We start from the raw sequence: 57,671 nt of genomic DNA on the forward strand, positions 1-57,671 counted from the left end.
TTGATCCGCTTCGGCGTAAGCGTCTGCTAGTTTCAACAGCTCGCTGACAGGACGCCCAATCGCGATCGATACCTTCAGCTTGAGGAATGTCTCTATCTTCCGCTGCGTATCCTCAGCTAACAGAATCGGCATATCCATGTCATCATGGCTGACAACAGCAACATGTTGATTCTGCTTGATGAACACGTAGCCAATGCCAGTATCAATAATGACCTCCTGCAGCACATTGCCAATCGCAAACTCGATAAGTTTTTTCTCCTTCTCTGTCCAGCGGTCCGATTCTTCCTTCAAATGCTCTACCTCTACGATTAAAACCGAATAATACGGTCCTTGAAGCTGCTTCGCCGTCTCCTGATAAGACCTCGTTTTCGCCGATAAATTCCCATCCGTCAATTGAATTAAAGCATCCTGCATCTCTTCATGCTTGCTCTTCCGCTCAAGCAGCTGCAGCTTCCCTTTTCGTTTCTGCTCTTCATTCAGCTCCGTAATCAAGGATATTGCTTTATCCAGCACGCTCTCAAGCTGCTGCTTGACGACCGGCTTCACCAAATAATCGATCGCTCCGAAGGCAACCGCATCTCGCGCGTAGGAAAACTCTTGATAAGCGCTTATAAAAATCACATGGACAGGCAAGCTTCTGCGCTTAATCTCTTTAATGATATCGATTCCCGTTTGATGCGGCATGCTGATATCGCTAATGACCAGATCCGGCTGAAGCTCCTCGATTAGCTGCATAAGCTCGTTCCCGTCATAGGCATGCCCGACGATTTCCATCCCGAATGATTCCCAGTCAATCAGCTTCCGCAGCCCTTTAATAATGATCGGTTCATCATCGGCCAGAATGAGTCGTATCATGAGGCAATTCCTCCTTTACCGGAAATAGCATCAGCACCGAGGTGCCGACATGCTTGCGGCTGCTTATCGAGAGGCCGTAGCCTTCTCCGCAGACCGATTTAATTCTTTCATGTACGTTTTTGACGCCGACATTCTTGGAAGGAGCGGCCGCATCGCCCAGCATCAAGCTAAGCCGGTCCAGCTCGTCTTTATCCATGCCGATACCGTCATCATAAACGGTAACAGCCAGCTTATCCTCTACGCATTCGATTGATATTTGAACCGTACCCTTCCCTTTCATCCGCAGTCCATGCTGGACCGCATTTTCAACAATAGGCTGCAACGAAAGCTTCAGAATCGGCCAATCCATATTCACATCCTCAGCGATGTCGCATCGAAGCTCGAACCGATTCTCGAATCTTACTTGTATAATGTAGAAGTAGTCCTTCAGATGCTCCAGCTCACGCTGGATCGTCACCCAATCCTCTCCGTAGTCAATGACGTATTTCAATTGATTCGATAAGGAGAGGATCATATCCGCAACTTCATCCGCATCGCTGTGAACGGCATTCATACGGATGACCTCTAGCGTATTGTATAAATAATGCGGACGGATTTGGCTCTTCAGCGCGTTCAGCTCCGTCTGCTTCTGCTTGATCTCCGCTACATATGCCTCATTGATGAACACTTGCAGACGATCGACCATTCGGTTGAAGCCATGTGCCAGCCTGCCCATTTCATCATTGCTTTTCACTTCGATCTGAATTTCCAGATTGCCGGATTCCACCTTGGTCATCTGCTTGATTAGCCCGCGTATCGGTGCTGCCAGCCGCTTGGAGAACCATGTCCCCATAATGATGAGCACGAGCGAGCAGATTCCGATTGCGATATAGACGGCCGTGCTGGTCGTACCAAGCTGTTTATAAATTTTGGCATTCTCGAATTTAACGAGCAGCTTGCCTTTTATGAACGGAATCTCCTCGCTCAGAATGAGCTTATCTCGGTCTGAATCCGTTGACAGCGGAGATGGAAGGGATGCCAATTCTTTATTGCTGAAATAGGGACGTTCCTTGCTATCGAGCACGTAAAGCTCGTCCTTCTCTCCCAAGTTCAACTCGCGCAGAAATTGATCTGCCACTCTGGCATCCACGTCAAAAAACAAAGTGCCCACGATTTTGGGATCCTTTGTAAGCGTGCCTGACGTATCGATTAAATTGCGCCCGATCGTAATCACCTTGTCTTGAGAATTAAAAATATAATAATCGTCATGCGTCGGATAGATCATGAGCCCCGTAGGATCATCCTTCATCGTATCGAGCCATTCACCGACGGGCAGCTGCTCCGATATAACGACTTTGTTTTCTTTGGTTTGATAGAAAAGCTTTTTGTCAGTCGTGCGCACGAAATAAGCGCTTGTTATATAGCGGTCGCTGTACATGATCATTTTGAGAAACGCATCGATGGGAACGGTGTTGATTTGCTGCAATTCATTCACGTTGCGCGTCTGATTGTCCGAGAAGCTGTCCTGCATCCCCTCATACCGTCCGGTGTACATCAACATGGATATTTCATTGTAGTTATTGAATGCGGAATTCAAATTGTAGCTGATATAGAGAACCATCTGGCGCAAATTATCGTTCGTGTATCGCTCTACGTGCCCAGTAAAGGTTTGAACAGAGAAATAGCTAAGCGCGAATAAGGGAATCAACCCCACTAATATAAAAGCAACCGAAAACTTCACGAACACGCTGTTCCATCTAAGCCGCCATGCTTTCATCCGCACCCTCCTATCACCCAAGCCGTCCATCCTTTATCTTACCATATCTTGTTCAACCGATACCCGCTTCAGGAAGAGAGGGATCCAATAGCTACAGCCGGAAATTCCTAAAAAGGAGCTTCCGGCTGTAGGCGATAGGCTTCGATTGTACGTTCGGGCTTAGCCCTTAATCGCGCCTGACGAGACGCCTTTGACGAAATATTTCTGCAGCGAAAGGAATGCGATGAGCACGGGAATGAGCGACATGGTCGTTCCCGCGAATATCATGTCCCAGCGCGACGAGAATTCGCCAACATAATAGAACAGCTCTACGATCATCGTTTTGGCTTGCCCTGCCGGAAGCACCATCATCGGCATCAAGAAGTCATTCCATATGCCAAGTCCTTGAAGGACGACCATGCTTGCCGTAACCGGCCCAAGCAGCGGGAATACGATGCGCCAGAAAATACCGGTTCTTGAGCAGCCGTCGATTTCCGCGGATTCCTCGATTTCTTTTGGAATCCCTTTGAGGAAGCTTGTGTAGAGCAGGACGCCGAAGCCCACTGAGCCGGAAATATAGACAAGGATAGGACCTGTCAGCGTGCCGAACAAACCGATCAGCTTAAGCTGCTTGAATAACGGAATCATGTAGACCTGGAACGGAACCATCATCCCGAACAGAAAATAAGTAAACACGCTGTTTGTCCATTTGCTGTTTGTTCGTTCTATGGCGTACGCCGCCATTGGGATCACAAGAACCATAGCTACAATGGATACGAAGGTTAGAATCGCGCTGTTCAGCATCGCAGCGGGATATTGCGTTTCCGTCAGCAAATATTTGAAGCTATCGAGATAAAGGCCTTTGGGAAAAGCGATGGCATCACGCATGATTTCCCCATTGCTCTTGAACGCGGACATGATGTTAAAGTAAATCGGGAAAGCGAAAATGATTGCGATGACAAATGTAACGGCGAAAACAACGACGTCATTAGCTTTGATCTTTTTTTTCATCCTACATCTGCACCTCTCTTTTCCGAAGGACTTTAATTTGGACCAGGGAGATCACGAGCGTGAGCAGGAACAATACCATAGATAGCGCCGTACCAAAGCCTTGTCTTAATTCACCGAAACCGACTTTATAGATGATGTACGTCAACGTTTCCGTTGCAAATCCCGGACCGCCGTCCGTCATTACCGCGATTTGATCGAAGATCTTCAGCGAGCCGATCATCGACAGCATCAAGCAAACCGTCATAGCGCCCGCAAGCAGCGGGAATGTAATGCTGCGGAATTGCTGCCAGCGATTCGCACCGTCAATGCTCGCCGCTTCATGCAGCTCTTGCGGGATGCCTTGCAATCCTGCCAAATAAATGACCATATAGTAACCGGCCGCCTTCCAGACGGTAGAGAGGATGATCGCAATTAATGCGAAATCAGGATCTCCCAGCCAATCCGCCTTTAGGGAACCGAGACCTATCATATCCAACAATTGATTTAATACGCCAAAGTTATAGTTCATGATAATCATCCATATGAAGCCCATAATAATACCGCTCATCAATACCGGGAAATAAAAGATGCTGCGGAAAAAGTTGCGCAGCCAGCGTACTTGATCCACTAGAATGGCAAGCAGCAGTGCGAGCGCATTCTCCAAAATAACGAGCGAGAAGGCAAATATCAACGTATTCTTAAGTGCGTTGTGTACCCGTGGACTGCTAACTATTTCTCTGAAGTTCTCGAAACCGATGTAACGGATATGGCTGCTTAGCCCGTCCCATGAGGTAAAGCTTAAATATACGCTGCTCAGCGTCGGGACGATGACGAAAGCCGTATACAGTAGAAATGCGGGCAATATAAACCAGATGGCATAATTTGTCCATTTCTTTTTCTTTAGCTGGGCAACCATGGCTCTCCTACCTCCTAAGTGCTTGATAGAAAGAGAACCTCCGCGTAAGCAGAGGCTGCTCTCTTATTTTTCTTATGCCGGTTTTTTTTGCAGTAATTATTGTTGATTCGCTTTCACGTTGCTGTCATATTCGGCATCTGCTTTTTTCATATATTCGGTAACATCGCCATTCGTTAGAACGAGCTCCTGCAGCAGTTTGTAATACCAGTTGCGGAATTGCGGTGGAATCGCATTGTCGCCAAACCAGTTAGCAAGCCCCAAGTATTTGTTGACTGAGGAGTCGCTTACCAGTCGGAGCACTTCTTTCATTTGCTCGCCTGTTTCGTAGGTCACTTCCGCAGTCGTAGTCGGAATACCGTTAACGGTTGCTAGGTAAGAAGCGTATTGCTCGGGTTCAAAGAAGAATGTAATGAATGATTTCATTGCTTCCACTTTGTCTGGATCTTTGGCGCCTTCAGCCGATAAGGACCAGCCTGCAAGGCTTGGCAGCGCATTAATATTGATCTTGCCGCTGCGATCAGGTATGGCGTAGAAGCCGAATTCAAAGCTTGGATCCGCTTCGGCAATTTGGCCGAACATCCAAGGGCCGGAGAATAGCTGAGCCGCTTTTCCGCTGACTAGAATCGATGCGGTTTGGTTATCAGCCGTGCTGAGCCAGCCTTTATCCACATATTTGCTGAACAGCTCTTTGTAATCGGTTACCGCTTGAACCATACCGGCATCCGTGAAGCTTGCCGTTTTGGCTGTGCGCTTCGAGTTCCAATCAACATCCTTAGCATATACCTCGTTAATGAAGAAGTAGTTGGTCCAGAAGCCCATATGGAAAATATCTTTGCCGCCGACTACGATCGGAGAAATACCGGTTGCCGCTAGCTTTTCTTGAATGGCTAGAAACTCATCGTACGTTTTTGGCAGCTCCGTTACGCCTGCATCTGCATACGCTTTTTTGCTGTAGATGATGCCTTGAGGCGCGGTTCCTGTGATTGGCGCATTGTATACTTTTCCGCTGTATTCCGGGAGCAGTGTGAACAAGCCCTTGAGATCCTCAGGAAGCTCAACGATTTTCCCGGCGTCCACGAATACTTTTGTATCGCGCATTTCGACGAGGTCAGGGAATTGGCCTACTGCATCCTTTGTTTTCAGCCAATCCAAGTAAGAGGCCGATGTCGTTTCGCTATAGTTAACGATTTTAATATTCGGGTTTTTAGCCGTGAACGCATCAATCGTTGTTTCGATTGCTTTCTTCGTAGAGGGATCCCCTGTCGCGTACGCTAGCGTGAAGCTAACTTCTTTTTTTGGCGCTTCGGTAGGATTCTCGGATGACCCTGCGTCGTTGCTTGGCGCTGTCGCATTGTTCCCGTTATTGCCGCCGCATGCCGACAAAACTACGGTTAGTGCCACCATCATGGATGCCATTTGCATAAGTGATTTTTTAGTCATATTCTTGTGACCTCCCTTTAATTTCCGCTGTTTAAGAGGAATCTTCATGCAAGACGTGCGCATCATCTTGTTCAATTCCGGTTCCTTGATCTAAGATTAACATCAAAATCCGACAGCTTAAATGAAGTTTTTTAAGGCGGATGTGTTGATAATTTAAGATGTTGCATGAATCCGATTTACAAGCAGTCCTCGCGCGGCGGCGTATGCTTTACCAGAGATACAAATCATTGCCTTTAAGCTTGAAAATCGCCTCCATGAAGTAATAATCGCCATAAATAATAGCGGTGTGATGATTATTGCTATGATAAGCGGCCGATCCATTCAATAAAATACAATCCGAGTCCTTGGTCCAGTCGCTGCGGGATTCATCCAACGTTTTCAGCAGTTTCACTGCGGCTTGCATATACATGTCCTTTTCATGCTCGCCCACTGCTTTGGCAATCTCGATCAACCCGCATGCCGCAATGGCAGCTGCTGTCGAATCCTCGAATGCTGGCTCTTTCGGCTGTCTGAAATCAATCGGAATAATGCCATTGTCAGGAATGTTGGCTATAAAATAGTGTGCAATTCGTTTCGCGGTATTTAAATATTCCTCTTTTCCCGTATGAATATAACTCATCATGAAGCCATACAGCGCCCAAGTTTGACCTCTTGTCCAAGAGGAGCCTTCCTCGTAGCCTTGCCCGCCATAGGTTTTCACAACGCCGCCATTAAACGGATCAAATTCAACGATATGATTAACGGAACCGTCCGGTCTTACAAACGCCGTCATGGCAGTATCCGCATGCTTCATCGCTATTTGCATAAACCGCGGATCTCCCGTCTCTTCCGTTGCCCAGTAGAGAAGAGGAATATTGAACATACAATCAATGATCGCCCAGCCCCTTGTGTCCTGCTCATCCAAGTCGTTCCATGCGCGGATAAAGCCGCCCGCCAGATTGAAACGCCCAGCTAGCAGATTAGCAGCATGCAGAGCTCTTTTTTTGGATTCAGCATTGCCCGTTACTTTATAATTCGCAACGCTTGTAGGAAGCCACATGAATCCAACGTCATGATGAAGGCCTTCATATTGTACGAAGCATTCATCCAGCATATTTTCCGAAATATTCGCAATCTCCTTGTACTTTTCATTGCCGGTTTCATGGTGCATCAGCCACATCATGCCGCCCCAGAAGCCATTTGTCCACCAACTGATGCCATCTGTAGCATTGCCTGACGGGTTATCTGCTCCTCGATTATCATGCTCGCCGTTAATCGTCGTATAAGGTATTTTATTTTTGGATTTCTCGCTTACCCCGTCCATTTTCGTCGTCAATCTAACAATCACTTCGTTTAACCACAATTGATCCTTTTCATTCAGCATGGATGAATCCCTCTTCCTTTTGTTTTAATTGGCCGTATACGAAAAATAATCAAAATCCGCATGTTTTTTCGTCCCGTTTATATCCTGCGCACATAAGCCGACCATGGCTCCTGTGAAGCCGAGCTTGCCGCCGTATTCGTCGGATAAAACTCCCATATCCAGCACCCCGCCGACTGCTATCCATGCTTCTCCGTCTTGCGATGCATAGAATTGAAGCGCCCGCTCCTTGACGACTGCACGCAAATAATAGCTGGACCAGCCCTCGACGTTAAGCTCGCTGGCCCTGTCTTCCCTATACTTGCCGCTGTTCGAGGATACTACGCCCAGCTTGCGTCCGTTGTCTTCGTCATGCGTGACGCGGAGGTAAAAATAATCCAATTCATCGTAGTAAAATACCAGTCCAGCCATCTGCATAAAGTTCTCAGGTTCAAATATCAAAGAGGTCTCAACTACGCAGCTGAAATGCTGAAGACGGCGCGCCACCATGCTCTGATGATGCCAAGAGCTCAACGATTCCCGTCCTCTCAGCCGCAAATAGCCCGGACGCTCCTTCAAGCTAAGCCATGACTCGTCTGCTGGCACGCGCAGTGTCTGGTACGGAAGTCCGAGCACGGGAGAATCAAAGTTATCCTTCGCCGGAAGCTCTGGAAAAGGACAGGCTTTAAGATCAGGTGCAGGAAATGCCAAGGCTGGCAGCCTTCCTTCATGATCGAGACGCAGCCAGCCATCCTCCGTCCAGCTCAGGCGCTGCATCGATGTTTCCCGGCCAAGCGGGTTCAGCTTGGTCCCGGCGAAGGGTCTGCTGCAAATATGGCTCATGTACCACTCGCCGTTTTGCGTTTCCACGATCATGCCGTGACCCGCATTTTGCAGGGGATAATCCGGAGCTCCGCGCGTCGTCATAATCGGATAGGATGGGTCTGTTTCATAAGGACCGTCAAGCGAACGCGAGCGGGCGAGCGTTGCAGCATGGTTTATGCCGGTTCCCCCCTCAGCGACCAGAAGGTAATAATAACCACTTCGTTTAAACAGCTGCGGACCTTCGGTCACGCCAATATTTGTGCCTTCATATATCTTCTTAATCGGCCCGACAAGCTTCTGCTTACTTGGATCATATTGCTGCAGCAAAATACCTCCGAACCGCGAATGATTGTCCCGGAAATCCCACTGCATATTGAGCACCCATTTCGTGCCGTCATCATCGTGGAACAAATAAGGATCATATCCGCTTCCGTTCAGCGTAATCGGCTCCGACCAAGGCCCATTCATGCTGTCAGCCGTCACCAAATAATTATAAAGGTCCTTGAATACGCCTTTGCGAGCCTTAACGTCCGTATAGAGCAGATAATAAATGCCTTCGTGATAAGAGATTGCCGGTGCCCATATTCCGCCAGAGCTGGGATTCCCCCTCAGATCAATTTGCGAAACACGCTGCAGGGCATGCGGAATCAGCTCCCAATTGGCCAAATCTTTGGAATGGTATAGCTGAACGCCAGGAAACCATTCAAAGGTAGAGGTGGCGATGTAGTAATCCTCGGCCACTCTCAGTAAAGAAGCATCCGGATTAAAGCCGGTCAAAATCGGATTGTTAATCCTATTATTGTTTTGCATATTTTTATTTAACCCTCCATTTGCCATTGCTTATTACTTCTTGGATCTTACTTCTTGCTTCTTGCTTCTTGCTTCTTGCTTCTTGCTTCTTGCTTCTTGCTTCTTGCTTCTTGCTTCTTGCTTCTTGCTTCTAATCCGATTATGGTTTGCTTGCACGTCCGCAAGCTATAGCCTTAATGATCAAATATGAACTATCGTAGCATGCCGAAAAAATTCGCGTATGTATGTTTTTTTAGAATGATGTGCACTTATTTAATCGTTTTTAACTCCGCGGTGCCAGCAGCTTTGTTTCGGTTTCGGTTTCGGTTTCGGTTTCGGTTTCGGTTTCGGTTTCGGTTTCGGTTTCGGTTTCGGTTTCGGTTTCGGTTTCGGTTTCGGTTTCGGTTTCGGTTTCGGTTTCGGTTTCGGTTTCGGTTTGAAATTGTTTTTTCATGCAGGTGCTTCTTATGCAATAACAATATCCTCTTGTTTCTGCATGCTAAAAAGGACCTCGCGAGAGGTCCTTTTTAGCATGCATATCTGAAGCTCGATTATTGTTGAGCTCCGCTTTTGCTTTGGTTTTCCGTTTGAGTACCGCCTGGGCTTTGGTTCTCTGACGGGCCGCTATTGCCTTGGTTACCGCCTTGGCCTCCGCCAATTCCGCCAGACTTGCCTTGGTTACCGCCTTGGCCTCCGCCAATTCCGCCAGACTTGCCTTGGTTCTCGCCTTGGCCTCCGCCGATTCCGCCAGACTTGCCTTGGTTACCGCCTTGGCCACCGCCAATCCCGCCAGACTTGCCTTGGTTCTCGCCTTGGCCACCGCCAATCCCGCCAGACTTGCCTTGGTTCTCGCCTTGGCCGCTGCCATTTCCGCCACCAGCACCGCCACCAGCACCGCCGCCTGCTCCGCCACCTGCTCCGCCACCAGCACCGCCGCCTGCTCCGCCGCCTGCTCCGCCACCAGCACCGCCGCCTGCTCCGCCACCAGCACCGCCGCCTGCTCCGCCACCAGCACCGCCGCCTGCTCCGCCACCTGCTCCGTTACCTTTTCCGATAGACTTTGCTTTGCCATTCCATTTTGCTTTGCTTTTTGCTTTCATTGACGCCTTCAAATCAGCGTACGAGTAAGAAATAGATTGTAGCGTTTTAACATCAACCGCTCCGGTAGCCGGCAAACCATGTTTTTTCTGATAGTACTTAACGCCGCGCACGGTCGATGCTCCGTAATAGCCGTCAATGGGACCTGAATAGCTGCCTAATGATTTCAGCATTCCTTGAATGACATAAACATCGGGCCCTTTGGCGTGCTTGCCGATCGCGTGTCCCGTATGCGGCATGCTCAGCATCAACGAAATGGCCAAAAACGCTGCAACTATGTATCTTGCCGCAAGCCTTCTGAACGTATTGCTGATTTCTTTTGATGCGAATTCTTTTTTACTTTGTTGCATGCAAAATACACCATCCTTCATATTTTTTTTGAGCACCCCATTACTATCCCCAATTTTTCAATTTCATTCCCAAAAAATGCTGCAGCTTTGAAAAAATATTCACCTTTATCAACCCGCTGAAAGTTTGCTGAATTTAGAAGTAAACAGGTGCATCTTTTGCCCAAAAAGCTGATAATAGACAGGTATCAACGTGAAAGGAGCTGCCAACATGATATTCTTCCAAGGAATTAAAATATTGCTCGTAGATGACGAGCCTAACATCGTTCAATTTCTGGAGTTAGGTTTGGTGAATGAGGGCTTTGACATTAGAACCGCCCTTGACGGGGAAGCCGCGTTGCGGGAAGCTGCTCATTTCCAGCCTCACGTTGTCATTCTGGATATTATGATGCCAGGGATGAACGGCTTTGAGGTATGCACTGCTCTCCGTGCTACCGGGGACAACATTGCCGTTATTATGCTAACAGCCAAAGATGAGGTAGAGGATCGCGTGAAGGGATTGACACTCGGAGCTGACGATTATTTGGTCAAGCCCTTTAGCTTCAGCGAACTTCTTGCCCGAATCGGGGCAAGGCTCCGCAATCAATTCCCCAATCTACTAGGCGAGACCGTATACGGGCCGTTCCGATTGGACGAACGAAAAAAAGAGCTTGTCTATATGGACAGCATTCTGGAGCTATCCCCAACGGAATACGAGCTGCTCCGATTCATCATTCTGAATCACGGAATCGTTCTGAGCAAATCGCTTATTTTGGACAAGGTATGGGGATATCAATTCGGCGGAGATGAGAATATTGTTGAAGTGTATATTCGTTCTATCAGGGAGAAGCTGAATGACAAAGAACATAAGCTTATACGAACACTACGGGGAGCAGGCTATCGGATGGATTTGTCATGAACGCGGGAAAAAAGCTAAACGTCAAGAGGCTCTTCTCCCCTCGTTCTTTACGCTACCAGCTGCTTTATCGTTCTTTGCTCATCATTGCTGCTTTGTTAATGCTTATCGGCATTCTTCAATACATCATCATGAAAGATTTTGTCTATAAGAATAAAGCCGAAGCACTGAATGCCCAAGTCATGTCGATGCCGATGGATTGGTTCTCGGGTGGAAATGCGCCTAACTTGGGGGACCGAAGCGGCAACCGTTCCATTCAAGGCGAGGAAACGGCTTCCGCGGATCGGCCGCCAAAAGAGCGAAGAGATTCGCCCTTATTCTATCAACCTGGTTTATCCATCCTCTTCATTGGCAGGGATGGCATGGTCACCGAAATTTCTAAAGAAACGAATGTAAGCGCGCCGATTCTTCCGGCAGGTGATTATGCGCAAATAACGGAACAATTAGAGAAACACGAGAAGCTCGATTACCAGATTGTCGATAATGCCGCTGGAATCGAACAGCTTGTCGTTTATCGGCTCGCCGGCCCGCCCAATAAAGCAGAAGGCCTCATACAAGTAAGTACAGATACAGACTCACTCACACAGCTGCTTATGACTCAGCTTGCCATATTTGGCGGTCTCTCTGTACTTGCGCTTGCAGCCGGGCTTGCGCTTTATTTGCCGCTGCTTCGCCGTACCTTAACCCCTTTATCTCGCGTCGTTGTTGCTGCGCAGCAAACGGATGCCGGGAACTTAACGACACGCATTCCCGAAAGCCAAGGACAAGAGGAAATTGACCGGTTATCGGATGCTTTTAACGGGATGCTTGAACGTCTCGAGATTTCATTCCAGACAGAGCGGAAAACAACTGAAAAAATGCGCCGATTTATAGCCGATGCTTCGCATGAGCTGCGTACGCCGCTTACTTCCATTCATGGTTTCCTCGAAGTGCTGCTGCGGGGAGCGGCCGCCAATCCTGAGCAGCTTAACCGGGCGCTTAACAGCATGCAGCTCGAATCGAAGCGGATTAACCGGCTAGTAGAAGATTTGCTTGCACTCGCCAAGCTGGACCAAGCTCCTCAGCTTCAGCTCACCGATACGAGCCTAGATGAGCTGCTGCAGGAGATGGAACCGCAATTGCAGCTGCTTGCCGGCAGCCGTACCGTTACGCTCGAGCTGGCGTCATCCGTTAAAGGTCGTTTCCATGCCGATCAGATGAAGCAGGTCGTTTTAAATGTATTTCTGAATGCCGTGCAGCATACGGAGGAAGAATCGGGAGCCATTTCCATACACCTGCTCGAACAGAATCATGAAGCAATCATCCGCGTCACAGACAATGGCGTCGGCATTGCCGAATCGCATTTGCCGCATTTGTTCGAGCGGTTCTACCGCAGCGAGTCTTCCAGAACGAGAAAAAACGGCGGTGCGGGGCTAGGACTTGCCATTACACAATCTATCGTGAGCGCGCATGGAGGCGCCATAGGAGTTACCAGCCGGCAAGGGGAAGGTACGTGTTTCCAGATCGTACTGCCGCTGAATTAATATTACATTGCGAGACAATTACAAAAAAAAACAGCCGTATTTCTCCGAATACAACGGAGAGCATGGCTGTTTTTCAATCTATTATTTGCCGCAGCTTGCAGGACTCAACGCTCAGACATTGAATGCGCCAACACGAATTCATCCCATTTCCTCCCATACACATCGTAAGCTTGATATGTCAGTTTGTTTCCGCTAATTGTAATCCCTGCGAACATCTGTTTCTCATTCTGAAAATGAACCTTATGATAGAACTTGTCTTCCTTCTTCTCATTAAATTTCTGACCAGACGTGTTCGTCACGACATAGACCGTACCTTCGCGGTTTTGAACGACCGAATCGCCATCACCTGTTACCTTGCCGTCACGCAGCGGGTATGATCTTGAATATTCGTGGTTATGCCCTTGCAGCACAAGATCTACCTTGAACTCATCGAACAGCTCCGTCCAGCCCTTCACCTTTTTATTCATATTCCCCCCATATGGGCCTTGATGCAGCGCAGCAATAATCCATTCTTTTTCCGTGCCCGCAAGATCGCTTCGCAGCCAGCTGGCTTGTTCCTTAATGTTGGATTCCGTATTCAGGAATACAAAGTGAACGGGACCATAATCAAATGAGTAGCTTGTCCCGGGGAATGATCCCGCTGCGCCATTCTCCGGCAAGTCGAAATGAGAAACGAAGCGCTCTGCATGACCTTCAATCTCATCATGGTTGCCGGTTACCGGCATGAACGGAACGCTCTTAACCCACTCTTCCGCTTTGTTGAATAGATTCGTCCACGCCTGCTCATCGGCCGGCTCCTCCGTCAAATCTCCGTTATGTACAATGAAAGAAGCCTCAGGAAACATTGCGAATGCTTTGTCCAGCGTATTGCCCCAAAGCGTGAAGTCCTGCTCCACCACGCCTTGCGAGTCCGTTACGTTTATGAAGGTAAAGGAATCCTTATCCACTGCTTCCGTTGTAAAAACAGCCGGTTCACTCCAACTCCTCGCGTCTCCGCTCCCTACACGGTATGTGTACACCGTTCCTGGCTCAAGCCCGCTTGCTTCCGCCTTATGCACAGCTTGACGCTCGTTCTCAGCTATTGCCACCGCCGTAGTATTTCCCGTGAAGGTCAAGACCTTCTCGTGCTTCCAATCGATCTCTCCCGTTCCTTCCCATACTTGAACGAGCGCTTCCTCATTCAACTTCATGCTATGCCATGTAAAAGCACGATTAGTCATTGGATCGCCCTTGAAAGTGGTCACCACTGCAATCGGCTTTTTGGCATCGCTTTGTCTAAGCCATTCCATTCCGACTGCGCCTGCAAGCAGCAGCACGCAGCATGCGAGCAAGACCATCACTTCTCTTCTGAATTTCATACTCGATAACCTCCTTCCCTGACAAACTTCAAATCGCTAGCTTATTGCTCCGTTCGGGCAACTAACTAGCGATATTTATTTTCACGGAAAATAATGGCATTATCCCATCTCTTCTTTAAACGATCAGCCGAACCTGATCACCTGCTTGAATGACGCCTGTTTTTTGGACCGATGCATAAACCCCGAAGTTTAAATTCATCTCTTCGTTGATCTTTCTAAGCAAGGAAGCATCACGTTCAAGTGAATCCGGATCCAGCGTTACCATAGAGCATCTGTCGCAATATTTATCGATCTGCAGCTCAGCGCTGCCAATGGAGAGTCGCTTGCCTATCCACTCCTCCTCGCCAAGCCCGCTATCCTCCACAGCTACGACTAGATTGGCTCTAAACCGCCGTGGATCCAGCTCTTTCCCCCATATGGCTTCAAGCTTTTGCAAGCTTGTACTCGTAATAATGAGAATGCTGCCTTCGTCTACGGCTTTAAGCTCCGGGCTGGTTGCAGGATAGCTGCGCATGAGCATTTTATTTTTGGCGTGCTTCTGCATCTCTACTAATAAACTCTCGTCCCACTTATATATCTCACCCTCTGGAGAGGTTACGCGAATCGTTGGATGGTCCGAACCCATGCTCTCTTCATCAAGCTCTGCCCGATAAGCAAGCATCGCCGGAATATTTCTTGCGGTTATAAAACTGTCCCAACCCTCTTTTGTTTCATCATAAAAAGCATAGCAGCGATCACCTGCTAACCCGTATGTATCGATGTGGCAGCTCGCTAGGCTCTCGCCTGCCAAAGACTTGACCGGATACCTATTGATGCTGCTAATCTCGCCAATCCGTGCCATTATAAATTCTCCTTTCGAGCAGATTCAATAAAGCAATCTTCTGCCTTCAACAAACGCCTTTACGTTTTCATATGCTGCTCTCATTATATTATAAACCCCAAACGTACGCGATATAAGCAAAGGCCGCGCAGCACAAGACGTCGCGGCCTGACTAATATTGTGTAGGACTATGTTTCCGTTATGGTCCCTCCATTAACATGCAGCACTTGCCCGGATACATATTGAGAATCTTGCGAAGCCAGATAGATATACGTTGGCGCCAGCTCGAAGGGCTGCCCTGCCCTTTTCATCGGAGTATCCGAACCGAAGGTAGATACCTGCTCCGCTGTAAAGCTGGATACGATTAGCGGTGTCCATATCGGTCCCGGAGCGACGGCATTAACCCGTATGCCTTTGTCGACAAGCTGCAGGGACAAGGAACGCGTGAACGATACGATCGCTCCCTTAGTTGACGAATAATCAACAAGATCCCTTCTCCCTTCATAAGCCGTTACCGATGCCGTGCTAATGATCGCGCTCCCTGAGCACATATGCGGCAACGCAGCTTTAGTCAGGTAGAAGCATGGAAAAATATTCGTATGATAAGTATCGAGCAGCTGCTCTCTTGAAATATCAAGTATGCAGTCTTGCGGAAATTGGACAGCTTGATTAATGACTAAAATGTCTATTTTGCCAAATATACTTACTGTTTGCTGTACCGCTTGGGCGGATACCGCTTCATCGCGAAGATCGCCCCTTATCTTGATGCAGCGTCTTCCATAACATTCGACTACCCGCTTCGTTTCTTCGGCATCCTCTTCCTCATACAGGTATACGATGGCAACATCGCAGCCTTCCTTGGCAAAACCGACGGCAACCGCTCTGCCAATGCCGCTGTCGCCTCCGGTAATGATCGCCACCTTGTCTTTAAGCTTTCCGCTCCCAATATAATTAGGGTTATCGAATATGGGGCGCGGTACCATCAAGCTTTCAATGCCAGGCTGAATTTCCTGCTTTTGTGGTGGAAACGTAATCGGTGTTTGCTCGCAGGTTGTTTTGGAGCTGTAATACGGGTAAACCGGGTACAATACCATCCCTCCTAGGCTTCGTTTATGGCATCATATTCGCCCAAAAGGAGGGTGGTTCCATCTCTGCCTCTCGAGCTATGTCTTATTCATCTCATAAGAGAAACGACTCGTTGAAATGACAATCCGGAATCAGATCAGCTTCTTCCAATGTTCACGGCTTCGTACATCCATCTTCTCCGGATTGGACAGCTTAAAGCGGCGTCCTTCATTGTCCGTTACCATCCAGCGATTTTCTGTTACGAATTGAATACTTTCATGGAGGTTTTCCATGACCAATGCTGCCGGGCCATAATTCGTATCGACCCGCAAAAGCCACCCGCTGCCACTTTTTCTAACGGCCAGGATTTGTGTAATGACGGGAATCATATCATTTCGGTCAAGCTCTTCTCGTACCGCCTGAAAGCTATCTTCCGCGAGATGCTTCACATCCTTTATCATTGCGATTTCACGCCCTTCCGCCGAGCGAACCGAGATGAACCGGTCGGGCATTGTATACGGAAAACTGCGAATAAGCGTTACGCGGGCCGAAGCCTTACCTTCCTGCTCCAAACGCAAGCTACCGTCAGAAGCTCGGAACAAACGGATTTGACTCAGCTCCGAGCGGCTTAATAAAAATATCGGGTTCAACTTATCCGACCTCCGATGGTATTTTCGCCGTTTGTTTTTGCGATTCGACCAGGCGATAATAATGCGTTTGTTTCGCGTAAAGCTCTTCATGCGTCCCCATTTCAACAATGCGCCCTTGGTCGAGGACGACAAGCCTGTCCGCATGGCGTAGAGTAGATAGGCGATGGGCAATCGCGATGGTGGTTCTTCCCCGGATTAAGCGGGTTAGCGCTTCTTGAATTAGCCGCTCCGTCTCTGTATCAACGGATGCCGTCGCTTCGTCAAGGATCAAAATCTCCGGATCAAGCAGCAGCGCTCTCGCAATTGCGATACGCTGTTTCTCCCCGCCCGATAAGCGGTGTCCACGTTCTCCGACACGCGTATCGTAGCCTTCTGGCAGACGGCAAATAAAATCGTGGGCATTCGCTGCATGGGCAGCTTTGATAATGGTCTCCGGCGAACTATCCGGACGGCCGTACGCTATGTTATCGGCTATCGTACCATCGAACAAAAACGTTTCCTGAAGCACGACGCCGATATGTTTACGGAGACTCTCCTGCCGGATATCTCTCAAGTCGTGCCCGTCAAGCACAACGCTTCCGGCATTCGGGTCATAAAAGCGGCAAATCATGTTTATGAGAGTCGATTTCCCTGCACCGGAGCGGCCAACCAGTCCGATCATTTCACCGGGATGAATGGTGAGGTTAATATCTTTCAGCACCGGTCGTTCCACCTCATACCCGTACCGCACACCATGAAAGCGGATCTCGCCAGAAACGAAAGAAAGCTCCACCGCGTCCCGCTTATCAGGGACATCAACCTTGGCATCGATGATTTCGAGAATCCGTTCGGCCGAGCCAAGCGAGCGGTTAAGCCAGCTTAATAGCTGCCCGGAGGCTTGAACAGGTCCGAAGAACATGAGCAAATAGGTCGTAAAGGCGGTCAATGTTCCAATCGACATCGTGCCGGACATGACCGATCGTCCTCCCAAATACCAAACAGCGATGCCGAATACAGCCGTCAGTACCGTGAAAATCGGAGATACGCCAAGCCATAGATTACCGAATGATATCGTGCGATTGATCCAATGATTATTCACCTTGTCAAAACGGTTTTTCTCGGCATTTTCCTGCGCGAAGGCTTTAATGACTCGAATGCCTTGAAGCGCTTCGCCAATCACATTGTTGACATGTAAGGCGGATTGCCATTGCGAATACCAAAGTGAGCCCAGCCTCTTCCACAGCCAATACAATCCGGCAAATAAGAATGGGGTCGGGATCAGGATCATCGCTGCCAGCTGCCAATTCAGATGGAATAGCATAAACAGGATGCCTACGGCGAGCAGCATCTGCGTGACTAGATACACCATGCCGTTCGTCAAAAATTCTTTTAGTTCATCGGTATCATCCTGGATGCGGCCGATAAATTGAGAGACCTGGCGGTGATCGAAGAAGCGCATCGAAAGCTTCATCAAAGCGCCGAACATATCCCGGCGGATCGCTCCTACCAGTTTCCCGCCTATTCGAACGCCAAGGTAGCTTCGAATGACTTGCATCGCAGCAGATAACACCTGCACAAGGGCTAAACCGCTTGCCAAGGCAAAAAGCACGTTCAAGCTTCCAGACGGTTTGGCCACTTCATCCACAATCATTTTGATCAAATAAGGTGGAATCACTTCAATAAATACGGATAAGACAAGCAGCAGCGCGCTTACCAGCATGGGGCTTCGGTACGGAGTGCAATAAGCCGCCAACCTGCGCAGCATGGTCCATCTGCTGCTGCAGGTTAAACACTTGCTTGCTCCGGGAGAGATGGTTTTGTCGCATTTTGAGCATCTATATGTTTCCATACCTTCTGCTAGAGCTGGGAGGGTCAGGCCCCCAGTCTCGTACCCTTCCGCCAGCCAGCTCCTTATCGCGGGAACAGCCAGCCGGAATGACTCGATGTACGGAATCGAGAATCTCGCCGCTTCTATCTCGCCATCACCGGTTATAATAAAAAACGATGCTCCGCCGAGAGCCTCGCGAACGGATACATCGATCAGGTTATTCTTATGGAAGGTCATGATTGTTTCTCCATGCTCGTCTACCATTTCCATGGTCAAAGTCTTGAAAACAATCTCGTAATGCCGAAATCGTCGTTCGGTGAAATCCACATCCGCCCTTAAACGGAGCCATGGATTCTCCTTATCCTGTTGTCCGACTGCGACGCCTTTAACAGGTTTACCCGCTTCCCGCTTCGCATTCTTCGTTTTCAATTTAAAATACTCCTTTGTCAATGTCACTCACCGGCAGTTACATATAACGTTCGTTTCTTTCTGCGCACCATCGAATCACTTTGTGCCATTTAGGTACACGCAGAGCCAGTAAAGCAAGCAGCCTGGATCTCCAATGATTCGCAGCTTGAAAACGATTGTTACGGCGAACGCCGGTCCATCGTCCCAGAATGCTCGTGAACGGTACGGGATCATCCGGCTCAAAGCATGTATCTCCCTTGAAGATAAATAATTCCTTTGAGCCGTCTTTCTTTACGGCGTACAGGCGGTGTCCGGTCAACGCGCCTTGGTCGTTAACGAATAAACAAATATCGCCAAGTTTCAATTCGTCCCGCGGCACGGTTAGGAAGGTGCTTACGTTTCCTTCCTTGATCAAAGGATACATGCTGATACCCGCAGAGGGCAGCTCAATCTTTCCGGCACGCCGGATTACTGCTGACATGACTTGCGTCAAATCATGCATGTATGAGCAGTCCGGCCTCAATTAGCATCTCAACAAACGCTTGAACGTCAACGAGAACAACTTCCATCTCAACGCCGTATTCGGTATGTACTTTTTCAGCCAGCTCTGTGACACTTGGATAATCAGGAATAATTGACCAAATATACCCGCCAAGCTCGTTCACTTTCGTAATGGCGTGGGTGTCGATGTTCAGAAGCAGCCACTCCCCATCCAGCTCAGCCGTCTCGATATTTTCCCGTCTCCGCAACGTTTGGTCAGCCAGTATCGTCATGATATCACTCCCCAAAAGGTATCGTTTTTCTGAAAATAAAGCTCGTAAGCCGGTACGCCTTCTACCGCCTGCTTGCAAAGCGCAATCATCTTTGCCGTTTCCAGCTTGTTATGTTCCCAATAAAAAACTTTATCCAGCAATGAAATCAGCGCGTCTCCTTTGCGGATACCTACCCGCCTTACATCCTGCGATTGGATCAGAAAATGAATGCCCGCCAAAGGACTGCTTGGAAGCTCGCATGCTTCTTCCATTTCGCTCCGAAATGGTGAATCATGGATTGTAATCGAACCATCCGGCTCAAACAATAGGAGCGTAGCCTCATCGGAAAGAATAGGACGGGGAACGGAAAGATCAGCTACCGTCGACTTGCCTGCTCCCGAAGGCCCGGCGAACATCCAAGCGCGTTCATCCTCCACCACGCACGACGAATGGATGAGCAGCCCTGCGCGCCGATGGATCAGCCAGGCGCTGTAGAGATTGATTAAGGCGTGCTTGAGTGCAAGGTCATCGTGAACATAAATTTTTGCCTGGCTGTAGTCAGGTGTTGTCACGAGCTTATAGTCCGCGCGGACATAAATATATTCGTCGCCGTTCTCTTGAATCTCAACAGGCCCGTCGTCGAAAGGTTTCCCGTAAAAGTCGTAGACCTCCACCTGTATGTCAGACGCTTCGAGATTGCCGCTTGCTTCAAAGGATCGAAAGCGCGCGGTTAATTCATCATATAAAATGGTCGTTTGAATTTGAAAAGCGATCGAACTTCTGCCGACCTGTGTATGCAAAGTGTACGTCATGCTGCACCGCTTTCCGAAGTTATTCCTGAGAAGAAAAAGGGAGCAAACTCATACGTCAGCTCCGCTTCTCAGATCATATTTATCATTGCTTTCTAGTTAACCTCCGATATAATGCCTGCAAAACATAGGTTTGAAATTACGTTTTTGGCACCATTCGTAGCCGCCGACTTTATCGCTTGGTCTTGCTGTTCCAAATTCGACAGTATGCTGCGCAAGTACTTTAGGAGCTTCATATTTTTTCAATTCATTCACCTCCTTTCAAGGAATTTATGCCATATTATAGCGATAGTCAATGATATTTATTAAAATTAGTAATATAATACTATAATTAAATGTATTAATACCTGCTTTTCATGTTAATAAAACGAGAGTATTCGAATTAATTCTTCTTTTCTTTGGCACGAATGGTTCGAATCCAGAATTGGAGTCTTCTCTTATAGATTTTGGCATAGATTTTGCTCATCGACTCATTCGAATCCGGGACGTCTGATCTATTGGCATACTTTAATAGGTCCAAGGCATAATCTCTTGGCGGCAGCAGTAAATAACGCAGATGTGCCCACTGTTGTTTAACCGAATCGTAGGCGACGAAGGCCGAAAACAGATGGAAGCCATAAAATCGCCAGTTTCTGATCCCGAATTGGGCATTTCGCATCAGTTCGATATTCCAAAGCGGCCAGCGTCTCCGTACGTTCAGCGGCTTGATTTCATGCAGCTCGGGAAACAAGTCATAGACAATGGTCAGCGCAATTAGTACTTTGGCATAGTTTCCATCGCTCTTTGCCTGTGCAAAGAGCAGGCCCAAGTCTATTTCCGCGCTGCAGCATCTCAGGACGTGCACAATATCGATAACGTACTTCAGTGATAACATATTATGGTTATAGCCATGTAGGCATAGGTAGTAAAAGGTGTCCTTGGCCGAGAGCTCCTTCACCAATTGATAGGGATAAATCGGTTCCGCATCCATCCAAAAGCTGCTCATATCCGTATCCGAGACATGCTCGCGCAAAATATTCCAATGCAGCTCCACCCCGAGCAGCGGAAAATCCTCATTCGCATAAAATTTATTCAACAGCATATGGAAATGATCCGCATCGTCTTCTATATACCGGATAAACGCATGGCGCTCCAATAAGGCAATTGCCTTATCCAAATCTTCTGGGCGTACTAGCAGATCGATATCGGATGTTCCCCTGCCCGAAAAATGTCCAAAAAAACGTTCAGACAGCCGAATGCCTTTCAGCACGATCACTTGAATTCCTGAATGCTCAAACGCATCAAGAAGCTTGTACATCTCGGAGCGGATCAGCATGTTTTGAAACAAAACAGCATCCACGCCCGATTTAAGCCTGCTTCGGTGCTCGGCAGGCACGTCTTCCAATAAGCCGCTGCTCTTCAATAAATAATAGACTTGGGGAGCGACTTGGAAAATATCGATATCGTCCATTGCTGCTTTTGCCGTTTCCTCGGAATCAAATAACGGATGTTGGTTTTGGTAGATCCGGCTTATAAGCGTTACCGCTTTCGAGTGTTTCATGAGCCGCTCCCTTCACTTTCTCAATAAACTAGTTTCGGATTTCTTATGTCGTTTGTGGGGGTAAGGACACGAGGCCAATTGTGATATTTTTCTAATCTTCGAAAAACAAGAATATGGCAGAGTCAATTGCTTTCGATCCAAATCCAAGGGTGATAGACTGTTACTATGCAGAAAGAATGGATTGGTGATTCGATGAACGAAAAAATTATGGTTATTGAAGACGAGAAAAAAATTGCGGATGCTATTGCCTACGCCTTAAGAAGAGAAGGATATACCGTCGAGGTTGTAAATCATGGAGCAGAAGCATTGGATAAATTTCATGCCTATCGGCCGGATGCCATTATTTTGGACGTCATGCTTCCCGGCATGGATGGTTATGACATTTTAAAGAAGCTGCAGGATAAAGGCCGCATTGGCGTGATCATGCTGACTGCCAAAGAAGATATCGTCAACAAAATTTTAGGGCTGGAGCTGGGAGCAGACGATTATATCACAAAGCCTTTTGATATGCGGGAGCTGCTTGCTCGTTTAAGATCGCTGCTGAGAAGAATGCAGGCTGCCGGAGAAAAGCAAGAGCTTGACGAGATTAAGCTGGGTCCACTCATGCTGCATGCAAGTAAGCGCACGGCTTGGGCAGGCGGCAACAAGCTTGACTTGACACCTAAAGAATATGATCTGCTCGCTTTGCTGGTATCCAGCCCGGATAGGGTTTATACGAGGGAGCAGCTATTGGACTTGGTATGGGGCATGGATTATATAGGCGGTACACGTACCGTGGATATTCATGTACAGAGAGTGAGAAAAAAGCTGGGTCCGGCTAGTAGCGAAATGATACAAACCGTTCATGGTATCGGCTATAAAGCTTCGGGAGGTTAGAATGAGAATCAGCATAAAATTTAAATTCAGTATTTTTTTGGCTGCCCTATTGCTCCTAACTGTTTTCATTCTAAGCTTGCTGGTACTGGAAGGCATTCAAAAAAATCAACAGCTAGAGGTTGAGCAGTATTTGGCCCAGCAAGGAGCGACCGCAAACGTATATTTTATCCAGACCCTTATGGCCGAGTCTAATAAAGTGCCTCATACCTTTCTCGCCGAGAAAGGCAAGGATTTTGCAGGTCAATTGGAATTGATTAGCGGGCATTCGGTCGTCGTGTATGATCTGCAAGGGGTCATCATGAATAAAGATAAATCGAGCATGACATCCGGCAGCATAAGTAAAACATTAGCCTTTGCGCTGAAAAATAAAACAGCCTATTTGACGGACAACGATTCGTTGTATTACATGACCCCGTTAAAAACAGGCAATGAGCAAGTCGGCGTTGTACAGTTTAATTACTCCCTTGCAAAGAACCTTGCCTTTTACAACCAAATCAAGAAATTGTTCATTTATATTGGAACTGGTGTGTTTTTGCTTAGCTTTATTCTCGCTTATTTCTACTTCAATTCATTTGCAAGTAAGATCATCAGGCTGAATGCTGCGGTGGATCGGATTCGGGAGGGACAATTTGAGATAGACACGCTCGCACGAAAGGATGAAATCGGCGAGCTGAGCGAAGGGATTCGCGATATGAGCGAGCAAATTATGAGAACGATGCGGGATAAGGATCAGGAACGCGAAAAGCTAACCATGGCGGTCCATAAGTTATCCAAGCTTGATCAGCAGCAAAAGCAGTTTATCGGCAGCGTTACACATGAATTTAAAACGCCGTTAACATCTATCAAAGCCTATATCGATCTGCTCCATATGTATCCGGATGACGAGGAGCTGCTTGAAACGGCAAAAACAAATATCAATAGCGAAACGCAACGGTTGTACGAAATGGTGGAAAAGGTTCTGCAATTAGCCTCATTGGAAAAATATGATTTTGAATTCAACAAGGAAAAGATCGACGTACAGCAAGCGATTGAATTCGTACTGAACAGCCTGAGAGGCAAGCTGGATAAGTTCGGTTTGCGGCTGGAAACGGTTTTAACCGAGGCGTATGTAGAAGCTGATAAAGACTGCATGACCATTGTGCTTATCAATCTTCTGGATAACGCCATTAAATACAATAAAGCGAATGGTCATATTTTGGTGATAAGTGAGATCAAAGACGGCCGGGTTATCATTGAAATCGCCGATTCGGGCATAGGCATTCCGGAAGAGGTGGTACACAAGATTTTCGAGCCTTTCTACACCGTTGATAAAAACAGATCCCGGGAAAATGGCGGAGCAGGACTCGGACTTTCGCTTGCGAAGCAATATACCGAATTACAAGGGGGCTCTATCGCTCTTGTGAGGACGGATAAGACAGGAACCGTATTCAGAATCTCTTTTCCCGTTTATAAACCAACATAACCGAGCAATTCATGTGCCATTTCGATGCATTTGTTTACATCTTGGAAACATTCGTTTGTATTTTGGGTACAATTTCTTGATATTGTAGGTATCAAGGAGGCGATCATGATGAAGAAAACAAAAATGGCCATAATGGGGTTGGCAGCAGCATTGCTTGTGTTCACTGCAGCCTGCAGCTCGGAAGATAACAATAGCAAGGTGATTATCAAAGAGCCCGGCGAAACGATAACGGTCATTGATAATGCTGGCAAGGAGACAGGCGAGCCTGATGTTTCCGTGGAAAAAGTAGAAGCTTATGAAAATGTGGCATTTACTGACTGGATCGATGAGGAAACCGTCGTCGTTTCAAAAGAAAATACGTCGCTAGACAAAATGAAGCTGGAAGAATTGGCGGATTCCTATCCTAAAAGCTTGTATTTGTACAATCTGAATACTAAACAATACGAGCTGCTAAAGGAACAGGATAATGTATTTTTAGGTGAAGCGACCTTATCTTCCGATAGAAAGCATTTGCTGTATCAACAATTCGATTTGGGCGATCCTGTCTATTATGTGTTGAATCTCGATACATTGGAATCATTCGGAATTACTGGGGGCTCTATCGGAGGAGCCGTTAGTGCCAAATGGGCGGACGAAAAAACAATTATCGGCGCAGCTTACAGCGGCGGTGCCTATACGGCAAGCACGTCAGGGAGCATCGCTCCGCTCGCAGGATTGAATGAGGAAGCATTGTATATCGTTGAAAAAATAAAGGATAAGGTTTATTACAATACCCAATCCGATGAATCCTTAATGGTGATGAACCTGAGTACCAAGGAAAAAACAAATTTGGGTATAGACCATGTTTATCGCGTAGTCTCCTCGCCCGATGGGAATCAATTGCTCATATTGCAAACTAATGGCACCAAAAGCAAGTTGATTCTAAGCGACGCAGACGGGAAAAATCAAAAAACGATCGCAGAGGGCACGGAGCTCGGCGGAGTTTCATGGTCGCTGGATCAGCGGATGATAGCGTACAGCGAGAAGGCGGACGTAAACGGAACGACCATAAAAGGGCTCTATGTCTACGATATGTTAACCGGCAAGTCCACCTCGCTGGCAGTAGATGTCGACAATGCCGTGACTGCTTGGAGCCCATCCGGCAAAGCTCTCCTTTACACGGAATGGGATGGCAAACAAACGAACAGCCATATTGTTCATTTAAAGTATTCCATACAGAAATAAAAGACGATCTTATTCGATTGTTTCATTGGGCAGGACAGCCTAAAACAGCAGGTAAGATAATGGAAAAAAACCGTTCCCCTTTGCTAGCGCGGGCGGTTTTTTTTCATGCTCCCGGTTCCGGCACTCGCTTAAGAATGACGATCCCTACGATGAACAGGATAATGAGGCTGAATACGCCCATGCTCGTATGGCCGGTAAGCTGCGCGGTTACGCCGACAAGGAGCGGACCCATAATCGAAGCGAACTTATCGAAAATATTGTAAAACCCGAAAAACCGGTTCGCATTCTCCTTAGGCACCATCCGTGCGAAGTAAGACCGGCTCAGCGCCTGGATGCCGCCTTGCGAGGTGGCAACCAGCATGGCCAGCACCCAGAAGTCGAACGCCGACTTCATGAAATAGGCGTAGATGCATACGATGATATAGACGCAAATACCGACGTACAGCATGATTTTGCTAGAAAACAGATCAGCTAAACGCCCGTACAACATCGCGAACGGAGCAGCAACCACTTGCGTGACGAACAATATGATAAGCAGGTCCGTCGATTCGATGCCGAGATCGGTTCCATAAGCGGTAGACATCGTGATAATCGTCCCGACGCCGTCGATATAGAAAAAATAAGCGAGCAGAAACAAGAAAATCGCTCGATGCTGCTTGATTTGCTTTAATGTTTCGTAAAGGCGCCTAAAGCTGTTCGCGACGATTCGGGGCTCGCGGTTCAAGTAATGCTTCTGACGTACGTTGCGGAGCATCGGCAGAGTAAATACGCCCCACCAAAGAGCCGTTATGAAGAACGCCATCTGGCTTGCCGCCGTGACGGATATCGACAAAACCTCTTGCTGAGCTAGAAGAATAATGGCAATACTGATAATAAAGGGGATCGTGCTCCCGATATATCCGATCGCAAATCCGCGGGCAGACACTTTATTCATCCGCGTGTCGTCGGTGACATCCACGAGGAATGCGTCATAGAACACATTAGACCCCGCCGAGCCGATCGCAATGAACATATAACAGACGAGCAGCAGCTCCCAGCTGTCATTCGGAATGAACGTAAGCAGCGCGGTAGCAATAATGCCAAGCAAACTGAAGCCGGCAAAAAACGTTTTTTTGAAGCCTTGGTAATCGGCAATCGTGCCTAAGATCGGCCCTAGCAAAGCAAGGATAAACGTCGAAATCGCAATCGTATATCCCAAGTAAGCTGTAGAATTCGCTGCGCTAACACCTGCGTCCTCTGCCGCCGCTTTATAAAAAAGCGGGAACACGGCCGTTGAAATGATAATCGAGTAGGCAGAATGTCCCCAATCGTACCACATCCAGCTTTTTTCTTCCTTCGAAAATGACCTCATTTGCTTGGCCTCCTGAATGAACCGAATGCTCTTATTGTATAAGAAATGAGGTCTTCCGGGCGCAAAGAACAAAAAATTAACAATATGTTGTGTTGTTAATTTTTTGTTCCTTTGGCGCATCGATAGGTACTTCGCAATCTTATGCAGCAACTTTCCTCCACTGCTGATCGTTGTATAGGTAACACTTTCAATAAATGGGGGATATTTCATGGTTCGCAAACTTCAAATCATAGCTGTTGCCGCCTCATTGCTCCTTACGGCTTGTGGGCAAACCACCGAAACGAAAATTACAAATAGGGATCGTGCCCAGCTAGCTAGTCAAGCAGATAATCGGGTAGTGACAGCCGTGAACGCGTTCGGCCTGTCAGTCCTGAAGCAAGTCTACGATGCTGACAAAGGAGAAAATGTAACCGTCTCTCCTATTAGCCTTACCCAAGCATTAGCTATGGCTATTAATGGAGCAAGTGGCGCCACGTTTGACCAAATGGCGAGCACTATGCTTGTAGATAAACTCACTCGCGATGAGTTAAATAAAGGACAACAAAAGCTAAACGAGCTACTTCGCCAGCCAGGCCCTGGCATCAAGCTGACCATTGCCAATTCGCTTTGGCTCCAAAAGGGCTGGCCCTTTAGGGAGGACTATCTCGGACGAGTGAAGGACACTTATGCCGCCGAGCTGAATGAGCGTGATCTATCTCAACCAGCTACTAGTAAAGAAATCAATAAATGGGTGAACGAACAAACGAACGGTCTAATTCCGACTATTATCGATAAACCGATTCCGGAAGCTACGAAGCTGATGCTGATTAATGCGCTTTATTTCAACGGAACTTGGAAAGACCCCTTTAAGCCGGAACAAACCAAAATGGGGAGCTTTACAAACGCTGACGGGAATACGCCTCAAGTTTCTTATATGCATCAGCAGCAACTATATGAATACGAGGAAACCGCCGATTATCAAGCGGTTCGGCTGCCTTACGGCGATGGACAGATGGGGATGCTCGTCGTGCTTCCCCAGCCAAATGCAGACCGTTCCGTTTTAATTGAACAGCTGCTGACACAAGATGATTTCTGGACCAAACGCTTTGATTCGGTTCAAGGAAAGCTAACATTGCCGAAATTCCGTATAGAAAATCAGCTTGATCTTGCCGATACCTTAAAGGCGATGGGCATGAGCCTGCCTTTCGACAGCCAGAGATCCGACTTCAGTATGATGGCTGATACAGCTGACGGCAATCATCTATACATCAACCACATCCTGCACAAAACGATCATTGACGTTTCCGAACGCGGCACGGAAGCTGCTGCCGTTACGAGGATGGGCCTGGATGGCGGGAGCGCTCCGCCAAGCAAAACCTTTGAGATGGATATCAACCGCCCTTTTCTGTTCGCCGTTCAAGATCTCCAGTCAGGACTGCTGTTATTTGCGGGGGTTGTAGAAACCTTATAGAGGATTATCTTGCATGAATAAGTGAATGTCCACGGGTATGCGCTGCTTCATCCAAGCCTGTCCATCCCCTATTTCGATCAAAGTAATGGCCATTATGATGAGCATGTCTCAGTTATTCATAGCCGCCTTCGGATTCAGGCAAATTTTGATATTCCGTTCGCTCCTGAACGATTAGCTCCACGAATTGGCGCAGCTCCAGCAGCTGCTCGGCTTCGACCGTTTGGCTGCAGTACCGATCGGTCCAAGACATCGTTACGGTATTCCCATTTACATTGACTTCCCAAATATCTTCATTATAAGGGACGGTTTCACAGCCTTTGACTTCGGTCTCCAGCTTCTTCTCGCTCATTATATCCATTTCTCTCATTTTATTATAAATGCTGCGCAGCTCTTCCTTGGTAAACTTCATTGGCGTCGTCGCCGTTCCGTTCGCGATTAAGTCCTTTGTTATCGTGCCTTGAAAGGTGTTAATCTCGTTTTTGTTTGCCGTGCCGTAGCCGTAACGGACCATGAAATCGAAGGTGCTTGGCATATCCTTCGGCATTTTGATCGTTTGCTTTACGGAATTAGTCGCCTCCTGGTCGATAACGGCAACGGAAGCCAGTTCCTTTTCACTGCTGCATCCTGCTATGATAAATAGAAAAACGAACAGGTAAGAGCTTATTCGTTTCATTCTATCGCCTCCCAAATATTTCTGTGTCAGAATTTAGACGCAAATAGTCGAGAGAAGTTGCAGGATGGCGAATGTCTTGTCCCAAGAAAAAAGAAGCTGTCCGAATTTTACTCGGACAGCTTCTTCCCCATTTATATTTTATACGGCAGCTCTCTTGCGTCCTGCTAGTACTAGATTCTGATAAAGCTTAACGGTCAGCATATAATAGACGAAATAAATAACAGCAAACAAGACAAGCGGTATCCATAGCTTATAATAAGGCTCCTCAAGGATAAAGGCGAACAACCTCATCCCGACAAGGACATGCAGCACCCCTGCGATACCAGGAAAAAGGAAGACCAGGAAGAGCTCCTGATAAATCGAGCGAATCAGCTTCTCGCGCCTCACGCCGATCTTACTCAGCATTTCATAACGTTGTACGTCCTTTGCGGCGCCAGAGAGCACCTTGAACATTAGACAGCTTGCCATCATAGCCAAGAAGGCGATGCCGAGGAAAAAGCCCATAAAAAAAGTTCCGCTCGCGTTGCCGATTGCATTCTGGTAATATTGAAATTTGCTCCAAGGCATGTAACCATCTTTATGCTTGCTTATGCTCAGTTCATCAAGTGCTGCCCAAGACGCACGATGGGCTAGAAAGTCATTCGTTTTCCCAATGATGATGTATTTCGCCTCAACCGGTATCGCTTCGAATTGATCTTCTTCGACAATAAGATACCCCATGGACTGATCAGGCGCGATCGTCCACAGAAAGGAATCCCATTCCGGGCTGTTCGCCGCTCCGGCACCTGCCTCTCCGACAGGCAGCTTCTCCGTTACGCGGATTAATGAGTCCACTTCCTTCTTCCCTTGCTGCGATTGAATGAGCGGCCTTTGCTTCTCTAGATCGCCACGCGCATAATAGAGCTTCCCATTCTCAACCTTGTAGCGATATTGCAGCCGATCCACAAACGGAATAGCGTTAAGCAGCTTCTCTTCCTCAGGCAGCGGATTATGGACAATCATATCGTATACGCTGTAGCTTTCGCTTTTTATTTTTGCATCGTTTATAAAAGCCATCCCTCCAGCAATTGCACCCGCTCCAAGGGCAATCAGCATCGCAACCGTCGCCAGCAGCTTCGTTAATCCGTTAATCCGGAAGCTTAATTGACCGAAGGTAAAGGCTCGTAATCCCCGCAAGCTGTTGCGATTTTTCAGCATCGCCACAAATGGAGGCAGCAGCACCATAAACAAAAGGTAGGTACCGATTGGGGTCATAAACGTAGCGGTAAACAGTCCAATCTCCCGCAGCTGCTCCATGAAGGTTAATGAAAAATATCCAAGTCCTAAAGCAATTAGCCCTAGAACACCAAGCACTCTCTTCCACACGCTGCTTTTCCACAACTGGTCGGCTTGTGAATGGCCATGCACGAGCTGCAGCACTTGAAGCCTTGCAAGCTTCAATTGATTCCAAAGCGCTGACAAGCCGAACAATGCGACAAAGAAAACAAAGGTAAATAAAACAGCAGGCCCGTATACGGCGTGGTAACCAGTCAAGGTTACATGAAGCTGAGCAGCCATCAGCCTACCGACTAAAGCGGACAAACCAAAACCAAGCGTTAGACCGATTCCTAACGAAAGGATTCCGACCGCAATCGTCTCGATGAACATGAGCGAGCGAATTTTTCTTTTTCTAGCGCCGAGCACCAGATATAAGCCGTACTCGCGCTGGCGCAGCGAAAGAAGAAATCCATTCGCGTACAAAATGTAAAAAAGCGTAATCGCCGACAACAGAAATGAACCCATGTTATAGACGAGCTGTATAGAATCAATGACGCCATTCGCTTCCGTAAAGCTGCGATTCCAAGCCATCGTCTGAAACATATAAAATATGGAGATCGACATGACCAGTCCCGCTAACAGGATCAAATAATCTTTGGCTCTGCTCTTCATGCCTGACAATGCTAGTTTGAATAACATAAGCCCACCTCAGCGCCTCTCCTGAGCATAGGTAGCCTCCAAAATTGGACTTGTCGCCGACGCTGCCGCCTTGCCATAGTCGCCAAGCACATCCAATATTTGCTTATAGAATACTTCCCGACTGCCGGTGCGATGCAGCTCCTGAACCAGCCGACCGTCCTGAATAAACACAATTTTCCCGCAATAGCTGGCGCTGAACGCATCATGCGTAACCATTAGAATTGATATTCGATCTTCTTCATTCAAGCGCTTCATCGTCTCAAGCAGGCTGACTGCATTTTTCAGATCGAGGGAGCCTGTCGGTTCGTCGCCAAGCAGCAGCGCAGGCTTATGCACGAGCGCGCGGGCGGCTGCGGTACGCTGCCTCTGCCCGCCGGAGATCATGGCCGGATACTTATCCGCGATCAGGGATATGCCAAGCTTCTCCAAGACCTCGTTCACCTTGCTTTTCATTTGACCGACGGCCATGTTTTGAAGAGAAAGCGGCAGTGCAATATTCTCGTATACCGTTAAGTTGTCCAGCAAATTAAAGTCTTGAAAAATAAATCCGAGCTGCTCGGCGCGAAAATCCGAGAGCTCCCCCGATTTCATGCGGGTAATATCCGTACCAGCAATGCTAATCGTACCTTCCGTTGGATTGTCCAACGTTGAAATGACATTAAGCAGCGTAGTCTTGCCAGAGCCGGAAGCTCCCATAATGCCAATGAACTCGCCTTCCTGCATCGTGAAAGAAATATCTTTTAATGCATAGACCTGATTTACAGGACTGCTTCCATATATTTTGGATAATCGTTTAATCGCAATAACGGGCGTACTCGTCATCTCTCCAGCATCTCCTTCTATTTAGGCAAATAGGCTCGCCTTTTCTTTCACTTTAAGTATAGATAAGACAGCTCTAGCAAACGTAATGTATCACTAAAGAAAACATGAAGATTTCCTTAACTTTTATAATAATGGTGTAAAGAATGCAAAAAACCGACGTCAGCGCCAAGCGCAAACATCGGTCTGTATGTAGTCATTAAAAGCAGGTTCAGCCTATCATTGCTGCCATTTCCATCCGGGCAGCTACGTTGCGCCCGTTATCCTTGGCCGTGTATAACGCTTTGTCACAAAGCTTGTAAAGCGATTCCAGCTTCGTTTGCTCCGTCGGAAGGACGGTAACGACGCCTAGGCTTATAGATAGCCTGCTCGCCATCTCGGGAACAAGTACCTGCATGGTGGACTGCCTTAATGCTTCCACCAGCTGGTCGGCCTCGTACTCATCCGTCTCTGGCAGCAGAATAGCGAATTCATCACCGCCGTATCGGCTGAAGCAGTCCTTGCTGCGCAGCAGGGAGCCTATGTGTGCAGACAGCTGCTGCAGCGCGCGGTCGCCGATTGCATGCCCATAGGTATCATTAATCTTCTTGAAATGGTCAATGTCAAATAGTACAAGAGACAAATGCTCGCCTCTTCTAGCGTGCTCGGCAATCATTCGCATGGAAAATGAAATAAACGTCCTTCGGTTGAGAACACCCGTCAAATCGTCATAATTAGCGAGCCTTTCCAGCTCTTGATCCGCCTGTTCCTTCAGAAGAAGAACAAAGCCAATGTTGCCGATGAACATAATTAAAAATAACGACAGAAACGTAAAGGTCTGATAGATGCTTGGCGTGAACATACCGATCATTTCATGCGTACCAAGCGCAATGAACGATCTTCCGAGCAGCGAAACCAATATTGAAACATACAGAAAGCCGATTGTTCTCTTAATAAACGACGGATTCTTTGAGCGAATCAATAAATAGGCTGGTACCGCCATAAACAATGCGATTCCAATCGAAGCCACTGCAATTCTTACATTCTCCTGATTGCTTGTGAACAAAACGATATGAAAAGCGGCAATGACAAGGATCGTCAGCGTAAGGTATACCATTGGGATCGAACGACTGAAGCGCTGCTGAAGCTTCAGCATCGCAGCTGTTTCTAGCGAGAAACCGATAAAGAGAAGCGAGTTTGTCAGCGAAATCGTTAACAAATCCGGAATGCCGTTCCGCATGACGATCACCAGCCAAGCAAGGACTTGCGTAGCTTTAGCGATTAGAAACATGCTCAGCAAGTGATCTTTCATATGGGTACGCCAATAGGCGCTGATGAGAATAACCGAAAAAATATGTCCAAATACAATCAAGACCATAACCGTCTTCATATCCAATAGCATACTCACTCTGGGCACCAACTTATGCAAGGATTTACCGTATGCCTTGATTATACTAGATAGCTTATGTTTTTTCATTTATTTTATTGCATTAATTACTATTTGAACCAGCCCCTACGCCTAAACCATGAACATTTATCTTCGGTTAGCCCATGAGTGCGCAGCAGTTCGCCGCCTACACTGCTCTATTCGTCCTTTGCTCGTTATGAATAATATAATTCTTGCATGTTCCTAATCTTCTGAGTCATTGAAGCTACCCCTTCTGCAGGCGCGACAATTTTGGCTTTCACCCCAAGCGACCAGATAAGCTCGATATAGAATGGCAGATCCTCTAAGACAATTGGTACAGCAGCTGTACCGCTCCCATCTTCATTCCGGCTAATAAAAGGCGCAAAGCGCGTATTCGTTTCCAGCTGCCAAACTCCTTGCTGCGTTAGTTCCAGCTGCAGCAGCGTTTGTTCAAGCAGCTGCTTATTTGGTTTATCCAGCAGCGTCAGCTGTTCGATTTCTTCACGACTTTCTACATTCGGGTTCATTTCCACAGAAATCATCCGATCCGCTCTGAATTGCCTGATCTCATCTCGCATGAAGCAATACGCTGGGCAATACCAATAACCAGAGCTCGCATACAGTCCAATAGGTTGAATATCCCGCAGACTCACTCCATTGCCGGAACGATACGACACCGATACAACGCTGCGATTCATAATCGCTTGTAGGAGAGTTTGCAATATAATGGGGGACATTTCCCGGTAAGGGCTATAGAGTGCAATCCTATTTCTCAGCTGGTCGATATGTTCCTTCATATCCGCGGGCAAGTAATGATAAAACTTATGGAGCGCCGAGCTCGCCCCTTCTCCAAACGGAAGCGAGCTGAAATAATCCAAGGACTGTCCGGCAAAAAACATAGCAACCGCTTCGCTTTCCGTGAAGCTGATCGGCGGAAGCAATCGCTCCTGCAGCAGCCTATATCCGCCACCGCGGCCCTGTACGGAATAGACTGGCACGCCTAGCTCGCTTAGCTCGAGCAAATCCCTCGTAATCGTGCGAGTGGATATGCCGAATTCATCGGCTAGCTCCTGTACCGTGAATGATCTCCTCGCATTAACAATCATCATTAATTGAATAAGCCGCTGCGACTTCTGCAAAGGCAACCCTCACTTTCACTCCCTTTATTTTAGCTTAATTTTCAAACAAGACAATATCTGTCTTATTTAGAGGATAGGATATAAGTGCAGCACCAATCCAAACGATTGATTAGTGGGGGGAATACACATGAATAAGATCGATGCTTTGCCGCAAGAAGTTGGTTTCATATTCATCCATGGGGCCGGTTTGAACAGCGGGATCTGGAGTAAAACGGTGGAGAGTCTCGGATATCCTTATTTACTCGTTGATTATCCGAATCGAAGCAGTCGTCATGAAGCAGGGAACAAGCTAACTTTGGCGGATTATACGGCTTATATGCATGAGCAAATCAAGCAATGGGGCATTAAGCGATTCATAATCGTTGCCCATTCTTTAGGAGGTGTGCTTGCCCTTCGACTAGCAGAAGAGTTCAAGGAGCGAATTGCAGGCTTTATAGCAATTGGCGCGATTATTCCAAGCAAGGGCAATTCATTCCTCTCGACTCTCCCCATGCCGAATAGAATCCTGATGGGAGCCCTCCTGCGGATGTTCGGAACCAAGCCTCCCAGATCTGCTATTCGCGCCGGAATATGCCATGATCTAACAGAGGAGCAGGCAACCGAGCTTATTGACGGATTTATCCCTGAGTCTCTCCGCGTATATTTAGACCGTTCTGATGCGGTTGTGCCATCGGTGAAAAAGCTGTATGTGAAGCTAAGCAATGACAGGGAGCTCAGCCCCGCTTTGCAAAATAAAATGATTGCCAATTTGGACCCTCATGCCGTGCTAAGCATGAATACTGGTCATCTGCCTATGCTTGGCAATCCCGCACGGCTTCGCGAGCTGCTGCAAAGCTTTATGTCTTTCTCAGCGTAAGTCCGCGTAAATCCATGCTGGACCTGTTTCAGGCATGTTTCATTCAGAAGAAACATGCCTGCAAGTGTGGCTAATGATAGCCCGTAGGCGTAGTTATCGTCCACGTATTTCTGCGGGCAGGGCAGAAGCTGGGCAGCAAAAAGCCTCTGCTCCCGTTTCCGGAAGCAGAGGCGACTGACACGCTTTATTTTACAGCGCTTTTTCCGAGCAGGGCTCCTCTTTTATCAACAGCACCGAAATATACTGCAGCACGGCCATTGCGAAGAGCACAACAGGCATCCATATCGATTCCAAATCCTTGGCTAGAAAGATAAGCAGCGTAATGGACAACACTCTCCCAACATTAAGGAAGAGCTCCCGCATGACCACAGACTCTACGCGAAGCTGCCCTTTCAATGGCAGCGTGCCGATTAAGCGGTAATAATAAGAAGTCAGCGTGTTGACAGCGAGCGGGTTGCAAATGGAGAACAAAATCATAAATATGGCGACTGACCAAAACTCAACTTGGACAAGCAGCAGCGACGATCCGAGTGCCACGCCTGTCGTAGAGAGCAGCACATATTTGCGTACTTGCTCTTTCTGCGCTTTTCTTGATATGACATACCCGGTAGCAACGGTAAGCGAGGAGAAAAATACCCCTAAGTACCCGACCCAATCCTCGCGGCCGACGGTTTGGAAAAGCATGATATTTGGCAAAAAAAGCATAATGCCCTGGAATAGGCCGAGCACGAAAAAACTAAACAAGGCTTTCTTCCATCGCCGGTTCTTGTTCATAACAAGCCCCATGAATTTCAAATAATACGCTTTGTGATGGGATTGAATCATCGGAATACGGAAGCTCACAATCGCAGCGATCAGAAACATAATAAACGCCATGGAAAAGATAATGACATACCCCTGCAATCCTTCGCTGCGCTGAATGATGAACCCGGCTAGCGCAGGTCCGGCAAGCCCGGAAGCATTAAACGCAATCATATTGATCGCAAGAAAACGGATGCGGTTCGCTTCGGTTGAGACATCGTATTGAATGACTAAGTAACCGGTCCAATACAAGCCCGCGGCAATCCCGTTGAAAATAGCAAACAGTATGTAATATTGCGCGACATGCTCCTGAGCAATGACGACCATCAAATAAAAGACCGCGATCATCACGATTCCGAGCCGGTAGGTAACCATTCGGTCACGCCGTTTGGCAATCCATCCGCCAAGCGCGAATGCAGGCGGTGTGAGCAAAAATACGATGATGTTGTAAATCCCGTTGATCATCAAATCCTGCGTTAACCGCCATAAGTATAAATTTAAAAACAAGCCTGACATGGATGCGCCGAACTGAAAGCAGCAATGAATGAGCAGTGCCGTGACGGCATTCTTGCTCAGTTTGCTTTCAGGAGATAGCGGTGCACCTTTAAAAAGGTTTATTTTGGTCCAAAATCTGGTCCCATTCCCCATCTGCTGCATCCCCCGTTGTACTTCAACTGGATAACGTTTTCTTTTTATTTATCTTATCATATCGATTCCGTATTCCCCTCAGGCAAGAAAGCGCTCTCTTGGTCAAATAAGCCACTAGCCCCCCATATGGCAAGCTGTAGGAAACCTATTCTTTGTTTTAGTTCATTGTTCTCTCGATTAAGGTTACAGCCTTGACTTGAAATCGCTGGACGGCACGAATTTTCGTACGTAGGAAGATTATGCCATCTCCATTTGGGAAGCGTGCCTGTATCATAAAATATTGCACATCCTCCGGTACATCCTAGGTGAAACCCCTTGCCATTTTTTGAATACATGACTGAATTGATGAAGGTCTTTATATCCCACAAGCGCACCAATATATTCGATCTTCAAATCCGACTCTCGCAAATATTTGATAGCTTCATGATGGCGAATACGCTGTAAATACTGGTACGGTGTTGTCCCGAAGGTTTCTTTGAACAAGCGAATGAAATGGTCCTCACTTAGATTAAGACGATGCGCCATGGCTGAATTAGACCATTGCATATGCATATTCTGATGCAGTTCCTCTGTCAATTCATGAAGCGCCTTGTCATAGGCAGGTAAGGCTACCCTTACGATTTTCTCTTGATGTCTCATTAGTGCGGTAATAATAAGCAGCATCAAACCTCTGCATACCGTTTCGAATTCTGGCCTAGCGGACATAAACTCATCCTTTATGACATCCATCCAACGCACAATCTCCTGAGGAATAGAAGTATAGCGACGGGCAAATATAGCCTCTCCCTGTCCGTTAACCGGCAGGAAACAGAAATGGTCATCGTGTACCGCCTGTTCGTCGACAATGACGCCGAGATCATTTCCGATATCCAGCTCATCGTAAAAGTCAAAATGAATGCCTAGCAATTGTGCGCCTGGCGCAGATGTAATTTCTATCCGATGATAATCAGCCGACTGCAGAAATAACAGATCCCCGGCATTGTATGTGGTCGGATCGGGCTCATTGCTGAAATGTACGCGCATCTCGCCCGCAATCACATACATAAATTCAAAATCATATAATCTACGGGTCGTTCCGCGCATGCTTAAAACATATTGATTCTGTGCCCAATGTACACTCGGCAACAGTTCCCGGCTCACAAATTTACGAGGTTTTACATGTGAGGCTGCTATGGCTGAATCTCCCCTTCTCCAGAAAACAAATCGATTTATGACAACTTTATCACGGAAACACGCAAATACATCCTTATATTCGAATGTTACTATTTATGTACCATATCGGAAATAAGCAATATATTTTAAATTTTATGTAGATAGGATGATATGCGATGAGAATCGGTATTATTGGGTACGGCGCTCGAATTGAAGGCATATTCACGGAATTATCAAAAGTAGATCCCAGTTGTCAGATCGTCGCCATTGCCGATCCGCGCATGGGAGAGCTTAAGCCGTCGGTAACGTTCGACCATTCCGAACAGGTCCAATGGTTCGAGAGGGCAGATGAGCTCTTGGATAACGTAACGTTGGATGGCGTTGTTGTAGGCACACGCTGTAATCTGCATACGGAAATCGCTCTGAAGGTGCTGAAGCGAAATTTGCCGTTGTTTCTTGAGAAACCGGTTGCAACGACTTACGATGATTTATTTCGGTTAAAAGCAGGTTATGAGGCCTCTCATTCGCAGGTTGTCGTCTCCTTTCCTTTGAAGAACACACCTTTGGTAAAGCTGGCCAAAGAGATTATTGATTCCGGGAAGATCGGTACGGTGGAACATGTTCAAGCCGTTAACAATGTTCCCTATGGCAATGTATATTACCAGAATTGGTATAGAGATGAACAGATTACCGGTGGCTTGTTCCTGCAGAAGGCTACGCATGATTTCAATTACATCAATTATCTGGTTGGCCAGAATCCAGCGGCGGTATGCGCAATGAAATCGAAGCAGATCTATAAAGGCGATAAAAAAGCAGGCTTGCAATGTACGGATTGCGATGAAAAATATATTTGCCCTGAAAGCTCATTAAACCATGCATTAGGAAAATATTGCAGCTTCGCCGAAGACACCGGGAATGAAGATTCTGGAAGTGCGCTTATTCGATATGATACCGGCATGCATGTGTCGTATTCGCAAAACTTTTTCGCTCGGCGTGCCGCAGCAAAACGCGGCGCACGGCTGCTCGGCTATAAAGGAACATTGGAATTTGATTGGTACACAAGCGAATTGAAGGTGTTCATGCATCATGAAGCACGGGTGGAAACCCATCAGCTTGACGCCAACGCCTACGATGGGCATGGCGGAGGGGACAAGAAGCTGCTCCTTAACTTCACGAGGGTCATGCGCGGGCTTGAGCAATCCGCTACGCCGCTGGAAGATGGATTGCTTAGCGCATTATTATGCTTGAAAGCTAATGCGTCAGCGGACACAAATACGTTCCGTACCGTTGATTGGAACAGGTAAAGCGACATATTTGCTTGCTGCATGTAGGTTTAGTACTTATACCTCTGCAAAATAAAAAGAGACGGGTTCAGCGAGAGGCATTTGCCACTCTCCTAAACCGTCTCTTGTTTCATCCGCCAAATAAAAGGTTATTTATCACTTTTAGCGAATAATATGCGTATAGAACCTTACCTTATTACTAGAAAAAGTGGTGAAACAGCTATGAATGCACATGATTATACCGTCATTGACTTTGAAACGAGCGGACTCGATCCGAAGAAGGATCGCGTCATTGAAATGGCTGCAATCCGCTGCGTGAACGGTGAGATCGCCAGCGAATTCAGCACCTTGGTCCGCTATGATGGCAAGCTTTCTGCCAAAATAACGGAGCTAACCGGCATTACCGATGAAATGACCGCTGCCGGGATGGATGAGGATACCGCATTCCGCATCTTAAACCGCATGCTTGGCGATAACGTTATTATTGCGCATAATGCCGCCTTCGATCTCGGCTTCCTGCACCATTCCTTGCTACGCATCGCAGGGAGATCGTTTACGAACAGCTTCATCGATACGCTAACGATCAGCCGTGCTCGACATGTCTATCCGCATACGCTGAAGGATATGTCGGACCGTTACGGCATACCTCTGATTGGCGGACACCGAGCGCTTAACGATGTTATCGCCTGCTGGGAAATCTTCCGCAAGATGGACGAGGAAATGCCTGCTGCAGATTTTCTCAACACGCTTGGTTATCTCAAAAAGTTCGGTCCTCCTGCATGGAGCCCTCCCGGAGCTATCTTAGAGCCGATTGAGCTGAAGTACGCGCCGCGTTAGACGCGCTCCTTGCCTTTATCCGAATCGCCAGCGTTCTTATTCGCTGCGTCACGGTCCTGCTGCATCTCTTCAACCGTCTTCACTTTTAGGCGCGCTGCACCTGCGTAATCACGGGTAGGAAGCAGCGGGCCTTCTGTTTGGCGTTTCTTGGCAGCTGCAATAGATTCCGAATACTGCGGCAGCCATTGCTCCTGCGCCACAAGCATCTCATCGACCATTTGCCAAATTTCATTAGGGTTGCAGACGGCGCCTACAAGCGGGTCCATCATGAACGCTTGACGCAGCAGCTTGTCGTCGCCATGAATTGCAGCCTCTACTGCCAGGCGCTGCACGGATATGCTGACATTGCATACCGCTGCCGCCCCAAGCGGCAGATCGCCAACCGTTGGCATGGAGATGCCATTGCGGTCTACATAACCTGGAGCCTCGATGATTGCATCATTAGGCAGATTCGCAATAACGCCGTTATTCTCTACGTTGAAATGTCCGCGATACACGCGTCCCGTTTCCAATCCCTCGATAATATAGGAGCCATGCTCATGGCTGCGCAGCTCGCTTTTAAATTCATTGGCAGGATCCTTCATCCAGTTAGGGAAATCCGTCTCGAACCAGTTGCGTCCTTCCGTGCATACCCGCAAATAACCGCCTGTTTCTCCATTAATCCACGAGCTGAGATCAATCCAATCGTTAATTTCCTCTGGGCGTTTACGGTACCAAGGCACATATTCGCTCAAGTGACCGTTCGATTCCGTGCTGTAATAACCGAAGCGGCGCAGCATGTCAATGCGCACTTTCTCCGTACGGCTAAAGTCTGGATGCTTCTCGAAGGCTTCCAGCAGCTTGCCGGTCAGGTCCTCGCCGTTATGCTTAATTTGGATATACCACGTCTGATGGTTGATGCCTGCACAAATGATATCGACTTCCTCTTTTTTAAGGCCGAATGCTTCAGCAATCTGCCAATGGCCGCCCTGTACCCCATGGCATAAGCCAATCGTCCGCACACCGCCGTATTTATTGCATGCCCATGTCATCATAGCCATCGGATTCGCATAGTTAAGCAGAAGCACATCCTCTGCTGCAACCTCGCGAATATCACGACAAATGTTCATCATCTCCGCGATGCCGCGCTGTCCGTACATAATGCCGCCTGCGCTCAGCGTATCGCCTACGCATTGATCGACGCCGTATTTCAGCGGAATGTCCACGTCTGTTGCAAAAGCTTCAAGGCCTCCGACGCGAATTGTACAAATTACGTACTTCGCATCCTTCAGCGCCTCGCGGCGATCCGTAGTCGATTGAATCTGGATCGAGAGTCCGTTCTCATGAATGTCACGCTGGCAAAGCGCCGTAACCATCTCAAGGTTATGCGCGTTTATATCGGTGAACGCAAGCTCGATGTTTTGAAATTCAGGAACAGCAAGCAAATCCCGCATTAAGCCGCGCGTAAATCCGATCGATCCTGCACCAATGAAAGTTATTTTAAAAGCAGACATGCGAATCAGCCTCCGATTATCGTTTAATAGAGTCGTTCTATCTCCTCTATATTGTAGCAACGATCTGAAGGAAGCGTTATCAAAATTGTGACTTCATGGTCTATTCCTTGTCAGAAATCGTCACTTTCATTGGCGCTAATTTGCCCGCGATAATCCCATATTTGCGTATTGAGCGAGTTCCGATAAGCGATAGGCGTGCTGCCCGTATACTTTTTGAACATCGCATGAAAGTATTGCCTGCTTCCTACGCCTACATAATCGCAAATATCAGCAATCGCGATATCCGTCTCGCGCAGCAGCATCATGGCCTTCTCCATTCGAAGCTCAGTCAAATAGCCGGTTATCGTTTTGCCGAGCTGCGCTCGGAATACCCGGTGCAAGTAACCGGGATGCAGGCTGACTGCAGCCGCAATATCTTTGACTTGTATATCGCGGTCATAGTTATGGTGCATATATTCAATCGCTTGCTTCACGTAACGGTCAATGGGACTCGCGCCCTCTGAACCCGTTTCGCTTCGAAGTCTGGCAATCGCAAGGATCAGCTGAGCAAATAGCAGCTCCGCTTTCATATTCAGATTTTTCCCTTTGCGGTCAAGCTCTAGCACCAAGCTTTTGAGCACCTGATAAACCTCGCTTGGATCACGCAAAAACAAATAAGAGGACGGCTCTGTGATCAATTCCGCCACAAATTCGTCCTCCACAGCAAGCTGACGCATAGAAGGGAACGCCGCCAGGCGCTCCCTGAAATCAAATTCCACGTTCAGCATTCGGCATGGTCCTCGCTCATCAACCGTTAACCGATGCGGCATATTGGCGTTCAAGATGACGAAGTCGCCTTTTTTAAGCGTCATATCGCAGCCTTCTGCCTCCGCCGTTCCTTCGAGCTCAATCGCGCAAGCACCGGAAATCACATACATGATCTCAATCGAATCATGCGTGTGAAAGGCCATCGAATAATCCGACCATTGCCTGAAATAATAGGCGAACACATGCGGATGCAAATCGCCAATCATCCATTCCTTCTTAAAAAGCGTTCCGCCCATTGTATGCGTCCCCCTTGCCCAGCAGCTAGGTTGTTACACGGAAGCCAGCTTAGCTACAGCACGCAGCGCCGTGTCAATCTCACGCTCTACCGCCTTCGCAACAAGGTCGGTATGCGGATCGTATTCACCCGCTAAATCAGCATCCGCGTATCCGTCCAGCGCTAGAATAGCACCAGCGCGCGCGCCGCGGAGTGTTGCAATAATGTAAAGCGCCGCGATTTCCATTTCAACGGCAATCGCTCCTGACTGCTTGTACGCCTTATGGGGAATGTCAACGACACCCGAGAAAAAGACATCTAACGTTACGGTAATGCCCTTCTTCACGATGCCTTCGCTTTCCTTAGCCGCAGCATAAAGCGCCTCTGTAACCTCGCTGTCCGCGATTGCCGGGAAACCGGCAGGCACCAGCTGATGCGTCAAGCCTTCCGCCCTTACAGCGGCCGTGCTTACCACTAGGCTGCCCGCGGGATGGTCAGCAGAATAAGATCCGGCCGTACCTACGCGAATAAGCGTCTTAACGCCGCCGCGAATGAGCTCCTCGAAGCAAACGGCCGCGCCTGGGGAACCAACGCCATGGCTGACGACAGCCAGCCGCACGCCTTCGTATTCGCCAACAAACGTCCGGTACTCGCGCGCGAACGCAAGCTCCTTGGCATGATCAAGCTTCTGAGCGATTAGCTCCGCCCGGCCCGGGTCTCCGCACACGATTGCATAAGCCGGCAAATCTTCTGGATTAACCTGTAATATAGGCAGCATCTTATTAATCAAACTCCTTCTTCAACCATTCGTCCTCAGGCATTTCGTTTTCTTCGCTGCTGAAGCGCTGTTCTTGGAAAGGATCCGCATAGTTATGGAAGCCGTTGCGCTCCCAGAAACCCTCGCGGTCCTCCTTCATGAATTCGATGCCTGTGATCCACTTCGCGCTTTTCCAGAAATACAAGTGAGGAACGAGCAAGCGCATCGGCCAGCCATGCTTATCTGTAAGCGGCTCTCCATCGAAGCGGTGCGCGAGCAATACGTTCTCTTCCAGCAAATCCGCAAGCGGCACATTCGTATCGTAATCCTCGTCCGCGTGAATCATCGCATATTTGGCATCAGGCTTCACCTTGAGCAGCTGCATCAAATCCTTGAACTTAATGCCTTCCCATTCCGTATCAAGCTTCGACCATCTCGTCACACAGTGAATATCGCAAACCGTCTTCGTCTGCGGAAGCGCAAGCAGCTCCTCGAAGCTGAACGTACGCTCCTCCTCCACCTCGCCAAACACGCGAAGTGACCAGCTGTTTATGTCATATTCGGGCACCTCTCCCTCATGGAGAATCGGGAATCGTTCCGTTACCGTTTGGCCGGGCGGGACACGATGCGCAACCTCGGGCGAAACCGCCGCTTGCTTAATGCTTGTTACTTTTTTTAAACGCTCTGCTTTTTTGTGCATCGTCTTCCTCCTTATCTGCTACCTGGAGCTTTCGTTTGATTTGCGTGCTTCCTGCATATAGCCTTTATCTTTGAAAAACAACATAGCGATAATCGTCACGATATACGGCAGCATCATCGTGAAATGCGTAGGCAGAGCAAAGCCTTGCAGCCGGATGCTGAGCGCATCCATAAAGCCAAAGAGCATGCTTGAAGCCATGACGCCGATCGGATTCGATTGTCCGAGCATGGTGGCTACCAGCGCGATAAAGCCCCGGCCAGACGTCATGCCCTCGGTGAACATCGTTACATTGCCCAGGGACAGCTGCGCGCCTGCAAGTCCGCATAACATGCCGCATATGAGCACTGCGCCGTACTGAATCCTAGACACTTTAATGCCAAGGCTCCTTGCCGCGGTCGGGTTCTCCCCTGAAGCAAGCAGCCGGAAGCCGGATACGGTCTTGAACAAGAAATACTGCAAGCCGATAACGAGCAGAATCGATAGATAAACGAGCGGTGAATGCCCCGACAGCACATCCCCAAGCCAAGGTATGTCTTTGAGAAGCGGAATATCCCACTTCGGCAAACCAACCATATCCTTATTGTAGTATGCGCCTTTCACATCAAAGATTGCGCGCAAGGAGAAGGTGGTGAGGCCAAGTGCCAAGAAATTGAGCGCGATCCCGACTACGATAACGTTGGCTTTGAGATGGATGCTCATATACCCGAAGATGACGGAGAATAGAAGCGAGCAAAAAACGGCAAACAACACCGCCGCAAAAACATTGCCTGTAAAGTGGTTGCCAACGATGGCAGAGAATGCGCCGATAAGGATTAAACCTTCAAGGCCTACGTTAAACAAGCCAACCCGCGCACATATGGCACCGCCCAGTGCCGCAAGCAGAATCGGCGTTACCATCCGAAGCGTCGAGGCAAATAAAGAGGCATCTAGTAAAAAGTCCATCTTATGACCTCGCCTTCTTGCGTTTAATAAACGAATACGTGAATTTGGCAGACACGAATAAGATGAGTACCGCTTGGATTATACTCGATACTTCGAGCGGAACCTCCGTGTTGCGCTCCATCCCCATGCCGCCGGTTTGCAAAGCGGCCAGCAGTATCGCAGCCACCGCAGTTCCGAGCGGATGGGATCCCGCTAGCAGCGTCGCCATGATTCCTGACCAAGCATAGCCTGGCGAGGTCAAGGCACCGTCCAAATAACGATACTGCGTGCCAAGCACCTCAACGGAGCCGGCAAGGCCTGCGAACCCTCCGCTTACGAACATGCTGATCAGCATCATCTTGCCGCGCTGTACACCGCCATAGCTTGCGAACAACGGGTTCCCGCCCAGCATACGAATCTCATAGCCCTTCACCGTATAGCGCATGAATAGGAATAGCAGGATTGCTCCGACTACAGCCAGTATGAAGCCGGCATGGAGACTCATTCCCTTGAAGAGCTTAGGAAGCCAAACGCTTTGATCAAGCATGACCGTCTGCGCCATTGCGGCTGAGCCAGTCCGGTCTTTGAGCGGATAAGACACCATATATCCGGCGAACAAAGTGGCAATATAGTTAAGCAGAAGCGTCGTAATCAATAAATTCATTCGGAATCTGGCATCCAGCCAACCTGCAAAAGCTGACCATATTCCTCCGGCGATAATACCGGCAATAATAGCTGCAATTAGCTTGACCAAGCCAGAACCGGGTAAGTAGATTGCCGTTACCGCGGCGCTTAGCGCGCCAAGCACCATTTGACCCTCTGAGCCCATATTGAAAAACCCAGCTCGAAACGCAAGTGCAACTCCAAGGCCAATCAGTATAATAGGTGTCGCCCGACTTAACGTATTCGTCAAAAAGTAAAAGCTGCCGAAAGCGCCTTTCCACATTTCAGCATAGGTCTCCATGACCGAGCCGCCTACGATGACGATGGCAATCGCACCCGCAGCCAGACCAACAATGACAGCAAGCAGCGGCTGCAGCAGCGATCGTCCGAATTGTACCAGCTTATCCAACTGCTTTTCCTCCCGCCATTAACAAACTGATCTGTTCCTCCGTGGCCGATTCCGCATCAAGCTCGCCGACGATTTGTCCTTCATACATGACCAAAATACGATCAGAGAGCTTCAAAATCTCGGTTAGCTCTGATGAAATGAGCAGTATCGCTCCTTTTTCATCTCTTTTCTTGAGCAGCTCGCCGTGAATGATTTCCATAGCACCGACATCCACTCCCCGGGTAGGCTCTGCAGCGATCAGAAACGGCGAATGCTGGGCAAGCTCCCTTGCGACAATAAGCTTCTGCAAATTCCCTCCGGAGAGGAACTGCGCTTTGGTCGATAACGAGCCTGTCTTGATTCCGAATCGCGCCACCCATTCACTCACCATTCCGCGAATACCTGAGCCATTTAGAATACCCAGCTTTTGATGCCTGCCAGTATGACCCATTAAGCCGTTTTCCGTTACAGTCGCATCCTTTGCGACGCCCCATTGATAACGGTCCTCTGGGATGTGGGCGAGTCCTCGCTCGCGAATAGCTCCGACAGAGGCGCCAGTCACATCCTGTCCAAGCAGTTTGATGAGGCCATGATCGGTTTTCATAAGACCGGAAATCGCTTGAATGAGCTCTGATTGCCCATTGCCGGAAATACCTGCGATACCCACGATCTCGCCCTCATCAACATGTAAACTAACATCCTTGAGAAGCGGCTTCGTCTTGACTCCCTTTATCGACAGTCCAGCAACCTCCAGCACCTTTTTGCCTCTGAACGCTTCATTACGCGATATATGTATCAAATCCCGGCCAACCATGAGCCGCGAGAGATCTTCCGCATTCGTGTCCTTTGCATCCACGGTTCCCGTAACCTTGCCATCGCGAAGGACGGTAACCCGGTCCGCAACCTCCATAATTTCCTGCAGCTTGTGGCTAATCAGCACGAAGCTTTTGCCTTGCGCGGCTAATCCTTTAATCGCTACAAGGAGCTCCTTCACTTCAAGCGGAGTAAGCACGCCTGTCGGCTCATCCAGAATAATAACCTCGGCGCCTTGGTACAGCACCTTTAAAATTTCAACGCGCTGCTGCATGCCAAGCGAGCAGTCAGCTACCTTCTTCCATGGATCGACAGGCATGCCGTAAAGCTTGCCTATCCGCTCTGTTTCAGCGGCTGCCGCTTTACGGTCAAAGCCTATTGCTTTGGACGGCTCCCGTCCGATAACGATATTTTCTGCAATCGTAAACGTTGGAAATAGCATGAAATGCTGGTGGACCATGCCGATTCTATGCTTGATCGCGTCAGCAGGACTTGCGAACGAAACCGCCTTCCCGTCAAGAAGGATCTCGCCGCTTGTCGGGCTTTCCATTCCGTATAAAATGCGCATCAGTGTTGTCTTGCCGGCGCCGTTCTCCCCGACCAAGGCATGAATTTCTCCGCGGTTGAGCGAGAACTGCACCTGGCTATTTGCGGTTACGCTGCCATACGATTTCGTAATGCTGTCCATTTGCAGCAACATACTCATGATCCTCCCCTTTCCTGCCATAGGCGTTTAAACAAAAAAACCGCTTCCTCCAAACTGGAGGAAGCTTCCAAGCAACGAGCAAACCGGCTGCATGGGTAGCAGCCGGCCAGTAATTCTATTGAGCGAGCGGGTTAACTACTACGATTTTACCAGATTTAATATCTTCTGCAATCGTCTTAACTTTATCAACGTTCTCTTGGCCGATGAACGGGCTAAGTGTAGAAGTGCTGTCTCTTGTTACAAAAGTAAGGCCTACGCCGTCCTCTTTCAATCCATAGTCGGCTACGCCGAATGCGAAAGTGCCGTCTACGAAGCTTTTAACCGTTTCGTATGCTACTGCATCCGTACCTTTCAGTTGCGAGAGAACGATATGCTCTGGATCTTCTTCCGTACGGTCTGTATCTTGTCCGGAAGTGAAGAAGCCTTTTTCCTTCGCTGCTTCGAAAACGCCGTTATCGCCTACTGCAGCCATGCCTGCGATGAAGTCAGCACCTTTGGATTGTTGAAGCAATGCAAGCTCTTTCCCTTTAACCGGGTCCGTGAAGCTGCCTACGTAGTTAATAAGAAATTGTGCGTCTGGATTTGTGCTTTTCAAGCCTTGCTCAAAGCCTGAAGTATATTTGCTAAGCAGCGGCGCGTCCATTGCAACCACTGCGCCTACAATATTTGTTTTAGTAGCTAGGCCAGCAAGTGCGCCCATTAGATAAGATGCTTCATGCTCGCGGAAGTTAACGCTGCGAACGTTCGGAAGATCTACAACAGTATCGATAACCGCGAACGACTTGTCCGGATTCTCGGCAGCAACCTTCTTCAAAGCATCCTCAGCTTGGAAAGTAGCTGTAATAATCAAGTCATAATCTTCTGCAACCGTTGCACGGAGGTTTTGCTCGAAGCCGGCAGGGTCAGTCGATTCGATCGTTTTAACTTCAGCGCCGAATTCTTCGCCCGCTTTTTTGAAGCCTTCATCCATTAATACAAAAAATTTGTTTACGCCGATTTTTTCAGGCAGCACAAGCGCGATTTTTTTCTTGTCCGCTTTATCGCCAGCCGTGTTATTCGTCGCTGCGCTGTTATTCGCTGCGTTTCCTGCATCGTTTTTGTTGGATCCGCAAGCTGCGACAATCGCAACCATTAGAAACAACGATAGTGCTACTGCAAATGCCTTCTTCATCGTAATCTCCCCTAAACCATTAGATGTATTAATTCCTTTTAATCCTAGTTGTTTTATCGGAATTTGTCAACCTATTTCATTTCGACAAATTTCTAGTTTATTCTACACTAATTATCATCGCAATAATAATGAAATATGAAAATAGTCACGAATTTGTAACATCCGTTTCCATATTTCTGCTCATCGTTTCAAAAAGCTGGACACCTTGCTCCATATCCGCTTCCGACATGCCATCAAAAAGCTTATGCATAATCTTTGAACGGAGCGTCTCGATAAGCTTGACGATGTTTGAGCCATCCTCTGTGATCTCAAGCATAACCACTCGGCGATCTTTCTCGCCGCGTTCCCGTTTCACGTAACCAAGCTCAATCAGCCTGTCCGCAATACCCGTTACGCCTCCGCTCGTAATTAAAAGCTGCTCAGCCAAAGCCGAAGCCTTCTGCGGGCCCGATTGCGAGAGTATGGTGAGCATTCTGCCATGGGTCATCCCAAGACCGTGAACGTTATAGGTATTCCATTCCGTATTTATCTGCCTCCGTACTTGACGAAAGGATTCATCTAACTTCCTCATCAGTTCAAGCCGTTCCGCACTTGAAGCTTCCAAACGATCACCAGCCTATTCTTTCATACTATATTTCAAATATACTCAACTCCCTATAGTATAACGTTCCACAACGTGATTAAGTAACTTCTTTTCTCAAAAAGGCATGAATGAAGCCCTCATATACGAGCATTGCCGCGTAAAGACGAGACATTCAACAAACCGCAGCTAACTTGCTCAAAAAGGCCAATCCTCAAAATTCGGATTGGCCTTCCGTGTGAGGGATGGATGCCCGCTTGCTCTAGTAACCTTGCAGAAACCGCAGCGGCTGCTTCCCTAGCATGCTGGCCCTCACAACCTCCCACAGCTCCCTCATAAGCTGCTGAAGCGGCCAAGCAGCGGTAGACATGGCAGACACGGCAATCCCGAAGCGATGCGTCAGAGACGCTCCTGATACGATGCTGTGTCCTTCGGGAGAAACAAAGCTATCCAGCTTTTGCTGCAGCAGCTCTAGGTGTGAACTGTTCAAACGATCTGAGAAAACGTAAAAGGCGGCTGAGTGGGTAAGCTCTTCCCAGCACCCCGCCGCCGCTAACGCATGTCTCTCGGGCTCGATCTGCTGGCGCTGGAAAAAAATAAGCTCATCGCCGTAATAAACTGAAATGGTATTTCGATAGGATCGGTAGTCAAAACGCTCCCCTCGCAAGGATCGTCCTGGGCAAAGCACCTCTGCTTGCAGCCAGACGGCGCCCTGACTCAGATTAACGCGTGTGTCATTCCGAAATGCAGCATCCTTATAAAGCATGACCGGTTCCGGCATATGCTCAACAATGGCATTCTCCGCAAGCTTGAATGTCTGCTGCATAGAGGAATCCTCCGATGCTTTGCTCGGATGCACTTTGGTATAGGATTGATTGGTAATCATCACATGCGATGATTCGCCGCATGCCCACTCCAGATCATAGCGGTCACCGCTCAGGAGTCCTGGGGATACATCCATGACGATGATGCCCAGCTGTCCCTCCAAAGGAAATGCTTTTGCGATTTTGATAGGAGCGGTATGGAATTTAGTCTCGACAACCGTGCGGCCTAAGCGAGTAGCAAAGGCAGCACGAAGCACAGACGTTCTGTTAACGGCTTCCCCGTCTATAGCTATAGTGCGCGGCTGTTGATTGGCAAGCTCCATCTAAGTTGCAGTATGACGCTGCTCAGCGGGTATGGCCGTCAGTTGAATGACATGGGAATGCTCCGTCCCACGGGCATGGGCGACCTCATGCGTCAGCCAGCTTACGATCTCGTCCACGCCGTCGCCGCCGAACAGGTTCGAAAATACGAAGGGACGCTCTCCGCGCATTTTCAACGTATCCGCCTCCATGACTTCAAGGCTCGCTCCAACATAAGGCGCCAAATCGATCTTGTTGATCACGAGCAAATCGGAGCGCATAATGCCAGGGCCGCCTTTACGCGGAATTTTCTCTCCTTGCGCCACATCGATAATATAAATAAAACGGTCAACGAGCTCCGGGCTGAACGCTGCCGCCAAGTTATCGCCGCCGCTCTCGATAAAGATAAGATCAAGATGGTCGAAGCGCCGCTCAAGCTCCTCGATCGCCTCGAAATTCATCGAAGCATCCTCGCGGATCGCCGTGTGCGGGCAGCCGCCCGTTTCTACGCCAATAATGCGTTCCTCGGGCAGCACGCCTGTATTGAACAAAATTTTCGCGTCTTCCTTTGTGTAAATATCATTCGTAATAACGGCAACACTGTATTGGGTATGCAGCTCACGCGTAAGTCTTTCCACGAGCGCGGTCTTGCCGGACCCGACCGGGCCGCCGATGCCGATACGAATTGGCCTTGATGCGTCGATTGCCGGGCTTTCCCATTCCTGATGCGTATGTCCTTGTCCTTGGCACATAGTTCATTCCTCCATTTGGATGTTTATAATGATCAAGACATAAATAACCTTGAATACAATCGCTCATGCCTCATCATGGCAAGCTCGGCCATCGGCATATTCGAGTACGCCTCTTCCGGCGCAAGCTTCTCCACGATTTTCATCGCTTCCTCCGTAAGCGGAGTCAGCTTCGCGATAAGGAACTGGCCTTCTGTTTGTCCCATCGACATGAGCCTCAGCGCGCTGTTCATACACGTAACAATGCAAGTGTAGAAATAGCCCTGAATGGCCCGCTCCTCGGAGATATCAAGCAGCCAGCACGCATAGCCGTGGGACAGCGGATGGGAAGCGAAGCATGCCCCCGCCCGCAGCGCGTCTGCAAGCGGCGACCAATCCAGCTGCGGATGGATGGCGGATGCCAGCTGAAGCAGTCTCCGGCCCATCTTCTCCACTCCGCTGCGGGTTTCCGAAGCGACCCTCTGCAAATGGACAAGCCTTTCAACTGACCATAGCCGCTCCCAATCCGCTGTCGGCGCATCGCGATATACCGCTTTAATAATCATCGCATCCGAGCTAGCCCAGCTTTGCAGCAGCATGGCCGCGGCATATGCATACAATTGGCCTGATCGGTTCATTCTGCCGTCTTGGACCATCGACTCAAGTCCAAAGGAATGAGAGAATCCTCCAATGGGGAGCGCAGAGTCAAGCAGCTGCTGCATAGCCAGCCATTTCACGCTTTCATTCATGACTGTCAGCCCTTCCTAGCTACCGATGCGGTACCGTTCCTGATTTAGAATAAGAAGTAACGCTGAGCCATAGGCAGCACCTCAGCCGGCTCGCAAGTGATATGCTCTCCGTCCACCATTACATGGTAGGTTTCAGCGTCCACCTCAAGCTTCGGCGTCGCGTCATTATGGATCATATCCTTCTTCGTAACCGTGCGGCAGCCTTTAACCGGCTCAATACGCTTCTGGAGCCCAAGCTCCGCTGCTATGCCGCGGTCGTAAGCAGCCTGCGATACGAACGTAATCGAGCTATTGAATACGAGCTTGCCGAAAGACGCGAACATCGGTCTGCCAAATACGGGCTGCGGCGTCGGGATAGAAGCATTCGGGTCTCCCATTTGCGCAAAGGCAATGCTGCCGCCCTTCAGCACCAAATCAGGTTTGACGCCAAAAAACATCGGGCTCCAAATGACAAGGTCGGCGAATTTGCCTGCTTCCAGCGAGCCTACGAGATGCGATACGCCGTGTGTAATCGCAGGATTGATCGTATACTTGGCAATGTACCGTTTAATACGGTAATTATCGTTTTGCTCTTGATCCGGCAGCAGCGGCCCTCGTTGTTTTTTCATTTTGTCAGCCGTCTGCCAAGTGCGGATGATGACCTCGCCGACACGTCCCATCGCCTGCGAATCGGAGCTGATCATGCTGAACACGCCCATATCATGCAATATATCCTCGGCAGCTATCGTCTCCGGCCTAATTCGTGAATCCGCGAAAGCGACATCCTCCGGGATGCTGCTGTCAAGGTGATGGCAAACCATCAGCATGTCCAAATGCTCCTCGATCGTGTTGATCGTGAACGGGCGCGTCGGATTCGTCGAAGAAGGCAGCACGTTCAGCTCGCCAGCTGCAATAATAATATCCGGAGCATGCCCGCCGCCCGCGCCTTCGGTATGATAGGTATGGATCGTCCGCCCGCCGATTGCCGCAAGCGTATCTTCCACAAATCCAGCTTCATTTAACGTGTCGCTATGTATGGCGACCTGCACGTCATATTGATCCGCCGCCTGCAGGCAGGCATCGATCGCAGCCGGCGTAGTCCCCCAATCCTCATGCAGCTTGAGCCCGATTGCGCCTGCCTCGATCTGCTCGATAAGCGGGGCCGTGAACGAAGCATTGCCTTTGCCCGTATAACCGATGTTCATCGGAAAATGCTCCGCGGCCTCCAGCATACGCCGCATATGCCATGCGCCTGGCGTAACGGTCGTAGCATTGGTGCCCGTAGCAGGACCCGTGCCGCCGCCGATCATTGTCGTCACGCCTGAGGATAGCGCCGTTTCAATTTGCTGCGGGCATATAAAATGAATATGCGAATCAATGGCGCCTGCCGTTACGATTTTGCCTTCGCCGGCAATAACCTCTGTGCTTGCGCCAACGATCATATTAGGATGTACGCCGTCCATGATATCCGGATTCCCTGCTTTCCCAATACCGACGATATAACCGTCTTTAATCCCAATATCCGCTTTCACAATACCGGAATGATCGATAATGACTGCATTCGTAATTAACGTATCCAGCACGCCTTCACCCCGCAGCGCACCGCTTGATTGCCCCATGCCGTCACGGATTACTTTGCCGCCGCCGAACTTGCATTCATCGCCATACACCGTATAGTCATGCTCAATCTCCGCCCAAAGCTCCGTATCCGCGAGTCGCACCGCATCTCCCGTCGTCGGGCCGAACATAGCCGCATAGCTTTTGCGATCCATTCTAGTCATGCTCCGCCACCTTCCCAAGCCTTCAAACGCTCGCGAACCTCAGCTGGCATCGCGCCATTCACCGCTTTTCCTTGGCTAAGGCCGTTTAATCCAAAGCTAAGCTTGGCGCCGCCAAGCTCAACAAGCGTTACCGGTTTCTCTTCGCCTGGCTCAAACCTGACCGCCGTACCTGCCGCGATATGAAGCCTCATGCCAAAGGCAGCTTCACGATCGAACTTCAATGCACGGTTCACTTCAAAAAAATGAAAATGAGAGCCTACCTGCACTGGGCGGTCACCTGTATTCACTATGATAAGCTTCGCCGTATTGCGTCCGGCATTCAATTCAATATCGCCTGCAGCCGTTCGATACTCTCCAGGAATCATATGCAACTGTGCTCCTCTCGCATCTAAGTATCGCTAGCTCGTAATCGGATCATGGATCGTAACAAGCTTCGTTCCGTCCGGGAAAGTCGCTTCCACCTGAACCTCATGTATCATTTGCGGAATGCCTGGCATAACCTGCTCCGCCTTTAATATTTGCGTTCCAAATTCCATAAGCGCCGCAACGGTCATCCCGTCCCGGGCACCTTCCATTATTTCCGAAGTGATGAGTGCGACGCTCTCCGGATAATTAAGCTTTACGCCGCGATTCATCCGCCGCCTTGCCAAATCAGCCGCAATGGTAATGAGCAGCTTTTCTTTCTCACGTTCAGTCAACTGCATGTCTTCACCTCTTCATCCATAATACTTCCATTATAGACAGCAAATTATGGATAGTAAATCACCTTGCGTTAGTTTTTATGACATTAAAACAAAATAAATCTAGAATAACCCTTTCGGGCTACGCTAGATTTAACATCACGCTTACACTATTATTCGTATGTGAATTATCGACATTTCACGACAACATTCAACCCATTCAACCTATTGTTGATTAAGCGCTACCCTGTCTGAATACCTAGCTTGCTTTGAATGTGACCGATCAAGCTCACCAGACCATCGGTTTGAAAGCCATAGTCAAACAATAAGCTCGTCTCTGTAAATCGCTGCTCAGGCGTACGCGCTCCCATAATCACCGACACTAGGCGCCTATCCGCCTGCTTCGCTGTTCCTGTAAAGCAATAGCCGGCTTGAACGGTGTAGCCTGTCTTTAATCCATCATTTCCGGGGAAAGCGTAGGGCATGCCGTTCAGCATTAAATTCGTCGTCTGCAGCTTCTGCGACGTGCTTGCAAGCTTAACGCTGCTCCGACTCGAAACCTCCAATACCTCGGGATACTTTTTCAATAGATATCCGGCTAGTAAAGCCGTATCTTTGGCTGTCATGACGGTATCCCCTTGATTGGAAGCTTCTTCGAAAGGAAGCAGATCCTCCGCGCTTAAGCCTGTCGCATTGGCAAACACCGTTAGGCCGGATAACCCGAGCTTTTCCGCTCTGTTATTCATCAGCACGGTAAAAGCAGCTTCGCTACCCGCAATATGCTCAGCCAACGCTACAGCAGCATCGTTGGCTGAATGGACCGCCATTGCTTCAAACAGCTCCCTGACCGTATAGCTTTCCCCTGCACTGAAGCCGATTTGAGAGCCTGGCACCCCAGCCGCGTACGAGCTTGTCGTTATGCGATCCCTCCACACAAGCTTGCCTTCATTCACCATATCCAATACGAGAAGCTCTGTCATAAGCTTGGACATGCTTGCTGGAGGAAGCGGTACATTGGCATTTTTCTCATAGATGACCTTGCCGGTCTGAAGGTCGATCAATATGGCCGAGCTGGCTTCGAGCGTAAGATCGGACACAGCCGGCTTGCCTTTTAAGGATATGAAGTACATGGTACAAGCTATTAAAGCGACGGCAACCACTAATAGCTTAGCAGCTGCGTTAGAATTATTTTTGTACGTTCTCTCTGCCATCATCGTTGTCTCCCTCTCGCTTAACGTTCTATACGATCAGTATAGGAGCATCAGCTTAAGGAGACCGTAATCAAACCATAAGAAAAGCTTAAATATTAATGAATAATCGGCAAGGATACCCGGAATGACGTTTGTTCGAGATCGCTTGATACCGATATCGTCCCGCCATGCTTCTGGATAATTCCCTTCGCAATCGCAAGTCCGAGTCCCGAACCGCCTGCCCACTGCGTCCGAGATTTATCTACTCTATAGAAACGATCGAAAAGATAAGGCAAGTCTACCGAAGAGATCGGCTCGCCGAAATTGATTACCTCAACGATAGCCGCGCCATCCTCGGCGCTTGTCTTGACGAGAATCTGCTTGCCCTCTTTTCCATAACTTATCGCATTGGAGATTAAGTTTTCAAAAACACGCACAAGCTTAGCCGGATCTCCTTCAAGCATAACGCTAGCCTTATCCGACACAAGCCGGCTTTGCATGCCCGCTTCTTGCAGCGGCAGCCGGAATTGAACGAGCAGCTGTCCCAGCATCTCAACTAAATTGAACGTTGTCAGCTTAAGCCCTGACGTATCATGACGCATTCTCGTGTATTCAAATAGATCATTAATGAGCACATTCAGCCGCTGCGATTTGTCATAGGCGATCTGCACGTAATGCCTCAGTTCCACCTCGTCACGATACCGGTCCTGCTCAATTAAACCTAAATAGCCAAGCACCGAGGTGAGCGGCGTACGCAAATCATGCGATACATTCGTGATCAGCTCGTTTTTGGTCTGCTCGGCTTTCCGCTCGTCGTCAAGAGCGTGGTGCAACCGTCCAACCAAATTATTGATATTAGACGCCATTGGGCTGAAGAGGCTGCGCTTGCTCACCTCGATCTGGTAATCCATTTCGTATCTTCCTTCGGCAATTCCGCGAACCGTCTGATTCATTTGACTAAGATTTCGAAACAGTTGCCATTGCAGGATAAAAAAATACAAAAAAAACAAAACAATCCCTGTCCCGCCAAATAGGACGGCTTCAGTAAATATCGAAAACAAATTGCGATATATATCCCTCACGGCCGATATTCGGTCAATGAGATACATACCAGCGAATATAAAGAAAAACACGGTGATAAAGGCAAGCGATGCACTCACGATCAAGTTCAGAATCGAACGGAAGACCAGCTTCAAGGCAATATTATCCTTCAATTTTGTAGCCAACCCCCCACACGGTAACGATCATTTTATCACCAAGCTCCTTTTCCAGCTTATCCCTGAGCTTGCTGATATGTACCATTACCGTATTATTGGAATCGAAATATTTCTCTTTCCATACCTGCTGAAAAATATCCTCCGCGCTGAATACCCGTCCCGGCTGGCTCGCGAGCAGATGTAGGATGCCGAACTCCGTGGACGTCAAATGAAGCGGTTTCCCATCGATCTCAGCAGTATGGCTAAGCTTGTCAATGCGGAGCGGCCCCAGTCTAAGCTCTTTCTCCGAACGCGAATCCATGCCGTTTTCCGTTTGTGCTCCATATTGATAGGTTCTCCGTAGCAGCGACCTAACGCGGGCTATGAGCTCCAGCGGATTAAACGGCTTGATCATGTAATCGTCCGCACCGGTCATGAGTCCCATTATTTTATCCATATCCTCAGCCTTCGCACTCAGCATGAGAATCGGCACGGACTGATCTCGCCGTAAGCGGCGCGTCGCTTCGAGTCCGTCCATGTTCGGCATCATAATATCCAAAATGACCAGATCAAACGGATTTTTCGCATAAGCCGCCAAAGCTTGCTCGCCATCATACGCTTTTTCTGTGGAAAAGCCCTCATTTTTCAAATAAATCTCTATAAGATCAGCAATTTCTCGCTCGTCGTCGACAATTAATACGCGCCTTTCCATAAAGAAGCAGCCTCCTCCAGCCAGTTGTTGTTTTCTCATTGTGTCCTTTGAGCATACTATACATGAATATTGCGAGGCATGTCCCATGCTTTGGCGCATTATCACAATGTTTAAGGCTTTTTTAATGTTTTCTTAAACTATGCCGGAACCTGCTGCCTTCCTCACGATATAGCCAACGCTTGTCCGTTGTGATAAAATCGAGAGTATTATTATTTTATTATGCACATAGGGGGCACTTACATGGCGGCCAAAAGAATGCGTTCAGACATGATCAAAAAAGGATTCGACCGCGCACCGCATCGCAGCTTGCTGCGTGCCGCAGGCGTAAAAGAAGAAGATTTCGATAAACCGTTCATCGCGGTTTGCAACTCGTATATTGATATTATTCCTGGTCACGTCCACTTACAGGAGTTCGGCAAGCTAGTTAAGGAAGCAATCCGCGAA

General features: G+C 48.5%; 55 protein-coding genes (2 of these 55 cut by a window edge). 10 read left to right on the plus strand and 45 right to left on the minus strand.

Annotated features, from left to right (window positions below):
* The 9 genes from AB4Z29_RS14880 to AB4Z29_RS14920 all read right to left on the minus strand — a co-directional run.
* Positions 1–855, minus strand: the 5' portion of a protein-coding gene (locus AB4Z29_RS14880) for a response regulator (protein ID WP_441943828.1). The gene continues 741 nt to the left of window position 1, outside the view; the window shows 855 of its 1,596 coding nt (coding positions 1–855); the start codon lies at positions 853–855; its stop codon lies off the left edge, out of view.
* Positions 830–2,611 (minus strand): sensor histidine kinase, encoded by a 1,782-nt coding sequence (locus AB4Z29_RS14885; RefSeq protein WP_441943829.1) that lies wholly within the window; start codon positions 2,609–2,611, stop codon positions 830–832. The genes AB4Z29_RS14880 and AB4Z29_RS14885 overlap by 26 nt, the downstream gene beginning before the upstream one ends.
* 159 nt (positions 2,612–2,770) lie before the next feature.
* Entirely contained in the window at positions 2,771–3,601 is an 831-nt protein-coding gene (locus tag AB4Z29_RS14890; protein ID WP_441943830.1) for a carbohydrate ABC transporter permease, read from the minus strand.
* Position 3,602: 1 nt separating this feature from the next.
* Positions 3,603–4,496 (minus strand): carbohydrate ABC transporter permease, encoded by an 894-nt coding sequence (locus AB4Z29_RS14895; protein ID WP_441943831.1) that lies wholly within the window; start codon positions 4,494–4,496, stop codon positions 3,603–3,605.
* Between the two features lie 96 nt (positions 4,497–4,592).
* The gene (locus AB4Z29_RS14900) at positions 4,593–5,936 is read right to left on the minus strand and encodes an ABC transporter substrate-binding protein (RefSeq protein WP_441943832.1); all 1,344 of its coding nucleotides are present in this window, start codon (positions 5,934–5,936) and stop codon (positions 4,593–4,595) included.
* Positions 5,937–6,144: 208 nt separating this feature from the next.
* Complete coding sequence (locus AB4Z29_RS14905; RefSeq protein WP_441943833.1) at positions 6,145–7,299, minus strand: glycoside hydrolase family 88 protein; 1,155 nt, start codon at positions 7,297–7,299, stop codon at positions 6,145–6,147.
* A gap of 24 nt (positions 7,300–7,323) precedes the next feature.
* A complete protein-coding gene (locus tag AB4Z29_RS14910; protein ID WP_441943834.1) occupies positions 7,324–8,910 on the minus strand; it encodes a glycoside hydrolase family 43 protein in 1,587 nt (528 codons plus the stop codon).
* 262 nt (positions 8,911–9,172) lie between these two features.
* Positions 9,173–9,343 (minus strand): hypothetical protein, encoded by a 171-nt coding sequence (locus AB4Z29_RS14915; RefSeq protein ID WP_441943835.1) that lies wholly within the window; start codon positions 9,341–9,343, stop codon positions 9,173–9,175.
* Positions 9,344–9,440: 97 nt separating this feature from the next.
* Entirely contained in the window at positions 9,441–10,337 is an 897-nt protein-coding gene (locus AB4Z29_RS14920) for a peptidoglycan-binding domain-containing protein (protein WP_441943836.1), read from the minus strand.
* Positions 10,338–10,545: 208 nt separating this feature from the next.
* On the opposite strand from AB4Z29_RS14920, the gene AB4Z29_RS14925 reads away from it, so the two are divergent.
* Positions 10,546–11,232, plus strand: a complete 687-nt coding sequence (locus AB4Z29_RS14925; RefSeq protein ID WP_441943837.1) for a response regulator transcription factor — start codon at positions 10,546–10,548, stop codon at positions 11,230–11,232.
* Positions 11,229–12,752: a sensor histidine kinase gene (locus AB4Z29_RS14930; RefSeq protein WP_441943838.1), complete on the plus strand. Its 1,524-nt coding sequence runs from the start codon at positions 11,229–11,231 to the stop codon at positions 12,750–12,752. Before AB4Z29_RS14925 ends, AB4Z29_RS14930 begins: the two co-directional genes overlap by 4 nt.
* A gap of 104 nt (positions 12,753–12,856) precedes the next feature.
* Here the strand turns inward: AB4Z29_RS14930 and AB4Z29_RS14935 are convergent, their stop codons facing one another.
* The 10 genes from AB4Z29_RS14935 to AB4Z29_RS14980 all read right to left on the minus strand — a co-directional run bounded on the left by AB4Z29_RS14935 (position 12,857) and on the right by AB4Z29_RS14980 (position 21,961).
* Positions 12,857–14,110 carry a purple acid phosphatase family protein gene (locus AB4Z29_RS14935; RefSeq protein WP_441943839.1) on the minus strand — a complete coding sequence of 418 codons (1,254 nt, stop codon included), beginning with the start codon at positions 14,108–14,110 and terminating at the stop codon, positions 12,857–12,859.
* Positions 14,111–14,225: 115 nt separating this feature from the next.
* Positions 14,226–14,951 carry an MOSC domain-containing protein gene (locus tag AB4Z29_RS14940; protein WP_441943840.1) on the minus strand — a complete coding sequence of 242 codons (726 nt, stop codon included), beginning with the start codon at positions 14,949–14,951 and terminating at the stop codon, positions 14,226–14,228.
* 167 nt (positions 14,952–15,118) lie between these two features.
* On the minus strand, positions 15,119–16,018 hold the full coding sequence (locus AB4Z29_RS14945) for an SDR family oxidoreductase (RefSeq protein WP_441943841.1): 900 nt from the start codon (positions 16,016–16,018) through the stop codon (positions 15,119–15,121).
* Between the two features lie 129 nt (positions 16,019–16,147).
* On the minus strand, positions 16,148–16,645 hold the full coding sequence (locus AB4Z29_RS14950) for a DUF1854 domain-containing protein (protein WP_441943842.1): 498 nt from the start codon (positions 16,643–16,645) through the stop codon (positions 16,148–16,150).
* A 1-nt stretch (position 16,646) separates the two neighbouring features.
* Complete coding sequence (locus AB4Z29_RS14955) at positions 16,647–18,881, minus strand: ABC transporter ATP-binding protein (protein WP_441943843.1); 2,235 nt, start codon at positions 18,879–18,881, stop codon at positions 16,647–16,649.
* A gap of 37 nt (positions 18,882–18,918) precedes the next feature.
* Entirely contained in the window at positions 18,919–19,362 is a 444-nt protein-coding gene (locus tag AB4Z29_RS14960) for a signal peptidase I (protein WP_441943844.1), read from the minus strand.
* The gene (locus AB4Z29_RS14965) at positions 19,355–19,633 is read right to left on the minus strand and encodes a PqqD family protein (RefSeq protein ID WP_441943845.1); all 279 of its coding nucleotides are present in this window, start codon (positions 19,631–19,633) and stop codon (positions 19,355–19,357) included. The genes AB4Z29_RS14960 and AB4Z29_RS14965 overlap by 8 nt, the downstream gene beginning before the upstream one ends.
* Positions 19,630–20,424 carry a hypothetical protein gene (locus AB4Z29_RS14970; RefSeq protein WP_441943846.1) on the minus strand — a complete coding sequence of 265 codons (795 nt, stop codon included), beginning with the start codon at positions 20,422–20,424 and terminating at the stop codon, positions 19,630–19,632. The genes AB4Z29_RS14965 and AB4Z29_RS14970 overlap by 4 nt, the downstream gene beginning before the upstream one ends.
* Before the next feature lie 96 nt (positions 20,425–20,520).
* Positions 20,521–20,667, minus strand: a complete 147-nt coding sequence (locus tag AB4Z29_RS14975) for a hypothetical protein (protein ID WP_183558568.1) — start codon at positions 20,665–20,667, stop codon at positions 20,521–20,523.
* Positions 20,668–20,803: 136 nt separating this feature from the next.
* Complete coding sequence (locus AB4Z29_RS14980; protein ID WP_441943847.1) at positions 20,804–21,961, minus strand: nucleotidyltransferase domain-containing protein; 1,158 nt, start codon at positions 21,959–21,961, stop codon at positions 20,804–20,806.
* 192 nt (positions 21,962–22,153) lie between these two features.
* Here AB4Z29_RS14980 and AB4Z29_RS14985 point away from each other — a divergent pair, with 192 nt between their 5' ends.
* The 3 genes from AB4Z29_RS14985 to AB4Z29_RS14995 all read left to right on the plus strand — a co-directional run bounded on the left by AB4Z29_RS14985 (position 22,154) and on the right by AB4Z29_RS14995 (position 25,523).
* Positions 22,154–22,837, plus strand: a complete 684-nt coding sequence (locus tag AB4Z29_RS14985) for a response regulator transcription factor (RefSeq protein WP_441943950.1) — start codon at positions 22,154–22,156, stop codon at positions 22,835–22,837.
* Between the two features lies 1 nt (position 22,838).
* Positions 22,839–24,299 carry an ATP-binding protein gene (locus AB4Z29_RS14990; protein ID WP_441943848.1) on the plus strand — a complete coding sequence of 487 codons (1,461 nt, stop codon included), beginning with the start codon at positions 22,839–22,841 and terminating at the stop codon, positions 24,297–24,299.
* 105 nt (positions 24,300–24,404) lie between these two features.
* Complete coding sequence (locus AB4Z29_RS14995) at positions 24,405–25,523, plus strand: TolB family protein (protein WP_441943849.1); 1,119 nt, start codon at positions 24,405–24,407, stop codon at positions 25,521–25,523.
* Between the two features lie 103 nt (positions 25,524–25,626).
* Here the strand turns inward: AB4Z29_RS14995 and AB4Z29_RS15000 are convergent, their stop codons facing one another.
* Positions 25,627–26,874, minus strand: coding sequence for an MFS transporter (locus AB4Z29_RS15000; protein WP_441943850.1), 1,248 nt, complete (start codon positions 26,872–26,874; stop codon positions 25,627–25,629).
* Positions 26,875–27,082: 208 nt separating this feature from the next.
* Between AB4Z29_RS15000 and AB4Z29_RS15005 the strand changes: the two genes are divergently transcribed.
* Positions 27,083–28,324, plus strand: coding sequence for a serpin family protein (locus AB4Z29_RS15005; protein ID WP_441943851.1), 1,242 nt, complete (start codon positions 27,083–27,085; stop codon positions 28,322–28,324).
* A gap of 112 nt (positions 28,325–28,436) precedes the next feature.
* Here the strand turns inward: AB4Z29_RS15005 and AB4Z29_RS15010 are convergent, their stop codons facing one another.
* From AB4Z29_RS15010 to AB4Z29_RS15030, 5 genes are all read right to left on the minus strand, one after another.
* Complete coding sequence (locus AB4Z29_RS15010; RefSeq protein ID WP_441943852.1) at positions 28,437–28,997, minus strand: hypothetical protein; 561 nt, start codon at positions 28,995–28,997, stop codon at positions 28,437–28,439.
* Between the two features lie 138 nt (positions 28,998–29,135).
* Positions 29,136–30,953, minus strand: coding sequence for an FtsX-like permease family protein (locus AB4Z29_RS15015; protein WP_441943853.1), 1,818 nt, complete (start codon positions 30,951–30,953; stop codon positions 29,136–29,138).
* Between the two features lie 9 nt (positions 30,954–30,962).
* Positions 30,963–31,775, minus strand: a complete 813-nt coding sequence (locus AB4Z29_RS15020) for an ABC transporter ATP-binding protein (RefSeq protein WP_441943854.1) — start codon at positions 31,773–31,775, stop codon at positions 30,963–30,965.
* A gap of 208 nt (positions 31,776–31,983) precedes the next feature.
* Positions 31,984–33,153 carry a GGDEF domain-containing protein gene (locus AB4Z29_RS15025; protein WP_441943951.1) on the minus strand — a complete coding sequence of 390 codons (1,170 nt, stop codon included), beginning with the start codon at positions 33,151–33,153 and terminating at the stop codon, positions 31,984–31,986.
* Between the two features lie 200 nt (positions 33,154–33,353).
* Positions 33,354–34,298: a helix-turn-helix transcriptional regulator gene (locus AB4Z29_RS15030; protein WP_441943855.1), complete on the minus strand. Its 945-nt coding sequence runs from the start codon at positions 34,296–34,298 to the stop codon at positions 33,354–33,356.
* Between the two features lie 127 nt (positions 34,299–34,425).
* Between AB4Z29_RS15030 and AB4Z29_RS15035 the strand changes: the two genes are divergently transcribed.
* A complete protein-coding gene (locus AB4Z29_RS15035) occupies positions 34,426–35,154 on the plus strand; it encodes an alpha/beta fold hydrolase (RefSeq protein ID WP_441943856.1) in 729 nt (242 codons plus the stop codon).
* Between the two features lie 189 nt (positions 35,155–35,343).
* Here AB4Z29_RS15035 and AB4Z29_RS15040 read toward each other — a convergent pair whose 3' ends face one another.
* Together AB4Z29_RS15040 and AB4Z29_RS15045 are read right to left on the minus strand one after the other, a co-directional pair.
* Entirely contained in the window at positions 35,344–36,603 is a 1,260-nt protein-coding gene (locus AB4Z29_RS15040; protein ID WP_441943857.1) for an MFS transporter, read from the minus strand.
* A 270-nt stretch (positions 36,604–36,873) separates the two neighbouring features.
* Complete coding sequence (locus AB4Z29_RS15045; RefSeq protein ID WP_441943858.1) at positions 36,874–37,728, minus strand: helix-turn-helix domain-containing protein; 855 nt, start codon at positions 37,726–37,728, stop codon at positions 36,874–36,876.
* A gap of 203 nt (positions 37,729–37,931) precedes the next feature.
* On the opposite strand from AB4Z29_RS15045, the gene AB4Z29_RS15050 reads away from it, so the two are divergent.
* Positions 37,932–39,059 carry a Gfo/Idh/MocA family protein gene (locus AB4Z29_RS15050; RefSeq protein ID WP_441943859.1) on the plus strand — a complete coding sequence of 376 codons (1,128 nt, stop codon included), beginning with the start codon at positions 37,932–37,934 and terminating at the stop codon, positions 39,057–39,059.
* Positions 39,060–39,260: 201 nt separating this feature from the next.
* Positions 39,261–39,875 (plus strand): 3'-5' exonuclease, encoded by a 615-nt coding sequence (locus tag AB4Z29_RS15055; RefSeq protein WP_441943860.1) that lies wholly within the window; start codon positions 39,261–39,263, stop codon positions 39,873–39,875.
* On the opposite strand, the gene AB4Z29_RS15060 is transcribed toward AB4Z29_RS15055, so the two are convergent.
* The 18 genes from AB4Z29_RS15060 to AB4Z29_RS15145 all read right to left on the minus strand — a co-directional run bounded on the left by AB4Z29_RS15060 (position 39,872) and on the right by AB4Z29_RS15145 (position 57,227).
* A complete protein-coding gene (locus AB4Z29_RS15060; protein WP_441943861.1) occupies positions 39,872–41,368 on the minus strand; it encodes an alpha-glucosidase/alpha-galactosidase in 1,497 nt (498 codons plus the stop codon). The genes AB4Z29_RS15055 and AB4Z29_RS15060 overlap by 4 nt on opposite strands.
* A 110-nt stretch (positions 41,369–41,478) precedes the next feature.
* The gene (locus AB4Z29_RS15065; RefSeq protein ID WP_441943862.1) at positions 41,479–42,411 is read right to left on the minus strand and encodes an AraC family transcriptional regulator; all 933 of its coding nucleotides are present in this window, start codon (positions 42,409–42,411) and stop codon (positions 41,479–41,481) included.
* Positions 42,412–42,444: 33 nt separating this feature from the next.
* Positions 42,445–43,167: a nucleoside phosphorylase gene (locus AB4Z29_RS15070; protein ID WP_441943863.1), complete on the minus strand. Its 723-nt coding sequence runs from the start codon at positions 43,165–43,167 to the stop codon at positions 42,445–42,447.
* Between the two features lie 4 nt (positions 43,168–43,171).
* Positions 43,172–43,846: a sulfite oxidase-like oxidoreductase gene (locus tag AB4Z29_RS15075; protein ID WP_441943864.1), complete on the minus strand. Its 675-nt coding sequence runs from the start codon at positions 43,844–43,846 to the stop codon at positions 43,172–43,174.
* An 18-nt stretch (positions 43,847–43,864) separates the two neighbouring features.
* A complete protein-coding gene (locus tag AB4Z29_RS15080; RefSeq protein WP_441943865.1) occupies positions 43,865–44,788 on the minus strand; it encodes an ABC transporter permease in 924 nt (307 codons plus the stop codon).
* A gap of 1 nt (position 44,789) precedes the next feature.
* Complete coding sequence (locus tag AB4Z29_RS15085) at positions 44,790–45,839, minus strand: ABC transporter permease (protein WP_441943866.1); 1,050 nt, start codon at positions 45,837–45,839, stop codon at positions 44,790–44,792.
* A complete protein-coding gene (locus tag AB4Z29_RS15090) occupies positions 45,832–47,331 on the minus strand; it encodes an ABC transporter ATP-binding protein (protein WP_441943867.1) in 1,500 nt (499 codons plus the stop codon). The genes AB4Z29_RS15085 and AB4Z29_RS15090 overlap by 8 nt, the downstream gene beginning before the upstream one ends.
* A gap of 121 nt (positions 47,332–47,452) precedes the next feature.
* Complete coding sequence (locus AB4Z29_RS15095) at positions 47,453–48,508, minus strand: BMP family lipoprotein (protein WP_441943868.1); 1,056 nt, start codon at positions 48,506–48,508, stop codon at positions 47,453–47,455.
* 145 nt (positions 48,509–48,653) lie between these two features.
* Entirely contained in the window at positions 48,654–49,112 is a 459-nt protein-coding gene (locus tag AB4Z29_RS15100; RefSeq protein WP_441943869.1) for a MarR family winged helix-turn-helix transcriptional regulator, read from the minus strand.
* 238 nt (positions 49,113–49,350) lie between these two features.
* Positions 49,351–50,235, minus strand: a complete 885-nt coding sequence (locus tag AB4Z29_RS15105) for an urease accessory protein UreD (RefSeq protein WP_441943870.1) — start codon at positions 50,233–50,235, stop codon at positions 49,351–49,353.
* A complete protein-coding gene (gene ureG, locus AB4Z29_RS15110; RefSeq protein WP_441943871.1) occupies positions 50,236–50,964 on the minus strand; it encodes an urease accessory protein UreG in 729 nt (242 codons plus the stop codon).
* A gap of 32 nt (positions 50,965–50,996) precedes the next feature.
* Positions 50,997–51,689: an urease accessory protein UreF gene (locus AB4Z29_RS15115; RefSeq protein WP_441943872.1), complete on the minus strand. Its 693-nt coding sequence runs from the start codon at positions 51,687–51,689 to the stop codon at positions 50,997–50,999.
* 44 nt (positions 51,690–51,733) lie between these two features.
* Positions 51,734–53,449, minus strand: coding sequence for an urease subunit alpha (gene ureC / locus AB4Z29_RS15120; RefSeq protein WP_441943873.1), 1,716 nt, complete (start codon positions 53,447–53,449; stop codon positions 51,734–51,736).
* Positions 53,446–53,814: an urease subunit beta gene (locus AB4Z29_RS15125; protein ID WP_441943874.1), complete on the minus strand. Its 369-nt coding sequence runs from the start codon at positions 53,812–53,814 to the stop codon at positions 53,446–53,448. Before AB4Z29_RS15125 ends, ureC begins: the two co-directional genes overlap by 4 nt.
* 33 nt (positions 53,815–53,847) lie before the next feature.
* A complete protein-coding gene (locus AB4Z29_RS15130) occupies positions 53,848–54,153 on the minus strand; it encodes an urease subunit gamma (RefSeq protein WP_441943875.1) in 306 nt (101 codons plus the stop codon).
* Positions 54,154–54,371: 218 nt separating this feature from the next.
* On the minus strand, positions 54,372–55,343 hold the full coding sequence (locus AB4Z29_RS15135; RefSeq protein ID WP_441943876.1) for a D-alanyl-D-alanine carboxypeptidase family protein: 972 nt from the start codon (positions 55,341–55,343) through the stop codon (positions 54,372–54,374).
* Between the two features lie 92 nt (positions 55,344–55,435).
* On the minus strand, positions 55,436–56,545 hold the full coding sequence (locus tag AB4Z29_RS15140) for a sensor histidine kinase (RefSeq protein ID WP_441943877.1): 1,110 nt from the start codon (positions 56,543–56,545) through the stop codon (positions 55,436–55,438).
* Entirely contained in the window at positions 56,523–57,227 is a 705-nt protein-coding gene (locus AB4Z29_RS15145) for a response regulator transcription factor (protein ID WP_441943878.1), read from the minus strand. Before AB4Z29_RS15145 ends, AB4Z29_RS15140 begins: the two co-directional genes overlap by 23 nt.
* A 240-nt stretch (positions 57,228–57,467) precedes the next feature.
* Here AB4Z29_RS15145 and ilvD point away from each other — a divergent pair, with 240 nt between their 5' ends.
* A protein-coding gene (ilvD, locus tag AB4Z29_RS15150; RefSeq protein WP_441943879.1) for a dihydroxy-acid dehydratase crosses the window boundary here: on the plus strand, positions 57,468–57,671 show its start. It continues 1,482 nt past the right edge of the window; 204 of the gene's 1,686 nt are visible here — the first part of the coding sequence; the start codon lies at positions 57,468–57,470; its stop codon lies off the right edge, out of view.

It is taken from the genome of Paenibacillus sp. 2TAB23 (assembly GCF_052115165.1).
Classification (GTDB): domain Bacteria; phylum Bacillota; class Bacilli; order Paenibacillales; family Paenibacillaceae; genus Pristimantibacillus.

Excerpts from the sequence above, each read along its gene's own strand:
- AB4Z29_RS14885 (WP_441943829.1), bottom strand. The coding sequence starts at position 2,611 with ATGAAAGCATGGCGGCTTAGATGGAACAGCGTGTTCGTGAAGTTTTCG.
- AB4Z29_RS14890 (WP_441943830.1), bottom strand. The coding sequence starts at position 3,601 with ATGAAAAAAAAGATCAAAGCTAATGACGTCGTTGTTTTCGCCGTTACA.
- AB4Z29_RS14895 (WP_441943831.1), bottom strand. The coding sequence starts at position 4,496 with ATGGTTGCCCAGCTAAAGAAAAAGAAATGGACAAATTATGCCATCTGG.
- AB4Z29_RS14900 (WP_441943832.1), bottom strand. The coding sequence starts at position 5,936 with ATGACTAAAAAATCACTTATGCAAATGGCATCCATGATGGTGGCACTA.
- AB4Z29_RS14905 (WP_441943833.1), bottom strand. The coding sequence starts at position 7,299 with ATGCTGAATGAAAAGGATCAATTGTGGTTAAACGAAGTGATTGTTAGA.
- AB4Z29_RS14910 (WP_441943834.1), bottom strand. The coding sequence starts at position 8,910 with ATGCAAAACAATAATAGGATTAACAATCCGATTTTGACCGGCTTTAAT.
- AB4Z29_RS14915 (WP_441943835.1), bottom strand. The coding sequence starts at position 9,343 with ATGAAAAAACAATTTCAAACCGAAACCGAAACCGAAACCGAAACCGAA.
- AB4Z29_RS14920 (WP_441943836.1), bottom strand. The coding sequence starts at position 10,337 with ATGCAACAAAGTAAAAAAGAATTCGCATCAAAAGAAATCAGCAATACG.
- AB4Z29_RS14925 (WP_441943837.1), top strand. The coding sequence starts at position 10,546 with ATGATATTCTTCCAAGGAATTAAAATATTGCTCGTAGATGACGAGCCT.
- AB4Z29_RS14930 (WP_441943838.1), top strand. The coding sequence starts at position 11,229 with ATGAACGCGGGAAAAAAGCTAAACGTCAAGAGGCTCTTCTCCCCTCGT.
- AB4Z29_RS14935 (WP_441943839.1), bottom strand. The coding sequence starts at position 14,110 with ATGAAATTCAGAAGAGAAGTGATGGTCTTGCTCGCATGCTGCGTGCTG.
- AB4Z29_RS14940 (WP_441943840.1), bottom strand. The coding sequence starts at position 14,951 with ATGGCACGGATTGGCGAGATTAGCAGCATCAATAGGTATCCGGTCAAG.
- AB4Z29_RS14960 (WP_441943844.1), bottom strand. The coding sequence starts at position 19,362 with ATGCATGATTTGACGCAAGTCATGTCAGCAGTAATCCGGCGTGCCGGA.
- AB4Z29_RS14965 (WP_441943845.1), bottom strand. The coding sequence starts at position 19,633 with ATGACGATACTGGCTGACCAAACGTTGCGGAGACGGGAAAATATCGAG.
- AB4Z29_RS14970 (WP_441943846.1), bottom strand. The coding sequence starts at position 20,424 with ATGACGTACACTTTGCATACACAGGTCGGCAGAAGTTCGATCGCTTTT.
- AB4Z29_RS14980 (WP_441943847.1), bottom strand. The coding sequence starts at position 21,961 with ATGAAACACTCGAAAGCGGTAACGCTTATAAGCCGGATCTACCAAAAC.
- AB4Z29_RS14985 (WP_441943950.1), top strand. The coding sequence starts at position 22,154 with ATGAACGAAAAAATTATGGTTATTGAAGACGAGAAAAAAATTGCGGAT.
- AB4Z29_RS14990 (WP_441943848.1), top strand. The coding sequence starts at position 22,839 with ATGAGAATCAGCATAAAATTTAAATTCAGTATTTTTTTGGCTGCCCTA.
- AB4Z29_RS14995 (WP_441943849.1), top strand. The coding sequence starts at position 24,405 with ATGATGAAGAAAACAAAAATGGCCATAATGGGGTTGGCAGCAGCATTG.
- AB4Z29_RS15000 (WP_441943850.1), bottom strand. The coding sequence starts at position 26,874 with ATGAGGTCATTTTCGAAGGAAGAAAAAAGCTGGATGTGGTACGATTGG.
- AB4Z29_RS15005 (WP_441943851.1), top strand. The coding sequence starts at position 27,083 with ATGGTTCGCAAACTTCAAATCATAGCTGTTGCCGCCTCATTGCTCCTT.
- AB4Z29_RS15010 (WP_441943852.1), bottom strand. The coding sequence starts at position 28,997 with ATGAAACGAATAAGCTCTTACCTGTTCGTTTTTCTATTTATCATAGCA.
- AB4Z29_RS15015 (WP_441943853.1), bottom strand. The coding sequence starts at position 30,953 with ATGTTATTCAAACTAGCATTGTCAGGCATGAAGAGCAGAGCCAAAGAT.
- AB4Z29_RS15020 (WP_441943854.1), bottom strand. The coding sequence starts at position 31,775 with ATGACGAGTACGCCCGTTATTGCGATTAAACGATTATCCAAAATATAT.
- AB4Z29_RS15025 (WP_441943951.1), bottom strand. The coding sequence starts at position 33,153 with ATGCTATTGGATATGAAGACGGTTATGGTCTTGATTGTATTTGGACAT.
- AB4Z29_RS15035 (WP_441943856.1), top strand. The coding sequence starts at position 34,426 with ATGAATAAGATCGATGCTTTGCCGCAAGAAGTTGGTTTCATATTCATC.
- AB4Z29_RS15040 (WP_441943857.1), bottom strand. The coding sequence starts at position 36,603 with ATGGGGAATGGGACCAGATTTTGGACCAAAATAAACCTTTTTAAAGGT.
- AB4Z29_RS15050 (WP_441943859.1), top strand. The coding sequence starts at position 37,932 with ATGAGAATCGGTATTATTGGGTACGGCGCTCGAATTGAAGGCATATTC.
- AB4Z29_RS15055 (WP_441943860.1), top strand. The coding sequence starts at position 39,261 with ATGAATGCACATGATTATACCGTCATTGACTTTGAAACGAGCGGACTC.
- AB4Z29_RS15060 (WP_441943861.1), bottom strand. The coding sequence starts at position 41,368 with ATGTCTGCTTTTAAAATAACTTTCATTGGTGCAGGATCGATCGGATTT.
- AB4Z29_RS15065 (WP_441943862.1), bottom strand. The coding sequence starts at position 42,411 with ATGGGCGGAACGCTTTTTAAGAAGGAATGGATGATTGGCGATTTGCAT.
- AB4Z29_RS15070 (WP_441943863.1), bottom strand. The coding sequence starts at position 43,167 with ATGCTGCCTATATTACAGGTTAATCCAGAAGATTTGCCGGCTTATGCA.
- AB4Z29_RS15075 (WP_441943864.1), bottom strand. The coding sequence starts at position 43,846 with ATGCACAAAAAAGCAGAGCGTTTAAAAAAAGTAACAAGCATTAAGCAA.
- AB4Z29_RS15080 (WP_441943865.1), bottom strand. The coding sequence starts at position 44,788 with ATGGACTTTTTACTAGATGCCTCTTTATTTGCCTCGACGCTTCGGATG.
- AB4Z29_RS15090 (WP_441943867.1), bottom strand. The coding sequence starts at position 47,331 with ATGTTGCTGCAAATGGACAGCATTACGAAATCGTATGGCAGCGTAACC.
- AB4Z29_RS15095 (WP_441943868.1), bottom strand. The coding sequence starts at position 48,508 with ATGAAGAAGGCATTTGCAGTAGCACTATCGTTGTTTCTAATGGTTGCG.
- AB4Z29_RS15105 (WP_441943870.1), bottom strand. The coding sequence starts at position 50,235 with ATGGAGCTTGCCAATCAACAGCCGCGCACTATAGCTATAGACGGGGAA.
- ureG (WP_441943871.1), bottom strand. The coding sequence starts at position 50,964 with ATGTGCCAAGGACAAGGACATACGCATCAGGAATGGGAAAGCCCGGCA.
- AB4Z29_RS15115 (WP_441943872.1), bottom strand. The coding sequence starts at position 51,689 with ATGAATGAAAGCGTGAAATGGCTGGCTATGCAGCAGCTGCTTGACTCT.
- ureC (WP_441943873.1), bottom strand. The coding sequence starts at position 53,449 with ATGACTAGAATGGATCGCAAAAGCTATGCGGCTATGTTCGGCCCGACG.
- AB4Z29_RS15125 (WP_441943874.1), bottom strand. The coding sequence starts at position 53,814 with ATGATTCCTGGAGAGTATCGAACGGCTGCAGGCGATATTGAATTGAAT.
- AB4Z29_RS15130 (WP_441943875.1), bottom strand. The coding sequence starts at position 54,153 with ATGCAGTTGACTGAACGTGAGAAAGAAAAGCTGCTCATTACCATTGCG.
- AB4Z29_RS15135 (WP_441943876.1), bottom strand. The coding sequence starts at position 55,343 with ATGATGGCAGAGAGAACGTACAAAAATAATTCTAACGCAGCTGCTAAG.
- AB4Z29_RS15145 (WP_441943878.1), bottom strand. The coding sequence starts at position 57,227 with ATGGAAAGGCGCGTATTAATTGTCGACGACGAGCGAGAAATTGCTGAT.